The organism is Halosubterraneus shenae (assembly GCF_050510935.1).
GTDB lineage: Archaea > Halobacteriota > Halobacteria > Halobacteriales > Haloferacaceae > JBDGPU01.
Genome location: NZ_JBNLVO010000007.1, coordinates 1 through 57,671 on the forward strand (window position 1 = coordinate 1; position 57,671 = coordinate 57,671).

The 57,671-nt window shown below is 59.0% G+C and carries 50 protein-coding genes, 2 pseudogenes and 1 riboswitch; of the genes and pseudogenes, 29 read left to right on the forward strand and 23 right to left on the reverse strand.

Going from position 1 to position 57,671, the window contains the following annotated elements; translation table 11 throughout:
* Nucleotides 1-90: 90 nt before the first annotated feature.
* Entirely contained in the window at nt 91-297 is a 207-nt protein-coding gene (locus tag ACQE3M_RS14280) for a heavy-metal-associated domain-containing protein (protein WP_430506201.1), read from the reverse strand.
* A gap of 130 nt (nt 298-427) precedes the next feature.
* Here ACQE3M_RS14280 and ACQE3M_RS14285 point away from each other — a divergent pair, with 130 nt between their 5' ends.
* A complete protein-coding gene (locus tag ACQE3M_RS14285) occupies nt 428-643 on the forward strand; it encodes a DUF8129 domain-containing protein (RefSeq protein WP_430506202.1) in 216 nt (71 codons plus the stop codon).
* A gap of 191 nt (nt 644-834) precedes the next feature.
* Nucleotides 835-2,052: a homing endonuclease associated repeat-containing protein gene (locus tag ACQE3M_RS14290; RefSeq protein WP_430506203.1), complete on the forward strand. Its 1,218-nt coding sequence runs from the start codon at nt 835-837 to the stop codon at nt 2,050-2,052.
* Nucleotides 2,053-2,189: 137 nt separating this feature from the next.
* Here ACQE3M_RS14290 and crcB read toward each other — a convergent pair whose 3' ends face one another.
* Both crcB and ACQE3M_RS14300 read right to left on the reverse strand, forming a co-directional pair.
* Nucleotides 2,190-2,531, reverse strand: coding sequence for a fluoride efflux transporter CrcB (crcB, locus tag ACQE3M_RS14295; RefSeq protein ID WP_430506204.1), 342 nt, complete (start codon nt 2,529-2,531; stop codon nt 2,190-2,192).
* Nucleotides 2,531-2,944, reverse strand: coding sequence for a fluoride efflux transporter FluC (locus tag ACQE3M_RS14300; RefSeq protein ID WP_430506205.1), 414 nt, complete (start codon nt 2,942-2,944; stop codon nt 2,531-2,533). The genes crcB and ACQE3M_RS14300 overlap by 1 nt, the downstream gene beginning before the upstream one ends.
* Nucleotides 2,945-2,952: 8 nt before the next feature.
* Nucleotides 2,953-3,017, reverse strand: a riboswitch (Fluoride riboswitch).
* Between the two features lie 183 nt (nt 3,018-3,200).
* Here ACQE3M_RS14300 and ACQE3M_RS14305 point away from each other — a divergent pair.
* The 3 genes and pseudogenes from ACQE3M_RS14305 to ACQE3M_RS14315 form a co-directional block, all read left to right on the forward strand.
* A complete protein-coding gene (locus tag ACQE3M_RS14305; RefSeq protein WP_430506206.1) occupies nt 3,201-3,548 on the forward strand; it encodes a DUF8013 domain-containing protein in 348 nt (115 codons plus the stop codon).
* 87 nt (nt 3,549-3,635) lie between these two features.
* Nucleotides 3,636-4,574: an ArdC-like ssDNA-binding domain-containing protein gene (locus tag ACQE3M_RS14310; protein WP_430506207.1), complete on the forward strand. Its 939-nt coding sequence runs from the start codon at nt 3,636-3,638 to the stop codon at nt 4,572-4,574.
* 308 nt (nt 4,575-4,882) lie between these two features.
* Nucleotides 4,883-5,026: pseudogene (locus ACQE3M_RS14315) on the forward strand (hypothetical protein); the annotation flags it as partial.
* A gap of 1,032 nt (nt 5,027-6,058) precedes the next feature.
* Here ACQE3M_RS14315 and ACQE3M_RS14320 read toward each other — a convergent pair.
* The gene (locus ACQE3M_RS14320) at nt 6,059-6,571 is read right to left on the reverse strand and encodes a hypothetical protein (RefSeq protein WP_430506321.1); all 513 of its coding nucleotides are present in this window, start codon (nt 6,569-6,571) and stop codon (nt 6,059-6,061) included.
* Between ACQE3M_RS14320 and ACQE3M_RS14325 the strand changes: the two genes are divergently transcribed.
* On the forward strand, nt 6,552-9,710 hold the full coding sequence (locus tag ACQE3M_RS14325) for a hypothetical protein (RefSeq protein ID WP_430506322.1): 3,159 nt from the start codon (nt 6,552-6,554) through the stop codon (nt 9,708-9,710). The genes ACQE3M_RS14320 and ACQE3M_RS14325 overlap by 20 nt on opposite strands.
* A 262-nt stretch (nt 9,711-9,972) precedes the next feature.
* Here the strand turns inward: ACQE3M_RS14325 and ACQE3M_RS14330 are convergent, their stop codons facing one another.
* Nucleotides 9,973-10,887, reverse strand: coding sequence for a helix-turn-helix transcriptional regulator (locus ACQE3M_RS14330; RefSeq protein WP_430506208.1), 915 nt, complete (start codon nt 10,885-10,887; stop codon nt 9,973-9,975).
* 59 nt (nt 10,888-10,946) lie between these two features.
* Between ACQE3M_RS14330 and ACQE3M_RS14335 the strand changes: the two genes are divergently transcribed.
* From ACQE3M_RS14335 to ACQE3M_RS14360, 6 genes are all read left to right on the forward strand, one after another.
* Nucleotides 10,947-11,270, forward strand: a complete 324-nt coding sequence (locus ACQE3M_RS14335) for a DUF6788 family protein (RefSeq protein ID WP_430506209.1) — start codon at nt 10,947-10,949, stop codon at nt 11,268-11,270.
* A gap of 630 nt (nt 11,271-11,900) precedes the next feature.
* A complete protein-coding gene (gene orc4 / locus ACQE3M_RS14340; protein ID WP_430506210.1) occupies nt 11,901-13,133 on the forward strand; it encodes a DNA replication protein Orc4 in 1,233 nt (410 codons plus the stop codon).
* 414 nt (nt 13,134-13,547) lie between these two features.
* Nucleotides 13,548-14,771 carry a mandelate racemase/muconate lactonizing enzyme family protein gene (locus ACQE3M_RS14345; RefSeq protein WP_430506211.1) on the forward strand — a complete coding sequence of 408 codons (1,224 nt, stop codon included), beginning with the start codon at nt 13,548-13,550 and terminating at the stop codon, nt 14,769-14,771.
* A 139-nt stretch (nt 14,772-14,910) separates the two neighbouring features.
* Nucleotides 14,911-17,202 (forward strand): phospholipase D-like domain-containing protein, encoded by a 2,292-nt coding sequence (locus ACQE3M_RS14350; protein ID WP_430506212.1) that lies wholly within the window; start codon nt 14,911-14,913, stop codon nt 17,200-17,202.
* A 223-nt stretch (nt 17,203-17,425) separates the two neighbouring features.
* A complete protein-coding gene (locus tag ACQE3M_RS14355) occupies nt 17,426-18,979 on the forward strand; it encodes a hypothetical protein (RefSeq protein ID WP_430506213.1) in 1,554 nt (517 codons plus the stop codon).
* Between the two features lie 28 nt (nt 18,980-19,007).
* Nucleotides 19,008-19,808, forward strand: a complete 801-nt coding sequence (locus ACQE3M_RS14360) for a hypothetical protein (RefSeq protein WP_430506214.1) — start codon at nt 19,008-19,010, stop codon at nt 19,806-19,808.
* Nucleotides 19,809-20,108: 300 nt separating this feature from the next.
* Here the strand turns inward: ACQE3M_RS14360 and ACQE3M_RS14365 are convergent, their stop codons facing one another.
* Nucleotides 20,109-20,360 carry a hypothetical protein gene (locus tag ACQE3M_RS14365; RefSeq protein WP_430506215.1) on the reverse strand — a complete coding sequence of 84 codons (252 nt, stop codon included), beginning with the start codon at nt 20,358-20,360 and terminating at the stop codon, nt 20,109-20,111.
* Nucleotides 20,361-20,693: 333 nt separating this feature from the next.
* Nucleotides 20,694-21,356, reverse strand: a complete 663-nt coding sequence (locus ACQE3M_RS14370) for a hypothetical protein (protein ID WP_430506216.1) — start codon at nt 21,354-21,356, stop codon at nt 20,694-20,696.
* Between the two features lie 145 nt (nt 21,357-21,501).
* On the opposite strand from ACQE3M_RS14370, the gene ACQE3M_RS14375 reads away from it, so the two are divergent.
* Nucleotides 21,502-22,188 (forward strand): hypothetical protein, encoded by a 687-nt coding sequence (locus ACQE3M_RS14375; protein ID WP_430506217.1) that lies wholly within the window; start codon nt 21,502-21,504, stop codon nt 22,186-22,188.
* A 113-nt stretch (nt 22,189-22,301) separates the two neighbouring features.
* Here ACQE3M_RS14375 and ACQE3M_RS14380 read toward each other — a convergent pair whose 3' ends face one another.
* On the reverse strand, nt 22,302-23,093 hold the full coding sequence (locus tag ACQE3M_RS14380; protein ID WP_430506218.1) for a hypothetical protein: 792 nt from the start codon (nt 23,091-23,093) through the stop codon (nt 22,302-22,304).
* 655 nt (nt 23,094-23,748) lie between these two features.
* Here ACQE3M_RS14380 and ACQE3M_RS14385 point away from each other — a divergent pair.
* Nucleotides 23,749-24,114 (forward strand): hypothetical protein, encoded by a 366-nt coding sequence (locus tag ACQE3M_RS14385; RefSeq protein WP_430506219.1) that lies wholly within the window; start codon nt 23,749-23,751, stop codon nt 24,112-24,114.
* Nucleotides 24,111-24,683: a hypothetical protein gene (locus ACQE3M_RS14390; protein WP_430506220.1), complete on the forward strand. Its 573-nt coding sequence runs from the start codon at nt 24,111-24,113 to the stop codon at nt 24,681-24,683. The genes ACQE3M_RS14385 and ACQE3M_RS14390 overlap by 4 nt, the downstream gene beginning before the upstream one ends.
* Before the next feature lie 184 nt (nt 24,684-24,867).
* Here ACQE3M_RS14390 and ACQE3M_RS14395 read toward each other — a convergent pair whose 3' ends face one another.
* Both ACQE3M_RS14395 and ACQE3M_RS14400 read right to left on the reverse strand, forming a co-directional pair.
* Entirely contained in the window at nt 24,868-24,999 is a 132-nt protein-coding gene (locus ACQE3M_RS14395; RefSeq protein WP_430506221.1) for a hypothetical protein, read from the reverse strand.
* Nucleotides 25,000-25,264: 265 nt separating this feature from the next.
* Nucleotides 25,265-26,989 (reverse strand): DUF2254 family protein, encoded by a 1,725-nt coding sequence (locus ACQE3M_RS14400; RefSeq protein WP_430506222.1) that lies wholly within the window; start codon nt 26,987-26,989, stop codon nt 25,265-25,267.
* Between the two features lie 178 nt (nt 26,990-27,167).
* Here ACQE3M_RS14400 and ACQE3M_RS14405 point away from each other — a divergent pair, with 178 nt between their 5' ends.
* From ACQE3M_RS14405 to ACQE3M_RS14425, 5 genes are all read left to right on the forward strand, one after another.
* Nucleotides 27,168-27,671 carry a hypothetical protein gene (locus ACQE3M_RS14405; RefSeq protein WP_430506223.1) on the forward strand — a complete coding sequence of 168 codons (504 nt, stop codon included), beginning with the start codon at nt 27,168-27,170 and terminating at the stop codon, nt 27,669-27,671.
* Between the two features lie 77 nt (nt 27,672-27,748).
* On the forward strand, nt 27,749-28,834 hold the full coding sequence (locus ACQE3M_RS14410; RefSeq protein WP_430506224.1) for a metallophosphoesterase family protein: 1,086 nt from the start codon (nt 27,749-27,751) through the stop codon (nt 28,832-28,834).
* Entirely contained in the window at nt 28,831-31,137 is a 2,307-nt protein-coding gene (locus ACQE3M_RS14415) for an ATP-binding protein (RefSeq protein ID WP_430506225.1), read from the forward strand. The genes ACQE3M_RS14410 and ACQE3M_RS14415 overlap by 4 nt, the downstream gene beginning before the upstream one ends.
* A 176-nt stretch (nt 31,138-31,313) precedes the next feature.
* On the forward strand, nt 31,314-32,402 hold the full coding sequence (locus ACQE3M_RS14420; protein ID WP_430506226.1) for a hypothetical protein: 1,089 nt from the start codon (nt 31,314-31,316) through the stop codon (nt 32,400-32,402).
* A 524-nt stretch (nt 32,403-32,926) separates the two neighbouring features.
* Nucleotides 32,927-33,091 carry an ATP-binding protein gene (locus ACQE3M_RS14425; RefSeq protein ID WP_430506227.1) on the forward strand — a complete coding sequence of 55 codons (165 nt, stop codon included), beginning with the start codon at nt 32,927-32,929 and terminating at the stop codon, nt 33,089-33,091.
* A 47-nt stretch (nt 33,092-33,138) separates the two neighbouring features.
* Here ACQE3M_RS14425 and tnpA read toward each other — a convergent pair.
* Nucleotides 33,139-33,536, reverse strand: a pseudogene (tnpA, locus tag ACQE3M_RS14430) (IS200/IS605 family transposase).
* 95 nt (nt 33,537-33,631) lie between these two features.
* On the opposite strand from tnpA, the gene ACQE3M_RS14435 reads away from it, so the two are divergent.
* The 3 genes from ACQE3M_RS14435 to ACQE3M_RS14445 are packed head-to-tail and all read left to right on the forward strand — an operon-like array spanning nt 33,632 to nt 36,322.
* Nucleotides 33,632-33,775: a hypothetical protein gene (locus ACQE3M_RS14435; RefSeq protein WP_430506228.1), complete on the forward strand. Its 144-nt coding sequence runs from the start codon at nt 33,632-33,634 to the stop codon at nt 33,773-33,775.
* The gene (locus tag ACQE3M_RS14440; protein WP_430506229.1) at nt 33,772-35,049 is read left to right on the forward strand and encodes an RNA-guided endonuclease InsQ/TnpB family protein; all 1,278 of its coding nucleotides are present in this window, start codon (nt 33,772-33,774) and stop codon (nt 35,047-35,049) included. Before ACQE3M_RS14435 ends, ACQE3M_RS14440 begins: the two co-directional genes overlap by 4 nt.
* Entirely contained in the window at nt 35,024-36,322 is a 1,299-nt protein-coding gene (locus ACQE3M_RS14445; RefSeq protein ID WP_430506230.1) for an ATP-binding protein, read from the forward strand. The genes ACQE3M_RS14440 and ACQE3M_RS14445 overlap by 26 nt, the downstream gene beginning before the upstream one ends.
* Before the next feature lie 146 nt (nt 36,323-36,468).
* Here the strand turns inward: ACQE3M_RS14445 and ACQE3M_RS14450 are convergent, their stop codons facing one another.
* The 3 genes from ACQE3M_RS14450 to ACQE3M_RS14460 all read right to left on the reverse strand — a co-directional run bounded on the left by ACQE3M_RS14450 (nt 36,469) and on the right by ACQE3M_RS14460 (nt 38,472).
* Nucleotides 36,469-36,903, reverse strand: coding sequence for a DUF7970 domain-containing protein (locus tag ACQE3M_RS14450; RefSeq protein ID WP_430506231.1), 435 nt, complete (start codon nt 36,901-36,903; stop codon nt 36,469-36,471).
* Nucleotides 36,900-37,775, reverse strand: a complete 876-nt coding sequence (locus ACQE3M_RS14455; RefSeq protein ID WP_430506232.1) for a ParA family protein — start codon at nt 37,773-37,775, stop codon at nt 36,900-36,902. Before ACQE3M_RS14455 ends, ACQE3M_RS14450 begins: the two co-directional genes overlap by 4 nt.
* A 253-nt stretch (nt 37,776-38,028) precedes the next feature.
* A complete protein-coding gene (locus ACQE3M_RS14460; protein WP_430506233.1) occupies nt 38,029-38,472 on the reverse strand; it encodes a TRAM domain-containing protein in 444 nt (147 codons plus the stop codon).
* Between the two features lie 267 nt (nt 38,473-38,739).
* Here ACQE3M_RS14460 and ACQE3M_RS14465 point away from each other — a divergent pair, with 267 nt between their 5' ends.
* From ACQE3M_RS14465 to ACQE3M_RS14480, 4 genes are all read left to right on the forward strand, one after another.
* Nucleotides 38,740-39,111 (forward strand): MarR family transcriptional regulator, encoded by a 372-nt coding sequence (locus ACQE3M_RS14465; protein WP_430506234.1) that lies wholly within the window; start codon nt 38,740-38,742, stop codon nt 39,109-39,111.
* Nucleotides 39,108-39,464 carry a type II toxin-antitoxin system PemK/MazF family toxin gene (locus ACQE3M_RS14470; RefSeq protein WP_430506235.1) on the forward strand — a complete coding sequence of 119 codons (357 nt, stop codon included), beginning with the start codon at nt 39,108-39,110 and terminating at the stop codon, nt 39,462-39,464. Before ACQE3M_RS14465 ends, ACQE3M_RS14470 begins: the two co-directional genes overlap by 4 nt.
* 339 nt (nt 39,465-39,803) lie before the next feature.
* A complete protein-coding gene (locus ACQE3M_RS14475; protein WP_430506236.1) occupies nt 39,804-41,030 on the forward strand; it encodes a tyrosine-type recombinase/integrase in 1,227 nt (408 codons plus the stop codon).
* A gap of 121 nt (nt 41,031-41,151) precedes the next feature.
* Nucleotides 41,152-41,976, forward strand: a complete 825-nt coding sequence (locus ACQE3M_RS14480; RefSeq protein ID WP_430506317.1) for an SDR family oxidoreductase — start codon at nt 41,152-41,154, stop codon at nt 41,974-41,976.
* A gap of 12 nt (nt 41,977-41,988) precedes the next feature.
* On the opposite strand, the gene uxaC is transcribed toward ACQE3M_RS14480, so the two are convergent.
* Both uxaC and xacF read right to left on the reverse strand, forming a co-directional pair.
* Nucleotides 41,989-43,353 (reverse strand): glucuronate isomerase, encoded by a 1,365-nt coding sequence (gene uxaC, locus ACQE3M_RS14485; protein WP_430506237.1) that lies wholly within the window; start codon nt 43,351-43,353, stop codon nt 41,989-41,991.
* Nucleotides 43,354-43,822: 469 nt separating this feature from the next.
* Nucleotides 43,823-45,271, reverse strand: a complete 1,449-nt coding sequence (gene xacF / locus ACQE3M_RS14490) for a 2,5-dioxovalerate dehydrogenase (protein ID WP_430506238.1) — start codon at nt 45,269-45,271, stop codon at nt 43,823-43,825.
* Nucleotides 45,272-45,522: 251 nt separating this feature from the next.
* Between xacF and ACQE3M_RS14495 the strand changes: the two genes are divergently transcribed.
* Nucleotides 45,523-46,482 carry a mannonate dehydratase gene (locus tag ACQE3M_RS14495; protein WP_430506239.1) on the forward strand — a complete coding sequence of 320 codons (960 nt, stop codon included), beginning with the start codon at nt 45,523-45,525 and terminating at the stop codon, nt 46,480-46,482.
* Between the two features lie 133 nt (nt 46,483-46,615).
* Here the strand turns inward: ACQE3M_RS14495 and ACQE3M_RS14500 are convergent, their stop codons facing one another.
* The 3 genes from ACQE3M_RS14500 to ACQE3M_RS14510 form a co-directional block, all read right to left on the reverse strand.
* A complete protein-coding gene (locus ACQE3M_RS14500; protein WP_430506240.1) occupies nt 46,616-47,149 on the reverse strand; it encodes a TrmB family transcriptional regulator in 534 nt (177 codons plus the stop codon).
* 1,066 nt (nt 47,150-48,215) lie between these two features.
* Complete coding sequence (locus ACQE3M_RS14505) at nt 48,216-48,728, reverse strand: universal stress protein (protein WP_430506241.1); 513 nt, start codon at nt 48,726-48,728, stop codon at nt 48,216-48,218.
* Between the two features lie 335 nt (nt 48,729-49,063).
* Entirely contained in the window at nt 49,064-50,299 is a 1,236-nt protein-coding gene (locus tag ACQE3M_RS14510) for an MFS transporter (RefSeq protein WP_430506242.1), read from the reverse strand.
* 313 nt (nt 50,300-50,612) lie between these two features.
* On the opposite strand from ACQE3M_RS14510, the gene ACQE3M_RS14515 reads away from it, so the two are divergent.
* A complete protein-coding gene (locus ACQE3M_RS14515) occupies nt 50,613-52,370 on the forward strand; it encodes a glycoside hydrolase family 2 protein (RefSeq protein ID WP_430506243.1) in 1,758 nt (585 codons plus the stop codon).
* 305 nt (nt 52,371-52,675) lie between these two features.
* Here ACQE3M_RS14515 and ACQE3M_RS14520 read toward each other — a convergent pair whose 3' ends face one another.
* The 4 genes from ACQE3M_RS14520 to ACQE3M_RS14535 are packed head-to-tail and all read right to left on the reverse strand — an operon-like array spanning nt 52,676 to nt 57,133.
* A complete protein-coding gene (locus tag ACQE3M_RS14520; protein ID WP_430506244.1) occupies nt 52,676-53,863 on the reverse strand; it encodes an ABC transporter ATP-binding protein in 1,188 nt (395 codons plus the stop codon).
* Between the two features lie 37 nt (nt 53,864-53,900).
* The gene (locus ACQE3M_RS14525; protein WP_430506245.1) at nt 53,901-54,824 is read right to left on the reverse strand and encodes a carbohydrate ABC transporter permease; all 924 of its coding nucleotides are present in this window, start codon (nt 54,822-54,824) and stop codon (nt 53,901-53,903) included.
* Nucleotide 54,825: 1 nt separating this feature from the next.
* On the reverse strand, nt 54,826-55,815 hold the full coding sequence (locus ACQE3M_RS14530; protein WP_430506246.1) for a carbohydrate ABC transporter permease: 990 nt from the start codon (nt 55,813-55,815) through the stop codon (nt 54,826-54,828).
* Nucleotides 55,805-57,133 (reverse strand): extracellular solute-binding protein, encoded by a 1,329-nt coding sequence (locus ACQE3M_RS14535; RefSeq protein WP_430506247.1) that lies wholly within the window; start codon nt 57,131-57,133, stop codon nt 55,805-55,807. The genes ACQE3M_RS14530 and ACQE3M_RS14535 overlap by 11 nt, the downstream gene beginning before the upstream one ends.
* Between the last annotated feature and the right edge of the window lie 538 nt (nt 57,134-57,671).

The window sequence follows — 57,671 nt, forward strand, 5'->3', positions numbered from 1 at the left end:
TCAACTCCTCTCCGGCGAGGGTGTCAACACCGAGTTCGCCCTCGACGACCGCACCGACGGCGAGCGTGGAGACGGCCAATTGACAGCCGATTAAGCCACTACGTCGTAGCCAGCTTGTTCGATTGCCGCGTTCACGTCGTCGTCTGAGACTCCATCCTCGAGGACCACGGTGACCGTGTCAGCTTCGTAGTCGGCCTCGATCCGATTCACACCATCGAGGTTTCGCAGGGCGGTCTCCACGTTCTGTTCGCACCCGTTGCAGGACATCCCGGTGACTGAGATCGTCTTTCGCTCCATACGGGCCTGTAAACACTCGCGGGGAATGACCATTACGGTAACCGTTGTACCGGTATTATCTCTATTAGAGATGGGATTATCGTCCGGAGAGTTGTTTGTGTCGGCCCCAAAGGGGTGGAGGCTCTTTGAGATGGGAACCACTGACGACGAAGAGAGCGACGAATTCCCCCCAGAGAAGCGTCTGGAAGCACCGAACACGCGCCTGATCAAGGCAGGAATCGCGACGATTCCCGATATGGAAACCTTGCAAGAGTGTGTAGCCTACGAGAACGCCCACCAGAATCGAACGCAAATTCTGCGCCGGCTCAAGTGGAAGGCTGAAGAGCTGCGTGAGAACGAAGAGTAGGCTCTATTCTTAACCAACACACTCCGCGTGGGTTTCCTTATTGTTGGTTAACTGCCTGAGTCTCGGTTTTTCGGGCCCCGGAATGGGTGCGGGGCAGCCAGCATCGATAGGATGACGAATCGCAGACCCCAGAACGGACATTCAAATACTGAACCGGGACCAAACTGAGTGACTCAATCCTCTCAGAAATCATGGGCAAGAAACTGTACTCAGACGATGAACTCCTCAATCGGCTCCAGAAGTTCGCTGAGGAACTCGGTCGTCCTCCGTCGCAGAGTGAGATGGACGATTCAGGACCCCATGCTTCGAAGACGTACGGAGACCGATTCGGGTCGTGGAATAACGCACTCGAGGCTGCCGGACTTCAAACAGGAACGAACGACCCAAACGGACGACCACGGACCCCCGAAGAGGATCTTCTCGCAGATCTCAAATCGGTTGCTGACATTGTAGGGGGAACTCCGTCAGAGCGAGAATACAGTAATCACGGAAAGTATTCGGTGAAGACATACTGTAAGCGATTTGGAGGGTGGAATTCAACACTACAGGCGGCCGGTTTTGAACCGAACGTCGAAATGAACCTCTCCGAGGAGGCACTCATTTCTGCCTTACAGGGGTTCGCTAAGAAACTGGGTCGACCGCCCACGGCAGATGAGATGGACCGGAGTGGCCCCTACACCTCGGATTCGTACAAGCGAGCGTTTGGAACCTGGAATCGTGCTCTTCGACAGGCTGGGTTGGAAGTCCACTCCGTGTGGAATGTGAGCGAAGAGGATCTGATATCCGAACTCAACAGGCTCGCCGAAGAGCTAGACCATGTCCCTCGGAAGGATGAGATGCGGAACCAAGGGAAATGGAGTGCAGCAGTCTATCAAGAACAATTCGGTTCGTGGAATGAAGCTCTCCGAGCTGCCGGCTTCGAGCCTAATGAGCGGTGGCGAATCCCACGGGAGGAGTTATTAACCGAATTGCGGGCTGTTACGGATGAGCTGGGCCACCCACCGACAACGACGGAAATGAACGAACACGGGGAGTTCTCCATCGTTCCGTATCAGCGTGAGTTCGGAACGTGGCGAACAGCCCTTCAAGCGGCCGACCCGGACTATCTAGAAAGCTACCGTCAGTCTGATACTGAGACAGTTCCGTTTGGCTCGAACTGGCCACAGATTCGTGAGGAGATCATCACCCGTGACAACGAGTCCTGTCTGCGCTGCGGTATGGGCCGCGAAGCTCACCGCGAGAGGTTCGGACGTGATCTTCCGGTTCACCACCGGATTCCTCGACGCCGGTTCTACAACGATCCAGACCAGTCGGTCGACGATGCAGATATGCCGAGTAACCTGCTTACTCTCTGTATCCCGTGCCATCGTCGCCTCGAGCGGTTGCCAGTCCAACCAGTGGTTGACTAACAAGCGAAGTTCTATGCTCAGTTCGAATCAAATCGCTGGCGAGCAGAGCGTCTACCTCCCGCCGACGTGACGTAGATGGAGTTCTATTCTCTTCCCGATCTTCCCGAACCGACTGGTGAGCGGGGGTTTCTCAGTACTTAGGATATGAGAAGCCACGCAGCTCCGAATGCAAGCAGAGAGACGGTCAGATTGCCGAGCGCATTCAAGAATGCAGCTCTCTGTTCGCCCTGCTCCCAGAGGCTAACGGTCTGAAAGCTAAACGACGAAAATGTCGTGAACGCCCCGCAGAATCCAACACTCACCAAGAGAAGGATGTCGGAATCACTCACCCCGAAAATGACTGACCCGAGCATGAAGCTCCCGAGCGCGTTTACCACGAGAGTGGCCCACGGGAACGACGAATTGTCGATCAGCTGCCCGACCAGATAACGCAGGACTGCACCGACTGCCCCACCAATACTGATGAGGAGAATCTCCATTAGTCATCACCCGGCGTTGGAGGCTGAATTGCAGTAGTAGACGTCGTGGCCACGATTTTTCGACTGGCGAATACTCCACCAAATCCGGACGCGTAACTGGCAATAATATAGGGGGCTGCAAGTTCCGGTGTGGTCAACGCAATGTCGGCCACGAACGTGCTGTAGGTGGTAAACGAGGCAAAGAAGCCCGTTCCGAAGACATAACGCAACCGTTTCGTGAGGAACTCATCTGCTCGAGCATCAAAGAGGAGTACCCCGAGTCCGAAGCTCCCGATGGTGTTGACGAGAAGAGTGACCAGGAGTGCGTCACCCGCTGCTGCCCCGACAGCGTACCGAAGATTCGCACCGACAATTCCACCAAGTGCAATCAGTACGATCGCTTCCCCGTGCCGAATGAGTTGTCTCCGTAGCATCTGACGAACCGGAAATAGGAGTCATCAGCCGTATCGGCGGTTGGGGAAGGCGGACTCCATCGCCCGTGTTTCACTTCTGTCTCCGGAGAACGGACAAATAAACGCACCGTCTCCAGAATGTTGAATGACCGCTGAGAACTGGGTGTCGGCGTAAATCACCGTTGGGAGTGGCCAATAGAGGGCGTCTGATTCGACTGTTTTTCGTGCCCCCCGAGAGGGCGAGGGCTCCTTCGAAAGCTCTCAGAGGTGACTTCCAGTGAGTCAACAACAGAGTCCCGACAACGTCTCGATCGACGAGATCCCGGTCGATATCGACAACACGCAATCAGCGGAGGTCGATTCCGCCGACGTGCCCGACGAAATCGAATCCATCACCCGTGGCCTCGCCGGTGAGCAGCCGCCGACGAATCCGCTGGTCGTGTTGAAAGCGGCCCGGTGGTGGTATATTCACGGCAAGGGCTGCACAGATCCCGCCTTCCAATGGGCCATCGAGTGGGCACGTCACCTTGCGACCGACACCCCCAGTGACGTCGAGCGGTTCGACGAGTTCCTCGAGTACCTCGTCTCGGTTGGCTTTGCGAACGAACGCCACGAGCTCCGCTGACCGACAGAGCGGTTTTTTGAACGCCCCTGAGGGGTGCGGCGCGGTCTGAGCAGACGCAGTTGCCGTGAACTTGATTCGGTGAACACAATGGCTACGACCAGTGATTCGTCGGTCTCCTTCGACCAGACCGACACGCGATCCGACGAGATGAACAGTACGATCGAACAGTGGATCGACGACCTCGTCGCCGGCGTCGACGACGCGCAGGCCAGCGCGGAGTTCCAGGAGTGGCTTGACGTCCAGAGTCGATTCCACGACTACTCCTACCGGAACACGCTCCTCATCAAGCGGCAGTGTCCCGAGGCAACCCGCGTGGCTGGCTACCGGACGTGGCAGGAGGAGTTCGACCGTCACGTCAAGGAGGGTGAGTCGGCCATCTGGATCTGGGCGCCAATCATCGCGAAACAGTGCCCGGAGTGCGAGAACTCGCCGAGCTACCACGAGGACAGCGATTGTGAGTACGACGAGACGCCGCCCGAAGAGTGGTCCGAAGGGCTGGTCGGGTTCAAGCCCGCGCCGGTGTTCGACGTCTCCCAGACCGAGGGCGAACCGCTTCCCGACCTGGACACGGAAGCGACTGGGGAGGCCGGCGATCTCGTCGAACAGTTGACTGGCGCCGCTGACGACCTCGGCGTGACGGTGCGGATCGTTCCAGCCGAGGAGTGGGCCCACGGCGAGGCGAAGGGCATCTGCGAACAGCTGAGTCTCGTCGACGTTCAGCCGCTCGTCGAGGTGCGTGATCGGGAGAACGAGGCCGACCTTGCGCGGACGCTGATTCACGAGTACGCACACGCCCTGCTCCACTTCGATGTCGACGACGACACCGAGCGGGCGAAACGCGAAGTCGAGGCCGAAGCCGTCGCGTACGTCGTCGGGCGCTACTGCGGGCTCGACACGAGCGGCTCGGCATTCTACCTCGCTGCGTGGGAGTCGGACGATCCCGAGGTCGTGCGCGAGCGGCTCGGACGGATCAGTCGGACGGCAGAAGAACTCATCGACGTTCTCGAAGAGCCGCCTGCTTGCTAATAGGTTAACCAACAGATTGTCAGGATACCCTCTTTTGTTGGTTAATTTTTTGCGCCCGTTGAGGGTGGCGCCTGAGCGCGATGTCGTAGCCGTGCCGTGGTAGTCAGACCATATTTACGTCCGGGAAGATACGTCAGGCCATGAACGACGACGTCCCGGAGTCGATAGCCGACATCCAGTCGCTTCACGTCGGGACCTACGAGAGCAATCCGGACCGCATTGAGTCCGACGCCGGGACCGAGCGGCAGGACCGCGCGGACTACGAGGGGCGGTTCATTTTCGAACTCCTGCAGAACGCCGTCGACGAGATGGACGAGACGGCGACGCCGGCGGTCAAGATCCGCCTCACCGACGACCGGCTGCTGGTCGCCAACAACGGCGCTCCGTTCTCGATGGGGGACCTCTACGCGCTGACGCTGACGACTCGGACGACGAAAGCCGGAGACACTACGATCGGCCACAAGGGCCGGGGGTTCACCTCCGTGCTGGGTGTCACCGACAACCCTCGTGTCTTCTCGGAGTCGGTACAGGCTCAGTTCCACCGGGGGCATTCCGCCGAAACCCTGACCCAGAATCAGGAGATCGCCGACGCGTTCGACGGGGAGGTCGAAGCAGATCAGGTTCCGCTGCTCTCGCTCCCCCACCCGGCGGAGCCGCCCGCAGACGTCCAGTCACTCCTCGAAGAGGGATTCACGACCGTGTTCGAACTCCCGCTCCGAGACTCGGCACAGTACCACGGCGCCATCCAGCGGAAGCTTCAGTCACTGGGCGCCAACACGGTCGCACTCCTGCCGGAGCTGGCACGTATCGACATCGAGTGTCCGACCTGGGAGCGGAGCTGGCGCCTCTCTCGACAGGAGTTTCGAGATGCGGAGAGCGCGACGCTCATCGAGGTGGAACGGGAGACTGTCGACGGTGTGTCGACGTCGGCGACGACCGACTGGTACTGTCTCTTCGAGCGCACGGAGATCGACAGCGACCGCGTCGCCGAGCGAGCGGATCTCACCGACCCGGAGATCGACGCGATGGGGCAGTTACGCGTCGGCGTGGCGTTTCGCGCGACGCCCGCGACCGATGCGCCGGCGGCCGAGATGAGCGACTGGGCGCTCGATCCCGTCTACGGGGAGTCTCGGGACCGCCCGCCAATGGTCCACGTCTTTCTCCCCACGAAAGAGCGTAGTCCGATCCCGGCGCTGGTCACAGGGACGTTCCAGTCGGACACGTCACGGCGGAACCTGACGCTCGATCACGACGGTGAACGCGGCTACGAAGGGCAGTTCAACAGCTACCTCTTCGAGGAGGTCGGGACGGTATTCGCCCAGCGAGTACTGCCGTTCGTCAGTGCGTCGGCGACCACGCCCGCGGCGTTCGTCGACGCGCTCGACCCCTCACTCGGTCAACGGCGGGAGTGGTCGTTCACGCCCGGCGACGTCGACCACTGCCTCTTCGAGCAGGTGAACGCCGCCGTCAGCCCGGTCCCGTTCCTACCGAGCGCGTTCGGCGACGATAGCGTGAGTATCGACGCCGTCCGTCTCCCGCCGACGGCGACCGAGCTCCCGACGCTGGGCGAGCAGTTCGTCCAGCTCCTCCAGACTGGAGCCACCATCCCGCAGGCGCTGGAGGGGCTCCCCGAGGCGACACTGCTGGCTCACCGGAAGACACGGGCGCTCGAAGCGTACGGCGCGAGCCGACTCGACACCGCGTCGGTCCCCGAACTTCTCGCGGACGCGTCCGTCAACCCCACACTCCGGCTGACAAGCGAGGAGGAGTGGGAGATTTCGGTGCCCGAGGACGCCGAGCCGTGTCGGCTCCTGATAGACCCCGTGCTCGAGTATCTGGTCGCCGTGCGGAAACCGCTCGAGAGCGACGACGACCGCGCCGCGTTCGACGACGCTTGCCGTCGAGTACCATTGTTGCCGACAGCCGTCGAGTGGGACGACGAAACGGCACAGGCGATTCGGCGCGCCAACCGTGTTCATGCCGCCCGAGAACGACATCGCGGGCGGTGCACTCCCGGATATCCAGTTTCTTGCAAGCGAACTCTACCACGGCAGCGACCCGAACCGGGCCAAGCCGCTCAGGGAGGCGGCGCTCCCGGCGGAGTTCGGGTCGGACCTCCGGACCGTCTGGAACGTCAAGGAGTACCAGTTCACCCAGGTGTTCGACGCAGCCATCAGCCCCCAGCTACCCGGGCCGAACTCCCCCGAAGCGGACCCATCGACGCTCCACCAGCTGGAGACCCTCGGAACGATCCGTCGGATGGCGGCGGTCCAGTCGCCCGAGAACGACCGGTCGCCCGACGCCCCGCTGCTCTATCAGTCCTCGCGGAAGCCGTTCTCCGCGCTCGCCAGCCTCCCGGTCCCGACGGTCGGCCCGGACGACTCCGTCGAGTGGCAGCCCGCCCACCGAGTCTACTTCAGTTCGGCGTGGCAGACCGCGCTCGGCCGGCCGGAGGACGCACACGTCGAGGAGCTGCTCCGGGCGGTCGGCGACGTAACCGACTCAGACCGGTTCGAACCACGCTTCCTCGCGCCGCCCGAGTGGTTCGGGCTCGACCCGGCCGAGAGCGAACCTCCCGACCAGGAGCATCTCGCCTGGGCAGCGTTCCTGCAGTGGCTCGGTGTCGCCGAACACGTCCGGCCGCTCCCGATGTTCGCTCCGGACGCCGGGACCCGACACCGCTACCGCAAGACACAGGGGCTCAGCCGCCCGCCACGGTCGACGATCAGCTCGCACTCGGCGCTCGAAACCGAGTCACAGCCGGTCGACCACCGCTACCGCGGGTTGACCGAGTCCGAGTGGACAGCCTACCGCGAACAGCTCGCGTCCCAGGTCGACCCGGAGATCCCCGACAGTAGCCAACAGTATCTCTCCCAGGTCAACGCATTAGAGTACGCCGACGAGCTGACGAGAGCGGCGCGCGAGGAGTCGGCAGTCGGCGTTCGGCTCCTGCGCCATCTGGTGTGCTGGTGGGACAGCGGGCTCTCGGCCCACCGCCACGCCGAGGTGGCGGCGTTCACCAACAAACAGTGGCGTGGAAGCAACCTCAGCTACTTCTTCACCACGGACGAGCGCGATCGCCTGGGACAGAACCTCTGGGTCTGGCAGCTCAGGCAGGCAGCGTGGGTCCCGACGACGTTCGGTGCAGTCCGGCCGCCCGACGCCTGGCGGCTCCCCGACGCCGACGAGGAGCGGTTCAGCCTCGACGTCTCGGGGGAACGCCCGTTGCTCCCGTTCGTCACGGCGGGGTTCCCGGCCAGGGAGACGGACGAACCCGAGGCAGTCTCGACGCTCGCCGAGACGCTGGGAATCGGCCGGCGCCTCGATCAGGAGTCGTTCTCACCACGGGATGCCTACCACGCTGTCAACCGTATCGGGGAGCTACTCGAGAGCTCCGAAGACCCCGCCCAGTTCGCCAGCGCCGTCGAACTGCTGTACACGCGCATCGCGGAACTGCTTCCCGGGCTGGAACAGGGTGAGCCGCTCCCGGCGGAGTGGCGCCCAGACGACACCGGGCTCGGGGACGTCGACCTGCTCTGCCGGGTCGGCCAAGGGTACGAGCTCGTCCCCGCGAGCGAGGCGTACTACGTCCGGTCCCGCAGCAGCCGTGACCGGTACGCGAACCTCGGTGTCCCCATTCTGGCGCTGTTCAAGCCGGAGGCGGCGAGCTTCGGCAGCTACTGTGGGGCAAGTGACCTGCGAACGGCCGTCCGAAGGGAGCCGGCGTACGAGGACTGTCCACCGCTCCCCCTCTCGATGGGTGACGCCGACGTCGATCAGATGTGGCTCGAGACGTTGCTCGCTGCGCTCCTGCTCCGGCTCCGGACGAACCGGCAGTCGGCGTTCCTGGTCGACCAAGACCGCAGCGCCACCCGGACGTTCTACGAGCAGCTGACTTTCGTCGAGAACCTCGACCTCCGGATCTCGCTGGCCGACGGGAGCTGGGACGAGAACCGGCCGCCGGAGCCACAGGCGTACCACCTCGAGCGGGATGGAGACCGCATCGTCCGAGTACTGGTCGACCGAACGCTGGACCGCGGGGCGCTCGTCGACGCTCTGACTGGTGCGTACACGGAACGGCTCGACGTTCCCCAGTACTACGAGGCAGTGAACACGCTCGTCGACCACGCACTAGGTGAGCCAGAGCCCGGGACGACGCTCGAAAATCGCTTGCGGACCGTGGGGAGCGACGTTCCCTCCGGACAGGTCGAAGCGACCCGGAAAGAGCTATTTGCCGAAGAACGGGACGAGCCAGATATGGAAGAGGAGGAGCCGGAGCCTGTCGCCCCCGAACCGTACATGGCCGACGACACCGAGGAGGACGACCGGTCGGAACACGAACCAGCGGAGCGGACCGTGAGCACGGAAACCAGCGGCACCGCCCACTCCGCGCAGGTGCCGCCTATCGATTCGGTGACGAGCATCGGTGACCGACGGATAGCGGAGTCGTTGCTTGAAGCCGCTCCCGCGAGCCGTTCGTCCAGCGACTCCACAGGGGGACAGGCACAGACGAACGGGGGAGGTGGTGGCGGGGGGGACGGCCACGGGACGTCTCAGGAGTACCGGACCGAGATCGATGCGTTCGGGATGGAACTAACAATGAAGGCCGAACGAGAGCGGCTCCGTGAGGCGGGCGAAGCCACTCCCGACGAGCAGGTGTTCGACGTTCACACGCCCGAGATCTACGATCAGATGCGGGAGGAAAACCCGTCGCTCGACGATGCCATCGAACGGTTCGGGGACGAACGAGGACTTTCCGGTGCGGAGAACCCATTAAACAGAGGATTCCCCGGATTCGACGTCCTCACGCTCCGCACGGACGCCGACGGACGAGCGATCGTTGACCGGTGTATCGAGCTCAAGACGTCTGGCGTGAATACACGCAAACCCTCCCTCTCGTGGAACGAGTGGAAAGCCGCCGGGGGTCCACTAAGTGAGTTCTACTACCTCTACGTCGCCCGGAACATCAGGACCGGCAACAGCGGCGACGCGGAGCTCCTCGAGATCCCTCGCCCCTTCGAACGGCTCCGGAACCGGACCAAGGAGAAGCGAGAGCGGAACGTCCAGGTCGACCTGCGGAGCTTCGACTTCGACGCGGACCCGATCATCCGGCAGCCCATCGAGTGGGAAGAGTGAGCGGCGACCCATAGCGCTCAACGACAGCCCTGCCGGGAGCGAAGATGTACCACCCCGCCACGCCAACCCACTGATATCCCAGTCCCCGATCGGATCAGCCTCTATCCGATAAAAAGAGCTCGACAGCGTCGACAGAGATAACCATGCAAGTTCTACGGCCTCACCGAGGAGGGTCGAGCCTTCCTTGACGATTACAACCCCTTGCAACCGAGCAGATGCTACGGCGGATCTACGAAACAATAGGTTCCTTATCAACGCTCGATTATCGTTCGATTTCATAGTCAGCCGCCAGCTCCTGGAACTCGTCCCACTCCAGGAGCCGGTCGTCGTCGACCTCGCCGTGGGTCTCGAGGTAGCGGAGCAAGGCGTCGATTTCGGCTTCGAGGTCATACTTCGCCGCCTGATCTCGGAGGTCCCCCTCGTCGACGTCGACGTGGCTGAGCAGGAGGAGACGGTACGAGCGGTGGCAGCTGCCGTCGTCGATCAGCAGCGTGTGACAGCAGAGCTCCGCCGGCGAGACTGCGTCGAGGTCCTCGGAGTAGACGTAGCTGCGATGGTCGGTGAGCAGGAACTGGAGGTCGAAGGCTGCGAACCGAGCGAGGCCGGTTTCGTGGAACGCCGCCGCGTCGATCTCCGTCTCAGCCTGGGCGAGGAATTCGTCGTAGTCCTCCCAGAGAATCGTGCCCTTCGGGGCGACGGCTTCGAGGCGCTGGCGATGTAGATGATGTGCGAGTTCACGGGCGAACTCGTGGAGGCGGTCGAAGTCGGCATTGAACTCGTAGTGGCCGTCGACGGTCCCGACGGTACCGACGAGCCCGCGGTCGCGTAACCGTTTGAGGACCCGGCTGACCGTGTTGCGGTAGTTGTCGCGCCGTTTGGCGAACTCGGAGACGGTTCGCGGCTGGTCGAGGTAGTACAGCACCTCGAGTGCCTTGCCGGTCAGCAGTTCAGGGAAGTCGACGTGGGAGCGCTGGCGGACGAGGTCCCGATAGAGTTCGACGGCGCGAGCATCCGACGGGACGACCCGTTTTCGGCGGCCGTCGCGTTCCCTGTAGACGAGTCCCTTTTCGACGAGGTCGCCGACGGCACGAGAGAGGTAGCTCTCGCTGTGGCCGAGCTTCGTCGCGAGCTCGGAGATCGTGTCGCCGCGGTCGACTATGGCGAGAACCGTCTCCATCGTCTTAACCAACAAAACTATGGATCAGCGGGTCGTGTTGGTTAACACGTGAGTTGCCGATGTCCTATGAACCCCCAACCCCACCGAGGAACCTCCCAACGGAGATCGTCAACACGCTCAACGAGTCGAGCCTAGAGCAGCTTCGAGACGTTGCGATATACGCTGAAGCGCTCGCCGAGCACAAGGAACGAGAGGCCCGTCTCGAGGAGTCGGCAAAACAAGAAGAGGTCGAAGAACGGCCAGACGATCTACCGGATGACGTCCCGGCCAAAGCAACGATCACGATTAAGCAGATCAACGATAATCGCTACTACTACTGGCAGTGGCGGGAGGGCGACTCAGTGAAGTCCAAATATAAAGGGCCGGTCAACCCGGACGAGTAAAACTCGGTGAGGGAGGACACCCACCCCACGTTTCCGTCGTAACTGAATGTGGGTGGAGGGGGTGACGCTGATTTCGAAGGGACCACACCCCCCGGGTTTCCGTCGTTTCTCCACGACGGCGTAGGGAGAGACTACGATAGTGTTATGCAGCCACTAATTATGTTGAGCTAGAACCAACTTAGAGATGAACTAACTTCTGGAACACATAGATTAAAGTGGTATAGCTGAGAAACGTTCATTAAGTCTACTTCGACCAAAGAGGGGACGAAGTACTTCGCCCCCTCAGATGAAACAATCCTTTCCAGCTGCTTCGGTAGACGGCCAGCTTTGGACGGCTAGGCTGCTCTCGTTTCTGGTAACTCCTCGTGGACGTCTTCTTCGAGTCCCCACCCCACCTGTTCAGTAATTACGACGGAAACGTGGGGTGTGTGGGTTCGGGATTCGACATCGAGGCGACGCTTCCGTCTACGGATTTCCTATCTCACGTCGGAAACGCGGCTATATTGTCAGGAATCCAATTCCACCGAATTACGGCATATTCATGCTGATATCGAACGAGGAACGTCGGAAACGTGGGGTGGCTGTCTCCACTAGATTTATAGTGCCCCGGTCCACACCGTGTGATATTCAATGACGCCCGATTCATCACCCAGCTCTGTCGAGGATCCGCTATTTGAATCCGGGCATCGGATCTTTGCCAACAAGGATCTCCTAAAAATCGGCCACGTTCCAGAAGCTGAACGGATCGTCGGTCGCGACGAGGAAATCTCGAAACTCGCGAAACGCCTCAATGGCGCTGTCCACGGATACTCCCCGGAAAACGTGATGATCTACGGGAAAACGGGGACCGGTAAATCCCTCGTCTCAAAACACGTCTGCCAACGAGCGCAAAATGCCGCGCAGGATGGCGTCGAGATCGGCGCAGCGTATATCGACTGTGCGGAAGACAATACCGAGACACAGGCCGTCTCCTCCCTGGCGGCGAAATTGAACGATGAATCCGTGACCGGCATAACCGTGCCCCACACAGGTCTCAGCACGTCGAAATACTACAAACTCCTCTGGAAGACGCTTGATGCACAGTTCGACTCCGTGATCATCATTCTGGACGAGATCGATCTGATGAACGACGACAGCGTGTTGATGAAGCTCTCGCGGGCTGAGGAGGCGGGGAAGATCGACTGTAGCGTCGGGGTCATCGCGATCAGCAACAAGATCCAGTACGTCGACAGCGTGAACGAGCGCGTGAAAAGCAGCTTCCAGCACAAGGAGCTGTTCTTCAAACCGTACGATGCGAACCAGCTTCGGGAGATCATGTTCAACCGCGAGGACGCCTTCCGTGACGGCGTCCTATCCGACGACGTGATCCCGCTTTCGGCGGCCTTCGCCGCCCAGGAACACGGCGACGCTCGGAAGGCGATCGACATCCTACGCCATGCTGGAGAAGTTGCCTACGAAACCGGTGCAGAGCAAGTGACGGAAGAACACGTCCGCCAGGCCCAGCAACACGCCGAAAAGGACCGCTTCAGAGAACTCGTAAACGGGGCACCCACGCAGGCAAAAGCGGCATTGCTGGCGCTAACAGAACTTAGCGTTAACTCCGAGGACGACGCGTTCCTCACGAGCCGGGTGTACGACCAGTACGAACAGATCTGTAACCACCTCGATATGGACATCCTCTCCGTTCGCCGGTTCCGCGACATCCTGAAAGAGCAAGCGTTCCTCGGAGTCCTCGAGATCGAGAAGATCAACAAGGGGAGTGCAGGCGGGATACACCTTCAGAACCGCCTCATTGAAGATCCCCAGGTCGTTCGCGAGACTATCCTCGAGGACAGCCTGATGCAAGACTGGATACAAGAATGAGAGCTACCGTTTCATCAGTCGCACCGAACGACGGAAATACGGGGTGGGCGTAGGGAAACGACGGAAACGCGGGGGGTCCAACAATACGACGGAAACGTGGGGTCTGAGGACTCGACGGAGACGTCGGAAACGTGGGGTGGTGAATCACTCAGATCCGACAGGTCGGTGTCTGGCCAGAACGAATACGGACGTACATTCTTGTGGCGCAGACTGCAGTAGCACCGACGACGGGGAAAACCGGTACGTGTGTGGCTGGCCAACACTTTAGCAAGCGTTGGCCGGCTGACCCGCTTCCCGGTGTTCCCACAACTATTTACTCAACAGTCTAGAGGCCAGTAGTATGTACGGGCACCAGTGCTGCACTCGCACAACTTGTTACGACAGTCACCGCCGCAACACGCGTGAGTGACAGCCATGAGAGACTACGCAAACTACGCGACGGACCGACCCGAGTCGCACGACGTTGCGATCGCGAAGATCGAGTCCGCTGTCGTCGACGGAAACTTCGAATGGAATCTGGTGAAGGTTCACACCGACGCTGGAGTGACCGGGGTTGGCGAAGCGTATCGCGGCGGTGGGGTTCCGGATCTAATAGAGTATACCAACCGGTTTTTGGTCGGGGAGAACCCCCTGGACGTCGAGCGCCTCTTCCGATATATCGTCCAGGAGATGTCCGGGCACGGTGGGACGACCGGAAAGGTTGTCACCGCCGCGTCCGGCATCGAGATCGCGCTGTGGGACGCCGCCGGAAAGATCCTCGACCTCCCTGTCTACCAGCTGCTCGGGTCGAAGTACCGGGACCGGGTACGGATCTACTGCGACTGTCACGCGGGCGAGGCGTACGCCGTTGACGAGGGAGGATTCACCGAGTATGCCGACGCGGACGCATATACGCCCGAGGCCTATGCTGCCGAGGCTGAGCGGGTCGTCGACATGGGGTTCGACGCGATCAAGTTTGATCTCGATATGGAGATGGACAACGACCCAGACCCGCACAACGGCCGGCTGTCGAATTCAGCTATCCGCCACAAAGTGGCTGTCGTCGAGGCCGTGCGTGACGCGATCGGCTACGACGTCGACCTCGCGTTCGACTGCCACTGGGATTATACGGTCGAGAGCGCCAAGCGTCTCGCCAGAAAGCTCGAGCCGTACGACCTGATGTGGCTCGAGGATCCCGTCCCGCCGGAAGAGACGGAAGCCCAGAAGCAAGTCGCCCAGGCGACGAGCACGCCAACGGCGACCGGCGAAAACCGGTTCCGGGTGCACGAACTCACGGAGCTGCTCGACGAGTATGCAGTCGACATCGCCACCCCGGACCCAACGACGCTCGGTGGGCTCGCGGAGTCGAAGCGGGTCGCCGATCGTGCCGAGGAGCGGTACATTCCGTTCTCCCCGCACAACGTCTGTAGCCCGGTCGGGACGATGGCATGCGTCCATCTCTGCGCGGCGATCCCGAACGCGGACGTTCTGGAGTATCACGCACTCGAGGTCGACTGGTGGGAGGATCTGCTTTCGAGGGAGGAGCCGATCATCCAGGACGGATACATCGACGTGCCGACCGCGTCCGGACTGGGTATTGAGCTCGACGATGCTGTCGTAGCCGAACATCTCCTCGAGGGAACCTCCGGGTTCAATTGAGCAAAAATAGGGGCTTCCCTCGCGGGGAGATATATAAACCCTCGCGTAGATGACTCGATCGGTCTTCCGGGAGTCAATGAGTGAATACTACTACCGCTCCGTGGGATGAATTTATTCATCGCAAACCGGTGTGCTACATATGGACGAACTCACGGCGAACATCTCATTCGACAGGTTCGCCGACATGCCCGAGTTCTACGGTTCAGGTGCAGCCGGGTATCGCTTGGCGATGGTAAAGGACCGGGACGACTTTCTCGACCTCTTCGAAGGCGCCCGCCACGTAGACGCGGTAACTTACGCTGAAACACCCGACCTGATGGTGCAAATGCTGACCGAGTACGATATCGGTTCACTCGACGTCTTGATCGGGAATGCCGAGGACTACGCCAATCAAGTAAACGAAGTATCGACTGCTAAATCGCTGGTGGAGCTCCGTCAGGCCGAACGGCTCACGATTCGACTGAAGAACCAGAAAACCGTTCACTCGAAGATCTACCGAATCGTCATGCCGGATGACACTGTGAAACTCGTGCAGGGTTCCGCGAACCTGTCTCGGAACTCGTGGGAGTATCACACAAACCAGATCTCCGTGATCACGACTAACGTCGGCACGGAACTGGACGAGGAATTTGAGAAGTTCATCGACCAATACCGGAACGGGTACAGCGACCAGACACTACTAGAAGGTCTTGTTGAAGCGCTCGAAGAAGCCGATTCATTGGAAGAGGAGGAGAACCGCATCGAGTACTGGGTCGGGTCCGGCGACCTCGACGTGAGCGATACCGCCGCGTTGAACCAAGATGCCGTCGAGGACCTGAAAGACGTTGCCGACCAGGTCACAGCTGTCGTTGATGATCCTGAAGACGCTGATGAGACGGTCGCGTTCGTGGAAGAGCCCGAGAATGCCGAGCGGGAGGTCATCGAACCAGATGTCGAGGCTACGGCTGACGAGGGCGATCCCGACACAACTGCAGGCGCCCCGGACGACGGTGAGGAACCTCCGGACGTCGGACTTGTTGAATCCGACCACGAGACAGGTCTCACGGAAACCTTAGACCGCCCACGTGTGCGAGCGCCTGATGAAAAAATCCGCATGGGGACGAGCAAGGTGGACAAGGATACGGCCGACGAGTTCGGGACGAGTCTCCGTGACCGTGGCGCGACTGTCGAGGATCACAGCATAACCGCCCCCCTGAGCGCGTACAATAAGCAGGTCAAGGAATCAACGGCCATCCCGACAATGTCCGTTCTACCCGAGGCCGAGCAGGTAGTGATCGGGGAAGAAGACGAGATGATCCTCGTCGCCACCGACGAGCCAACGCCTGCAGTGCTCGATCACTGTCTGGAAACCATTGAAGACTACATCGAGACGGTCAGGAACCACGGCCACACGCAGTCCGAAACCGCAGTGATGGCGCAGATGTATGAAGCCTTTCTCTACGGGTTCTGGGCCCCGTTCGCCAATCAGTATGCCGAGGCGATGTCGTCCCCGTCACGGACGCTCGACAACGTCCTCCAGCACCTCTACATCGAAGGAAAAAGCGACGCCGGGAAAGACAAGCTCACCGAGTACATCCTTCGCCTCGTCTCCGACAACACCGTTATCTCGGGTGTGGATGCGGACGACGTTGGTGTCAAGGAAGTACGTGGCGTCCGCGAGTGGGACACCAGCTTCCCGTACGCCATCATCGACGCCGAAAAGGAGAAAATCCAGAGATGGAGTCCGATCCGGAATTACTGGGGTGACTGGACGCCCACGAGCGTCGACCAGCCGTGCCTGATCTTCACGACGAACGATGCGCTCCCGAAATCGGAGTTCCGCAACCGGATGAAGATCCTGAGCATGGACGTGTCCTTCCCCTCCAACCCGGAGGATCCGGGCTTTCGCGAAGCTCAAGAAGACCTGTCAGCCGTGTTGGAGCGGCAGAACCCGATCTTCAGCTACGTGGCTCGACGAATGCTCACCGAGCAACCATGGACCGACGGGAACGGCACCATCGAAGACGTTCGCCGTATCCTCCGTGAATTCTACGCGGAAGCCGGGCGAGAACAACCCGAGTACTTCCCGGCTGACGAACCAGCCGAAAAGACCTACGACACAGGACGCCTCAAATGGCAGCGTGACATTCAGGGCGGTCGCATCACGTTCGAATCCGAACCGAACGCGATCACTGCCGATTTCGATCGGGATGACTACGAAGTATACGATTACGAAAAACGCCTCCCGAAACGGTTTATGTCGGAAAAGTCCTCTAACAGCGTCTACATTGGCGCCCCAGAAGAATTCGCCGAGTGGATCGGCTATTCGGTCGATGAACTGCTCAGTGATGGGTCTGAAACCGGTATGAGCTCCGGCCAGTCAACGGGAGCGCAAGACCCCGCGAGCGGTGACGACTCCGGCGGATTCCTTTCTCGTCTGTTCGGCGATTAGTCATCACAGCAACCGACATTACACTCAGATAGGGATTCTATATTGCACCCTGTAACTTATCGTTGTGACCTAAGTGTGTGCCTGACCCCAAGTGGGCGACTGCCGACAACTGACGTCCGCCCGGACATCAACTAATAGGAGGGGCCAGTCAGGCCATGTTGTCGAGAGAATCGGTCTGAATGAGTGGTGAACTAAGTGAAGTGGTTAATTGTTACCGAACAGAATGGCACCAGTGTGGTTCTCCGATGTACGTCCGCTAATCAAGAACGGTGTCGAGAAAGTTATCGAACAACATCAAAATGTGGATATCGATCCCCCGATACAGACATTTCATCAACTGAGTTCTGGTGGCTTTATTGACAACACCGAAGAGTTCTCTGTACCCACCCCTGGTGATCTCTTCGACGACAACGATCTCTTCGACAACCTGTATGAGGGTGAATTTAAGGAGGCGGCCCAGCGAATCTACGCCCAGCTTCCAGAGCCGCCGGACGATGATGAGTACTCCAAAACTGGACGCATCGAATCCATCGAGCGTGCCCTGTTCAAGTTCGTTGGCGTGGTTCTGAATTACGCCGGTGAGATGAAGTTCAACGAAGATGCCTTCGCCGCCGCCTTCGACGAACAATTCGAGCCCCGTTTCACTGATCGGGAATACTCTCGGTTTCTGCTCTGTTTGAAAAACACCACCATCGAGCCCGACATCACGATCGATCTCGACACAAGTATCCAGGGCAGCCCCGACTATCTCGGTCCATACGGGATTGACACGCTCCGGATCCGTCCACTCGATCGCTTGGAGGAAGTCGGAATCGCGACCCACGAGGCACCACGTACTGGAGTTATCGAGCCGATCGATACGCTCGATGCAGACCGTCCAAATGCAGCCCTCGAAATCGTCCTCCATCGTCGACGCCCCTATCGAGAAATCGCCCGTGATATCGACGATATCGAGATCAGTCCTTGGGAACGCGCAGATTTCGATGTTACACCGGTTGACGTCTATCCGTGGAAGCAGCTGACCGATGTTATTGATTTCATATCGACGAGCGTTCGTCGGTGTCTCCGGCTCCTGTGCCCATTGGGAACCGTCGGCTTTGAGAAGGGCTATCATGTGGTGCCTGGCTGGGAATCGTACCGGGGGATTGCGACACCGGTTACCTTCGAACTCGAATTCGAGTGCCCGAGTTCGACGACGGGAACACACATTACCGAAGATCGTGCCATAGAGATTCCCCGTTTTTGGAGTACCCACAGACGCCAGTTAGTGCCCGATCACTCCAAGTTCCAGAATCCACTAACCCGATTCGAGCGGATGTTCAGTCGGGAGTCTCTTGAGGACCAATTAGTCGACTGTGTTGTCGGCTGTGAAACGACTGTGCTGAAAGGCGGCTCTCCAGGAGGGAACAGATATCGACTCGGTGTTCGAACGGCAGTTCTTCTAGGTGAGCAGAATACTCAGAATTGGTCATCAGAACGAATAGCGAAGTTCTTCAAAACACTGTATGAGTATCGTAACAAGGTCGTGCACGACGACACATCACTGCCGGACGAACCAACCGGAGGTGATTTGATTTCAGTAGGCGGTAAGGAATTCGTCGCCAGCTCGTTCCTCATACGCGCTCGCGAACTCTATGCTGACCTGATCATGGAGTATCTTGATCTAGTTGCGTCTGAGCATGGATCTATACAAGATATCAACAAGTCTGTGGATTCAGGTGTGCTAAAACAGAGCGGAGAGATTCGTCAAGAACTTTTCCAAAGTGATCAGAACTAATTTTAATCAAGAATTTGTTCTGAATCGTATGCCAGACACGCCGACAGAGAACACTCTCACCGTCAATGCCACTCATCATATGCTTACGGATCTCGAGGACGAGTTCACCGGACCTGCAGCTCTCTCCCCAAATCGCCGAATGGAGAACATCTTGGGGTACGACACAACTCTCCCGCTGCTCAAATCCGTTGTCTTTCAATACAAACGCCCGTATACCGTCGAATCAGATTCAGATCGGCGATTCTCAGTGAATCGTGACCAATGGCGGACGCTTACCTCTCTGTACGAGTACAACCAGGCCTTTTTCGTGTTGCCTGAAGTCGTCGACGCACCAGACTTGGAGCATACCCTTTCTCGCTCGGTCTTCATCGATGTGTTCGGTATTCGGAGAAACACGTCACTGGTGTACGTCCCAGAGAATGCGTGTTCTGCAGGACGGCCTACCGGCATCAGAGCTAAAATCAACAATGGTGGGCGGTACAGCGTCCCCGATGCGTTGGTGTATGACTGGGAAACGCTCAAAGAATCAGTCAACGCCTGCGAGTACGGTCTGCGCTTCACATCTCAAGGAGAACAGACCGACGCATACAGCACGTTCAAGCAGCGAGTGAACCGGCTAGTGGACGGGGATATTGACTGGGTTTCGGATCGGGTTACAACCGTTGTTGAGCGACAACACACTGGCGAGGTTCGAATTCCAACCGAGCAACCCGATATCAATCAGGAGTCGCTCAATAGCTATCTTTACAGGCTCGACGAGGAGGGGACCGACCTTTCGACACACGGAATCGGACATTCACGACACACTATGCTAGAACGGTCAGAATGACCTCGGTTAGGTCGAATGTCTAGCCTTTCCCCTCCAGTGATTCCGTAGCTTTCGCTGAACATACTGAAGGGTCTTCCCAAAGGATCTTGATGCGAAATTTCAGAACACCCGGTAAGGGAATTCCTGCAGTATGAGCTTCTCTTCTCCGGTCTTCGGAGCTTTATGAGGATCTTTATTCTCCGTCGTTTCCGGAGCCTACAGTAACTTAGTACCACTTTAGAAATCCCGAAACACCGATTCACTAGTCGGAGATGTTCGACTGGAGAGGGTTGTTATTGTCGGCCGTCGACTCTATGATGTTCATGAGGTCCGTCGACGTACGTAATCAGTGAACGACGAGATCAGATTATCTACGGCGAGGTTGAGGAGACGGTTGACGAGCAAATCGAGCGTCTCGTCGACCATATAGTGGCCCACATGGCCGATCGGATTGCACCGATGGATGATGGACAGTCTGGGTGCCGGGTGGTTTTCGCGGATGTCGCCGGTCGAACGATCCGATCGATCCTGGCTGAAGAATTCGAAATCCCGACGAAAGATGTCGAATCCCATCTCCGTGCAGGGGATCGACTGGCCAAACTGAACCAGGCTGTTGACACGATTGAGGAGAGTGAAAATATCAACAAGGGCGATGACAATGGACGAGTCATCTTCCGAAGTCCTGTCTACCGCTATCGACTCTCCGAATTTGGAGTGTCTTTAGCTGAGGGCGGTCTGAGTGTGGAAGGATAGCTCCCTTCATTGGATGTCGGAAATAGTACATCTATTCCTTTAGACTACTTGTGATAGTGCGGTTTAACTGATTAGCCATTTGTTTCGCTTGTAGATTGACCCAGAACTGATGGTTATATCTCATTCGACCAATTCCAGAACCCAGATAGTACTCTAACCCTTCCAAGAAACTGATAGGGGGATCCGGTCCTTGATTGCACCCCCAATTTTTGATTTTGCAGTTTGAATCTGGTCGTCAACACCATGGGCGGCTAAGAACGCTCCGGCTTTTGCGGCCACACCGATCAAGATGCCGATCACGATGAAGAACAGACCTGCCAGAGTTACGAGTGCCCCTAATGTGGCGGCATCTCTGCCAATACCCCCAACGACGGGTATATTTGCATCTTGGAGAGCGAACACGATGAACCCGACAAAGGTAGGCGGGAAGGCAATCGTCACCACTGTATTAGCCCGCTCTGTCCACGACTCCCAGTAATCTGGAATATTGAATTCTGGGTGATCTTCGATCTTCTGCGGTGGGATTTCTTCAGGCTCGATTTGTGCCCAATTGATAGCTGAGACGTCAACTTCGCCTTCTACTTCCTCGTCATCTGGAACCCACCAGATCTTCCCTCGACCAACCTTGAGTGAATTCACACGGTGGTCAATCTTGTCCAACCGGCGCTTGATAGTCTGCTGCTGAATGTTGATTCCATCCACCTCCTTGATCAATCGGGTTGGTGCAACGGGTAGTCCACGCTTTTCACACACCTGCCTCACCGCCTCTACGAGCTCATCGTCGGAAACTGCTTGAGCTGGCGGTTTGTCGACCATTTCCCTGATTATACTCAACCGTGGGATATTATCTTTGTGTGTGAATTGGCACTTCCTCTTCTATACTCAACTGTATGCAAATCTTACTTATCAATAAAATAATCTATATTATCCACCCTCTCTTAAGAAGAAGTGGCGTGATAGCATGAAATCAGGTGCCATCAATTTGGTAGTCGAGGGAAGTCAAATCGACACCGAACTGTTCCCGCTTGAGCGACAGCAGAATGGCGAAACGCTCCGCTCGGCTTTGCGCGTGCGTGGAGGTCAAGAGACATTTAGCGGGCTGACCGTTCGCCAGGGACGCACGATGAGAGAGGATCTGGCGGAAATCAAAACCCGCCACATTAACGCTGATGGCGAACTCGAGATCGGCCGTGAGGTAACTGAGAAGCAAGTTGATGACACCGAGTTCTTCGAAGTCAATTCCGAATTCGTCATTACTGAGACCACTCGAGACGATGCCGCTCGCGAACTCTTGAGTTACGCGATGGATGGTTCAGTTCAACAGGCTCTCATCGACGTCGTCGAATTTGCCAAAGCGAATCCTTCCGCAGAGATGAATATGGCGGGTACTGACCAGGGGTCGAATGTTGATCATATCACTGCTGTCGGAGACATTCGGCATGCAACTGATCTTCCGGACGACGTTCGGGACCATCCGAACATACTCTTAGGATTTGAAGGTCTGGAGTGGGAGCAACGTGAACTACGGGGATTCATTACCAAGAGTGGGTATCTCGCCATTTACGAGCCTTCTGAGATGAATGTCGAAGAGTACTCTCGGTTTGTGCGGAAGGCAGTCCTGCCGTTCGCGACCCCTGATGCGTCGTAGTAACAGACGTACGCAGCTTATTTTCCTCGTCTCCACATTCAGACCTTCTCACAGGAGAGATTTTTATTTGCTTCCGAGTGTTGTCCAAAGGTCTCTACGACTCTGGTCCTCAATTACCCCGGTAATGATTCATTCTCCTTACGTGCCTTTGCTGTCGTGGTCAGTACCCACTTGTTAGCAGCGTTGCGCCAGCCCATCGGCTCGTACGCACGTCCGCGGATCACTTCGTCGCTCTCGATAACTGCTGTGACCACGTCGTCGAATCGGACGATCCGCTCGATGTGATCCGTGGGGTTCGTGAGCGCGTCCTCAACCGGCACCTCGACGTCTAATTCAGCTGTGGCGACTGCACGAAGCGTTGTCGGCACATCGTCGAAGTCTTCTTCGTCGTCAGTCTCCGTCTCATCGGTCTCGTCCGGATCGGCGTCTTCGGGTTCTCCGCCGTCAGCGACCGACTGAGTCTCGTCGTCGCCGGCGCCTTCGGACTCCACCGCTTGACTTTCTTGCTCGTGCAGGTCCTCGAGGAACCGCGAGATCTCTTCTTCGAGGAGTGGCAGCATTTCTCTGTTGTTTGGGTCGAAGAACGCCCGTTCAGTCCGCTCATGTAGGATGAACTGGCCGCCCCCTTGTGACACTTCGTCAACGACGTTGATGCCTTCGAGATGGTCGAGGAGTGTGTCTACACCGTATTCGAGCCGCTCGCCGAGGTTCTCTTTGATATCGTTCGTGGGGACCATGCGGTCGTTGGTCTCGAAATACTCGTTCGCGTAGAGCCAATTCGTGAGCTCGACCATGCTGTCGCAACTGTCGAGATGGTCCTTCTTGTCGCGGATATACTGTTCGAGTCGGTCAGTGTCGTCGGAATCGCTGGTACTCATTGTGTAGTGTGGTTGGTTCTCGATCACTACGGGTGGTAGTTCCTCGGCGTGAGTCCGGGTACTGTTCGAGAAGTCGGCGTCCACGGCGCTGTGAGCGGGATCTCACCAGGCAACGTCGCATTCCCAATGGCCTACTCTAATGGAGGTTCCGTCTGAACTTAATGGTTTTCCACCTTATTCCCCGTATTATCATTGTCTTATACACAAGAAGCATATCCAGAAAACCCGAAATTAGTTCGAATAAGTTATCTTCTCCCGAGATTTCCAGTTATAGATCTCTCAGAAGCGAACGTTTTGTATCAAGATATTGTAACCGTCACTCTCGCATAATCAATCCACTCCGTTCCTCATCAGCTTTCCTAGCTCCGATTTATCCCCTGATCTCGGCGATACCATGCGAATAAGGCGCTAAACACGGATTTCATAATCTGACTTCTCTCCGCTAGTAGCCGGAGCTATCCCGATTATCCATCGGATTCTCGTTGAGGAGTATCCGTTTCGAACTGCGACGGCAGACCTCGATGTCGACAACATCGACGGTGTTCAAATCGGGACAACGGCTGCCCAGGCCCTTGAAGAGCTGAACGCGCACCAGGACGACTCCTGATTTCACCTCTCGATGTGCAAGCTGTGTGCAGACGCCGAAACGGTTATCACTCTATGTGCAAGATATGCACATGAGATGAGTTCGAGTGACGAGCCGCGACGCGTTCACTTCCAGTCCCCGGAGTATCTCGTCGACCGGCTTGACGCGATTGCCGACCTCTTCGATACGGATCGGACAGACCTGCTTGTCGAGGCCGTCCGTAAATATATCGAGGAGACCGCCGACAGCGAGACGTTCCAGGAGCTGGTCGCGACGAAGTACTACGACGATCAGCTTGAGTTCGGGACCGTCAAGCAGCTGGTCGGCGCCGAAACTGCTCAGCGGCTGCGGCTGCTCAAGGCGGACCTCGAAGACGAGCCCCTCGATCTCGCGGCTCCTGAAGACGTCGACATCTATGGAGAGGACGCGGTAACAGTCGACACTACTGCCGACGAGCGATGAGTGAGCGGCGACCGCGGACGATCGTCGCTGACACGAGCGCACTGGTCAGTCTGGCCGTACCGCGGGCCGACGACATGTACGATACTGCCACCGAGCCCGACCCGCTCCAGTATCTGCTCACCTCTTGTGACGTGTTCGTGCCTCCGGAGGTCGTCACTGAACTCCAGGATCTCACCCAGTATCAGGATATCCACGGTGCCGCGGCGACGAACGTGCTCGCAGCGCGTGACTTCTACACCGTCGAGGATCCCTACGAGCGTACCGAAACCCCGGACTCGCGGCCGGCGTTCGGCCTCGACGACGGCGAAACTGACGGGATCGTTCTTGCGAACGCACGTGCCGTCGACGTCTTTCTCACCGACGAGTTCGGCGGGACGAATTTTCCGCTCATCCACGCGGTGCTACAGGGACCGCGGATCGCACCGACACCGCGACTCATCAGTGAGTACGCCCGGAACGGCCATCTGACCGACGAAGCGGCGCGGACGCTTCTTTCCGTGATTAGTCCGCATCGAAGCTGGGATACCAGTCCGTACGTTGCCCAAGTCCGAGACCGACTCGAGGAGTAGTCCAACCAAATTTCATACGGCAAATGTAGAATATGGACTGTTCATTTGTGCTGTATCAGAACCTATAGTAATTCCTATAGCAAGTGTTCGACCTTTACTTGACTTTCTACGGCGTATTCTGTATTTTGCCTAATACACTTCCTCAAGCACATCAGCACCACTCATCGTCTCACGGGTTTTGACTTCAATCCGATCTCCTTGCTAGTTTAGTTAGTTCTTGTTTCTCCTTGTCGAAGATTTCAGCATCTGGGAGATGGCAGATGAATTCCTTTTCAGGACCCGGCTTGACTTCTGAGAGGTAGATCGTCCCTTGCATGTCTTCTGGGCGTTCAATAACTATCAGGAGTGTCGTTTATTCGCTTTCTGTTGCGCTTCCTGCCGTTCGATTTACGCTAATTCATAGCTGGCTGACGAGATTCGATCGTGTGCTAAATCTGCGAGGCGATACCGAGACGGAGCATTCATGAAAACTAAGATAGCGATGATTTCGCCGTGTCGCCCCTGGTGCCGGTTGTAGTCAGGGTCCGTCTCATCAGGAATATCGATTCGCACACGGTCACCCTCCTCGAACTGGAGGTCGGTCATTCTCGCTCTCGGAGGTACTCCGTTCGTTCGTGGACGTCTTCCTCGAACTCAACGAGCCATTCCTCGAATGGTGTGTCTTTCTCTTCAGAGCTAAGGAGCCGTTCAATGAACCCTTCATCGGTATCCGCAGACATCGGGGTAACGGTTTGAACGGAGATATTATGTCCCTCTGGCCGTTCACCCGCCTTCAGGAGTTCAAATGCTCTATCGACGATGGCCGGATCGTAGTCCAGTCGAAGACGTCCAAGGTTGTTCGTCCACCTCCCTGGGTGACCATCCTCGAGCTGGTCAACCCGATAGGCAAGCTGAATTATTGATATACAGCATAGCGTTGCCAGATCGGCTATACCAGCATCAGCAGCACAGTCAGCAATCCCCCTCCAGCCCTCATCGATTGATCCCTCGACAAACGGGAATTCCTCCTCCGAGATTCGATACCGCAGAACGGTTTCTGTGAAGCTGGCATACTCCCGCCAGAAGTGTCGAAGGGACTTAGCTTCATCAGGGAGTGTCCACTTTCGGTCTTCAGTAGGAGAGATCCAATTGATGTCCTGGTCTTGTACAGCGAGGCCGTATCGGTCGACGAGAACATCGAATATCTTGACCACATCTCGGCTGTAGTAGTCCCCAACAAGATCGTGGGTCACATTCGAGTCCGGTCGACGTCGCAGGAGAAGCGTCAGCTGGTAATCCAACGGATGCAAGACCGCTCGAAATGTCGAGTAATCGGCGTCGCTTGCTGAGGCTTTCGTCAGTTCGAGCAGTGACTCTTTGACTGGGGTTCGAAGGCGATTCCCCTCCCACGTCAAGGGCGCCGCATCGAACGCGTCTCCGAGTCCCCCAGCAGCATCCTCGGCGACGTTATTAAAGCCGTGATCGACCCCGTCGAGAGCGACCGCTTCGACATCGTCGACTGCGTCAGAAACCAGGTCGTATTGTTCGTGGGTGTATGCCTGCTCCAAGATCGGCGGGACATACTCCGTGAGGACCTCAGTCGAAACAGCCGATGCGTATTGTGCGGCGTCTTCCTCGGAGTGTTCGCTTTCGAGGTGCTCGAACGTCCGGGTGAGAACCGTCCGAAGCCCGTCGATCCCCTGTTCTGCGGTTTGGTATTCGCCCAGCTCGATCGCCCGAGCAATCGTTCGGTACAGTGGACGAATCGGGTGGACCTCGATTTCGGTGAATTCCGTTGCGGTCGCTGGAAGGTATTCGACGGGTGCGAGTTCCCGTTCGACCAACACCGAGATGAGATTGTCGGGCGAGCTGCGCTGGATCATCAGCTGGATGAATTGGTAGAGCGCAAACGTGGAGACAGCAGCAAGCGAAAACGCGATTCCGACGACTCCGTTCAGTAGGCGGCTGTTCTGTATCGGGAGCAGATAGACGATCAGCAGGTTGAACGCAATGGCGCCAACGAAGAGCGCGAACGTCGTACGGAACAACGGCTCCTTGATGAACAGTGAGGTGAGGCGGGCCGAATATCGTGTCACAACGAGTTGTAGGGCGACGACAGTCACGGAGAATACGATTGCCAAGACGGAGGCTTCTGCCGTCGCTAGGGTCGTCAGTAGTGCCCTGATATTCTCCGTTTCAACAGCCGGGTTGAGCAGTGTAGTCAGCGTCGCGACCACCGCAACCGTAGCGAGCGTGAGGAGAGTGTATCGAACTATGAGTAGGTGAGTCCACTCCTGAAGTACCCCTCGCCAGTTGCGGGCATTCATAAACTCGTTCTTACCCTGGCCTGCTCACTGTCACTACATAATTCTGTCAATCTTAGCACGGTCTCCCTCTCTCAGCGAATTTGAAAGTCTCAGCGGGGGATGAAGACCTTGCGATACGCTGTTTTGATATCGATATGCTGGCGGTACGGTTTTATTGCAACGCTATCTGAAGGGACATATGCCGGTAGATACTGACTCTGAGGAATGGAAACACGCAGGCAGATATGATCCAATCACCGTCGAAATCAACTCACTTCTCTCAAACAACGAGGACCAAGCGTTCTCGATCAAGGAGATAGAGGAGCACCTCCTTGAGGATCATCAGCACCTATTTCCTAACCAGTTGGTAGGCGACGACGCTCTCGAAGGAGCAAAAGCAGCCCGACAATCGATTATCGCAAATATTCTTGAATATCGACATTGGCGCTCAGAGGTGGCTTTCCAGTACATTTCCGGAGATAGAGATTCAGACGCTGGACTCTACTTCTCCTGGGATGGTCCAGGGCTTGACCCCATTGCAGAACTTGATGAAGTGAGTGACCCAAATCCGGATTCACCATTTGGAACCCTCTCAAGTCGTTTTCGACAGATCGAGAGCGACCTCGACGAGGAAGTCTCTGAATTGGAAGAACGGCTTTCCCATTTGGAGTACCGGCTTCGTGAAGAACTCGACACCTACTGAGGCGGGACACAAGGAATCAGCTCACCCTAACGCCTTTAAGTCAGTCATGGAATTGAATGAGATGACAGGCTAATTAGATGGTACGAATCCTGCATACTGCGGATATTCACCTCACACCAGACGCTGATGAACGCCAGGCGGCATTAGAAACCGTCCTATCGCAGGCAGATGCCACCGATATCGACCTCGTAACGATCGGTGGCGATCTCTTCGATAGTGACGTCGCGGCAGAACAACTACGAGAATCCCTCCGGGAACTATTCTCCGATCGTTCGTATCCTATCCTGACGATTCCGGGCAATCACGACGCCGATGCGTTCCGGAGTAACCTCTTCTTTGGCGAATCTTTCACACCCGCAACCGAGACGCCGTTCAACCAGTTCGTCTTCCACGACACTCGAGTCACCGCGCTCCCGTATACACCGCAGGCGACCGATGAGCTTCTGGTTGGGTTACGTGATCGAGAACCGTTCGACGGGCCGGAAGCCCTTCTGTTACACTGTAGCCTGGAAGCACCAGTTCAGGGTGGCGTCGGAAACGAGGGCGAACAACGGTACTTTCCCATCACTAAAGAGGAACTTGCCGAATTGGATTTCGACTACTATCTCGCGGGGCACTACCACTCACAGCACCGAACTGAACTCTCGAATGGAGGGACGTTCGTCTATCCCGGCACTCCAGCGTCGGTAACACGGAAAGAGACAGGTCGACGGACGAGTGTCCTCATTGACACCGACGCAGCCCAGGACGTCCAGCTCCAGGCCCTCGACTCGTTCCACTATGATACGCTTGACCTCCGGGTTACTCCGGGAGATGAGGAGCGCGTCCTTGAAAATATCCGATCGCAAGTAGCCATCTGGGACGACCGGCACGTCGAACCAAAGATAAGCGTCGATGGATTCACCGAGATGAATGAAACGGCGTTTAGTGACGCTATCTCTGACGTGAGTGGCGATATCCCCGTCGAGAACAGCACCCGTACAGTCGAACATATCCTGTCACATACCCTGTTCGAGACGTTTCAACAGCGGCTCGAGGAGCGTCAGCAACTCCACGCTGTCGAGGAGCGCGACGACTACGATGTGGAAGGCTTCCAGGACGACGTCTGGGAAGAAATGCTCGCAATCTTCGCCGATCTAGCCGCGGAGGGGAAGCTCACATGAAGCTGACCGACATCCAAATCGACCGGTACGGACCGCTTCCCCGCTTCACACACGAATGTGGGGAGAATTTCCAAGTCTTCTATGGGCCGAATGAGTCCGGGAAAACACTACTATTAGAAGCCGTACTCAAATTACTCGAGCCGGATATTGAAAGCGCGATCCCGAACGTCTCTCGAGTTGACGAATCCCCGAGTGGCCATATTGTCGTCGAGTCCGGCGGCACCGAACAGAAACTCGGCGACGGATCGGTCCTCAGCGATCTGGTGGACCTCTCGCCCCAACACCTCCGAAACATCTTCGTCATCCGCGATAGTGACCTACAACTTCGCGATGAACACGAGTTCTACGATTCGGTCACCCAGCAGATCGGCGACCTCCACACGAACGAGATCGACGCGATCCAGTCTCGACTCGTTGAGCACGGACGACTGACCAGCGTTAACGGTCGGGGGTTATCGTCGGCCCGTAGCCGATCGAATGCAGCAGATGTTCGTGACCTGGCAGATGATCTCACCGGCGACATCCAGGCGTATATCGCTGACGCCGAAGCGAATGACGTCGCAGCGGCCGAGAGAGAGGTTGTCGCCGTCACAACTGAACTCCAACGGTGTGAAGATGAGCTTGAGACACAGGAGGCCGCCGAAACGTGGGCCACCCACGAGACGCTCACGGAACGGCTGGGCCCGTATAGGGACGCAATCGAGCAGCTCGACGACCAAGTGTCCAAATCGACCCTCAAAGAGTTAGAACAGCGTAACCGCGAGATCGCTGCGGCCGAAGACGAGATTGAGAGTCTCGAAAACAAACGGTCCTCGCTACGTGAGGAGCGGACACAGCTCAAGACCGAGATCGATTCCGTGGAAGCAGAGCTGGCACCGTTGGAGGCACGGGCCGACGATATTAATGAAGTTGAACAAGCGCTTGCATCATTCAGAGAGGCCCACGGTAAGGCCGTCGGGGCATCCCGAGGGATGCGCTTCGCGAAGTACACTGCACTCGTTGGGCTCGGACTGGGCGGGGTCGCAGCAATCGTCGGGAGCATGATTGCGGGCATTCTCCTTGCAGTAATCGGTGCCATCGCTGCGGGCTGGTATGGCTTACAACACCGCTCAGTAGCGGCCGCAGAACGAGAGCAGGAACAGGTTCTTCAGCAAGCGCGGGACGCAGGGCTCGATATCACTACGACCGAGGGAATCGGGCCGGCGATCAGAAGGTTTCGCGACGAGTTGGTCGGCCTGCAGGATCGCCGCGACGAACTCACACGACAAATCGAGGTCAAGGACGAACTCATCGAGGAGCGTAACGACGACCTCGAAACAGAGCGGGACGAGCGACGCTCGAACCAAGAGAAGAAACAAACGCTGCTTCAGAAGGTAGACGTGGCTGACATTGAGGAGTACCGCGAGCGTGTGACCGCACAGGAGACGCTCGAACGGAAGCGTGATCAAGCAGGACAGAGCCTCACGGACGCTCTCGGTACGCCGAACACGACGGCGCCAGATACAGAGGAGAAACTCGAGTACTGGGAATCAGAACTCGATGCGATGGTCGCGGACGTCGATGAGAGCGTGGACGCAGATGAGTACGACTCGGATCGACTAGCCACACTTCGCGAGCAACGGGAGGAGCTGAGCCAACGACGCGATGAGCTGAGAGAGCAGTTAGCGGCGCACGATCGACGACTGCGTGAGTTCGACGAGCGGATTCAGGCACTCTCTGCTGAGCCATTCCTTGATGCATCCGTAACGCTTCCGTCGCGCTCTATCGAAGGGCTCCAAGACGTCGTCCACGACTTGCACCGGTTGGTTGAGCAGATCGAGCGTGACGCAGATATTGCCCGGGAAGCGCTCGATATCTTTGATGGCATCGAGGCGGAAGAGGAACAGAAGATTACGGATCTCTTCGGAACGGAGAGTCGGGCTACAGAGGTGTTCCAGGCAATTACTGATGACCGATACACGGGTGTTACCTACGATCCTGACGAGAGGCTTCTGCAGGTCCACAGAAACGGACAGGAACTCCTCACACCCAAGCAACTCAGCCACGGGACGACCGAACAACTGTATTTCTCGGCTCGTGTTGCGCTCGCGGAACAGTTACTGAGCTCCGAACCTGGGTTCTTCCTTCTGGACGATGCCTTCCTCCCGGCAGACCGTACACGACTTCAGGAAGGATTCGAGGTTCTTCGAGAGCTCGCTGACGATGGATGGCAGATCCTCTATTTCACTGCCAAGGACGAGGTCGGAAACGATCTCGTCGAGACGCACGACCTGCATTGCCGGATTCTTGACCCGCTCAGCTGAAACGAGATAATGATGGTTCTCACGACTTCTGCAGGCCGAAACCATCCATATTGAACTCATCTAATTCCGGGATACAGTTGGGAGGCTTTGTTTGGTAAGACTGAATTACCGGTTCCCACCTGGCACACCCAAACTTATTGACAATCTTTATTCAACAACCCTCGGTGACTAGTCCCATGGGATTGTTTAGTCGCTTATTCGGAAGGAATGGGGACTCTAATCCGGAATCAAAGAATGATCCGGAACCGGATATCGTGATCGAGGACTCATTGGACAGCGAATTCATCCCTGGAAAATTCCGCGGCGAACGGGTCACCTTCTCATCGGTGTCATCGCCAAACGGCGGGTGGAGATGTTTATATGGACGTTCCGGAATAACTGGTGGTGCCCCTATCGTAGTGACGTCGGGGGATGGAGAGGTCCAACACGCATTCACTGTAACGCGTGCACAAGCTGTTGCCGTTGCCGATACCGGCCATGTTGCCGTCACCGATATCGGTGAACCCGATGATCAGGATCTCGGTGGGACGCTTGATGTGGTCGGCCCGGATGGGCAGCCAAATATTGAGTTCGAGTTTGATGCGAATATCTGGGAGTGTGCAATCACCGACAACGGCCAGTACGCCTCCACAGCAACCCACAACCCCGATCGCTCAGTGTACATCTTTGACGTCGAGTCAGGCGATCTCATCACCAAATTCGAGACGCCAGATCTTAACAGTCCTGCACAGGAGTTCGGAGAGATTGATGGCGAGATTGCTTTATACCTCATAGACGAGGACGAACCATACCGGGGTATCGATCTCGACGGTAATACCGTCTGGAAGAGTCAGTCCCTCAAGAAGCAGGATCGCATTAATGAACTTCTGGACAGCAGTGACGAGGCTGGTTTAGAGGAGGCTATTGAACTTCTTGAGGAGGCATACGAACTCGTCGACGACCAGAACAGAAAGAAATCGATTGCGAATAAACTAGCGGACGCCCACTGGGATCTATCGAAAGAGATCCGTAAAGAGGACGGTGACACCGATGCATGGTGGTCTCACCTAAACCAAGCGAAGCAGTACTACTACGAAATCGTATCCTGGCATGATGGCAGGAAAGGTGTCGCCAAGGTAGAACGAAAACAAGCGAAGTATCATTTAAAAAAGGACGACGAGGAGACAGCTCTCCAGTTGTTACAAAGTATATCTGCGCTCGAGGAGAAGTTCGACGTTCAGCTACTCACCGACGCTGACAAGGACAAGATCGAGAAGCTCTCCTAATGCGGCCCAATTAATTCTTCCAAGATTCACCGGCTCAGTAGGAGTACTTCCCATCTGAGGCCGAAAGGAAACAGTCTAAGTATAGACTATTTTGGTTGTGTTCAGATAACTTGGTTCCGTGCGAAGGCGAAAGCTGCAACTTGTTCGGGATCGACGGCGCCGTACTGCCAATAACTCTCGAGATTGAGTTAGATCACGGTTCCGTCGACAGCGACATCCGGGTTTACACCGTCAAGCGGTTGTAGCTCGGCTTTCTAAACCCAGTTGTGACCGGTGGGGCGGCAGCGTTCGACGCCCAACTCGTCTGGGATCGGGACGGTATCCGATAGTGAACGATTCACCAGATTGAGTGATTGCTTCGATGTCGTCTCTCCCACGACTGCTGGGACGGTCGGTGGGCTGTCTTCTGTACAATAGTACGTGACACGGCATATCCAGACTGCTCTGATTAAAAACTGCAAATATGATATTCCAGAATACAATTATTCAGAGTATTTTTATCTCTGGCGCTCACACCTCTCGCCATGGACGACTTCGTGAACCGGACGGACGAGCTCGACCGCCTCCACCGCCTCTTCGAGTCCGAGAGCGCGGAGCTCGGCGTCGTCTACGGACGGCGACGACTGGGGAAGACGAGACTCGTCAAGCAGGCGCTCGAGGACCGCGAGAACGCGGTCTTCTACAGATAGAACAAGGCGAGTGCCTCGGGGCTTGATCCCGAGGGTGAAGCCGACACTCAAACGTGTTCTGTACGTTCGATGTACCGTTCAATCGTCTCCGTTGAGACGGTTCCCGCAGTTCCGATGTAGTACGACCGCTCCCAGAACCCACCGCCCCACAGATACTCCTCCAAGAACGACTCGTGCTGTTCCCACATTTCCCGGGCTGTGATACTCTTAACCGTCCGAACAATCTCGCTCGGCGCGTGCTTCGGGTGAGCCGAGAGGAACAGACGCACGTGGTCTGGTGAGATGTGGAGCGACAGCATCTCGTAGCCGTACTTGTCGCACACGTCGCGGAACTCACTTCCAGCGAGTCTTCGATTGGTTCGAGTATCGCGTGGCGGTACTTCGGACACCACACGAAGTGGTAGTTGACGTTGAACACCGTGTGCTTCGACCGCTTCTCGCCCATACCTACCAATACAACAACCAATCAGAAGTATTCTTTGAAGTGCCTTACAGACTACTCCCAGTATACTTTTAAGCGTGGAAGAACAAGGGGTAGACGTGACGAAGCAACTCAAGGTATCCGACGCCGTGTACGACGACCTTGATGAACTCAAGGATGAGAAGGGGCACACGAGTTTCGACAGCGTACTCCGCACGCTCCTTCTTCACTACCATCACGTCCAACCCAACGACCAAGAGTGACAGACGCACAGGCTCTCGTCAAGACGCTGGACTTCCAACTCGACATCCAGAGTGACAACGAGAGCCTGCTGTACGACGCCACACTCGAAGCACGGTCGGCGTACAACGAAACCATCCGTCTCGCCAAAGAGGGTGTGGACTGGGACGCGATTCTCGACCACGTGGCCGACGATGCCAACCTCGTGAAAAACACGACACAGCGTGTCGTCGCCAAAGCATTCGGCGCGATGGAGAACTACTATGAGTACGACGACTTCGGCCAGCCCAGTCACACCAAGGACGGCGCGTACCCGCTCCGAGCGAACTACGAGGAGGGGTACAACCTGTCGCTCACCGACGACGGCGACGTAGCGTTCCGAATCAGCGCGAAGCCCTACAAGCACGTCAAAGGAATCCTCAACGGGAGTGACGCTCACCTCGATATTCTCAAGACCGCACTCGAAAGCGATGAGTGGAAGGTTGGGACGGCAGAAGCCCTGTTCCACAACGACACCCCCGAGTTACACGTCAACGTCACCAACACCGAACAGACCGTTCGAGACAAGCAGGACTCGCGGACGGTCGTCGGTGTGGACGTGAACGAGGACAACGTGGCTCTCACCGCGCTCTCCGAGGATGGCGTCGAGAATACATTGGTCATCGACTTCCCTGAAATCAAGTTCGAGCGCCACCGCTACTTCACGATACGAAAGCGGGTGCAGAACGCGGGGAAGTCGAGTGTGAACGATACGCTGGAAGGGCGTGAGGAACGGTTCGTCCGCGACAGACTCCACAAAGTGAGCCGTCACATTGTGGAGTGGAGCCGTCAGTTTGAGAAGCCGTGCATAGTCTTTGAAGACCTCAAAGAGATGCGCGACAGTATCGACTACGGCACGCGGATGAACCGACGCTTGCACCACCTGCCGTTCCGTGCCCTTCAGTTCTATACGTCGTACAAGGCGTCGTTCGAGGGGGTTCCGACTGGATGGATTGACCCGTACAAGACGAGCCAGCGGTGTCCGCTGTGCGGGCACGCCGAACGAGCGAACCGCAACAAGAAGCGGTTCAAGTGTCGGTCGTGCGGGCATCAAGACCACAGCGACCGTGGTGCAAGCGTGAATATCGCCGTGAAAGGCATCAAGAAGCATCAGGGTTGGAATGTGCCTGCTCTCAACAGCCTTCCCATTGTTCGGAAGGTGCGACGGCAGGCATCGGGGGCCGTGGACGCCCCGACCGTGACCCACGACGCCGTTCGAGGTTATCAGACCGATGGTATCGTGGGAGTGTCCGATTAAACCACGGGAAGCCTCGGGGCTTGACCCCGAGGCAGTTCACCAGGCGCGTCAGAAGACCCGGGAACTCCAGGTAGAGCAGTTCGTCGACGCGGCGACGGCGACGTTCCCTGGCATCGAGGATATCCGCCCCGACTGGGAGCGGCTGTTCCGGTACCTCGGCGAGCGGGACGCGATCGTCGTCCTCGACGAGTTTCCGTACCTGATCGAGCAGGACGAGAGCCTCCCCTCCGTGCTGCAGGCGCTGTTCGACCACGAGTTCGACGACGCGGCACCGACGTTCGTCCTCGTCGGCTCCTCGATCAGCATGATGGAGGAGGCGACGCTCCTCGGCGACAGTCCGCTATACGGGCGGACGTCGCTGACGCTCGACGTCCGGGAGCTGTCGTTCGACGCGGCCACGGCGTTCCTCCCGGACGACGCCACGGCGGACGACGCCGTGCGCGCCTGGAGCGTGTTCGGCGGCGTCCCGTACTACCTCGAGGAACTGGACGACGATCGATCGCTCGGTGAGAACGTCCAGCGGACGGTCCTCACGCGGCACGGCTCCCTGCACAACGAGCCGGAGTACGTCCTCCGGATGGAGCTCACTGAGCCAACCCGGTACTTCTCGATCCTCGAAGCGATCGCCGGTGGTGCGACTAGCCGCAACGAGATCGCCGGTGCAACCGGGATCGACTACAACCAGCTGTCGACGTATCTGGACCGGCTGTCCCGGCTGCGCCTCGTCGAGCGACACGTGCCGGTGACCGAGAAACCGGAACGGAGCAAGCGGAGCCAGTATCGCCTTCGCGACCCGCTGTTCCGGTTCTGGTTCCGGTTTCTCTACGGGAGCGCGGACAGGTACGACCAGTTCGGTGACGACGCGTACACACGGCTGGTCGAGCCGGAGATGGCCGACTTCGTCGCTCCAGCGTTCGAAGAACTGTGCGGTAACGCGCTGTGGACGCTGTACGACGAGACGCCACTCGTCGACGTTGGCCAGTGGTGGTATCAGGACCACGAGATCGACGTCGTCGGCCTCACTGACGGGGAGACGCTCGTCGTCGGCGAGTGCAAGTATCAGGAGGCTCCCCTCGATTACGGTGCGCTGGCGTCGCTGGAGTCCCACCTCGAGGAGCTTCGCTGGACGCCGCCGGGCGGCGGCGAACGGACGGTCGAGTACGCGCTGTTCTCCCGAAACGGGTTTACGGAGCCCGTTCGTGAAGCTGCGGCGGAGCGCGAGGATCTCCGTCTTTTCGGCATCGACGACGTCGTCGCCGCGCTCCGGGAGTAACGGGTTCGGCCGCAGCTGCCGGTCTTAGCCATCGGGCCGTGCGTGGACGCCTTCATCGTCCAGTAGCGGTGGCTCGGCATTTGCTCGTGGCGAAGTTATGATCGGCTTCAGGCGTGTCGAGTGCTGGGGGACCGGACGTGACACGCTTACTCGTCGAAGGTCATCCCGTATCCCCATTCCTCCAGGTTCGCTTCGACTTCGTCGAGATGTTCGAGCCCCGCTTTCACCACGGCCTCACGCAGGTCAGTCAACGAGACGTCGTCGTCGAACCGGTCCTCGAGCTCCCGTTGGGCGTCCCGTTCATCGCTTTTGGTGTCCTTCTGAAGGAACAGTGGCACGCGGTCACGCCCATCCTGGACGCCGTCGCGGCGGAATTTGTAGGGGATCTGTAGCGATTCCTGCTGATCGCTTTCCTGGCGCTCGTCGCTCCGGGTAGCTGTGGGTTCAGGTTCGGTCGTCGTTCGGGTGGCCGACTCGTCCACGGTCCCCTCGTCCACAGTCGGCTCGTCGACGGCCGGCTCCGGATCCGCGTCGTCTTCGGCGAACGGGTCCTCGCCGGCGCCCTCCTTCATCCCCGTCATACGGATAGCACCTCGTGGTCGAGGTCGCCGGGTTCAGGCGGATTCGGGGCCTCCAGCCCGACCTGTTCCTCCAGGTGACGCGCGATGCGGTCGAACTGCGCGAGCGTCTCGATCTCGTAGTCCCGCTGCCGGTCACGGTGGTCGCGGACGTACGCGTACGCGGAGCACTGCTCCATCCAGCACCCCTCCATCAGGGACGCTCGCTCGCCGATTACTTCCGGAATCGGGTAGTCGATCTCGTCGAGGATCGTCTGCTGGTCCCGCGTGTTCTTGAACCCCATCGGGACTGCGGCGAGCACGCCGACCTCGACGTCGAGTTGGTCCTCGAGACCAGCCACGAGCGACTCTAACCCCTGTACTGCAGCCCGGCCCTTGGCGCTGGGCTCGACAGGGATAACCAGTGATCGTGTCGCATGAATCGCGTTGTAGAGGTGTGGCCCCTCCGTTGCCGGCGGGTCACAGATGAGGACGTCATACTCGTCGGGCACGCCAGCATCCCGGAGGACACGCAACAACTGGGCGTGCATCCCGAACGCTTCGCCCATGGCTTCCGCCTGATCTTTCTCCCGCTGGAGGTACTCCGCGAGGTCTGAGAGCATATTGTGTTCCGGCACGATGTCCACTCCCTCGACCGTTCGAACGAGATCGTCGAAGTCCCCCTGCGGTCGGCGGATCATGTGACGGACGATATTGTCGACAGATTCGGTGCGGTCGGTGTCGACGCCGAATAAGCGAGAGAGATCGCCGTCCTGCGGATCGAGCGGGACGACGAGCGGTTTCAGTCCAGCACGAGCGTGAGCAACAGCTAAATTTGCAGCTGTGGTGGTTTTCCCAACCCCACCTGCCTCGCTGTACGTCGAGTACGCTAACATGTTCTCATCATGGATACAACTCATCTTGAAAGTTCGGTTCATCAATTCATTAATGAAGTGTATTGGAGTGAACCATGAACACAACTAATGAATATATGTAGTGAACACAATCCATGAACAACAGCAATGAACACAACTAATGAACACAGGCAATGAATGCGGTTAGCGAACACAATTCATGGATGTCTTAAATGGGTTGAAGCAATGGTTGCTGCCAGTGAATGCGCAGACGGCGGTGAGAAACGGCGGGCCGCTAACGGACTTCCGCTTTGCTGACCGGCTCGGCGAAGGCAACCGAGTCAGCGACGTTCGTGATTTCGACGTCGACTCGATCGCCGGGGCGCGTGTCTGGAACGATTACGATGAACCCACGTTCGACTTTCGCGATTCCGTCACCCTGATCGCCGAGCGTATCGATAGTCACGGACCTGACGTCGCCAACTTCGACTGGTGGGCCCTGTGACTCAATCCGTTGTTCATCAGTGGGCTCGGTCACCTGAGGAGTCGTCTCGGATCGATCCGATTTGGACTGCCGAGAGTCGCTCGCCGACTCCAGGAGAGCAACACGATAGCTGTTATCGTTGGCGAGTGAACTGTCCTCTACGAGCCCCTTCGGCAAGGTGAGTACATATTCATCTTCGCGTTCTTCAAGCGTCGTCTCGTAAAGCAAACGTAGCGAATCGGAGATCTCAGTCATTATTGGATGTTGATGGGCCCCCTTAAAGGGAATTGGGTTCACCAAGAAGTACGTTAGAACAGGTTGTACCGTAGTTTTCGTCGCACAGAGGAATGCTGGGGATGTGGCGGTAACGAGAGGTGTGATTGAAGCCTCTATGTTGGGACTAACCGTCTCAATGCATACGTTCTCGAACCGCTCGTGGCTGTGGTAAAATATCTCCTTCGAGGTTTTCGTAGCTTTCACTCCTAACACTCTTTACAGTGGATGACGTATTTCTGTTCAACGATGTCTATCGACCGAGATACCTTCGAGAAGACGAGCGAGGACGAACTCGAAGAACTCTCCGTCCCCGATCAAACCCTCGGCTTTCTCGCCGCCAACGAGGATCGAGCGTTCAAGGCGCGCGAAATAGCGTCCCAGATCGGCGTTGACGAAAGCGCGGTCAGTACGGCACTCTCACGGTTGAAGGACCGCGATCTCGTCGAGCACAAGGCAACGTACTGGGCGGTGACCGACGACACCGATCGCCTCGAAGGATATAGTGGCTACGAGCGAGCGACCGCGCTGTTCAACGAGCGATTCGGCGAGGAAGACAAGGAAGTATGGCGCGAGCACGCACCCGAGGAATCCCATCCGAGCGTCGAGGAAGAACAGTGACTGACGAGGAGACCCTGATCTTCGAGCGTGGCGACGTCGTCTACGGTGATGATCCGTACAAAGGTGAGGAAGACGCTCGGCCCTGGCTCATTCTCTCGAACCACGAAGGGCGTCCGTTCCACGGGGACCAGTATATCGCAGTGACGCTGACAACGAAATCCTGGATGGACGAACTAATCGAGATTCCGGAGGAGAGCTGGCGACGTGGTGGGACTCCGGATGAGAGCCGGATCGTTCCGTGGGGAGTCCAATCGATCGACCACGGGGATATCGACTTCTGGCAGGGCCGCCTCGACAGCGATCTCGTCGACGAGGCAGTTGCTTTCTCGTCGAAGAACTTCAGTAGCGGTTGACTCTGGTATTTTGTTCGATCCGCATTCAGGTAAAACACCCGCAGGTAGATATGCACATTTTCTATGAATGCTTCACGAACGTGGGCCAGATTCAGTATAGCGTCATACGATTTATAAATGCCTCATACGCAGCAAACCGGGAATAGAACGCTTGAAATAGTGGAATTTGGTCGAAGGCACTATCTCCACAGTTGGTCATGATTACCCCAATAATCACGAGCACATTGAAGTACCTCGACGCCCTCGGTGGAGCACGAATGCTGCAACACACTTTCGATGCCGCTTCCCCCGGGGGACTGGCGTTGAGACCCGGTTCGCGGGTTCGTGGAGGGATGGTCGATGTCTGACCGGGCACCCTCGACGTCGCTCGACGCGAGCTTCGAACGGTACCTTCAGGACAAGGGAAAAGGCCGCGGTGGCGACGGCGGCAACTACCGACGCAATGCAGCGCGCGAGCTCAAGCGGTTCGCGGCGTGGGCCGCAGGCGACCGCGGTGACGACTGGACGGGGATCGTCCCCGACGACGGTGACCGGGACCCGACCTTCGCGGATCTCGACGAACGCGTGTTCCGCGAGTACGCCCGCCATCTCGCCGGTGACCGAGAGCTCAAACAGAACACTGTACAAACCTATTACCGCTATATCTCTGCGTGGTGTGGGTGGTGCGTTAACGAAGGCTACCTCGAGGCACACTACGCACAGCGGGCGAGTGCGATGGCTCCACTCCCCGACGACGACGGCCGCAAGCCCGGCGATCAGCAGGCCTGGACGTCCGAACAGCGCCACGCTCTCACCCGTCACGTCGATGAGCGTGCACGTGACGTCATCGAGAGGTACACCACGCTTCCGGAGGAAACAGACCCTCTCGAGAGACAACAAGCACGCTACGAGGCGCTGCAGGCTGCCCGCGATCGGGCCCTCGTATTCGTACTCGCGTACACCGCTGTTCGCGTCGGGGAAGTCCTTCGAGATCCGAACGACCCGCGTCGGCGGGGTGTCCGGTGGGAAGAGATCTCGCTCGACGAGGGCAGTATGGACGTCTATCGAAAGAAACAGCAGTGGGACGCAGCGAGTCTCCCCGACCCGGTTATCGCGCCGCTTCGGAGTTATCGAAAACTAATGGACCCGCCGTCGGATCGATGGCCGGTGTTTCCGACGTTTGACCAGCCAACGCTGGCAACGATCCTGCAGGACGAGCTGGCTGACCGGGGAGAACACCCGGAGGCGATCGATGAGCGGCGCAGCGAGTATGCTCGCGACCTGCTGCTGGCGCTCGACGCGGACGTTCGGCCACCGTCGATCACGACGGACGGCGCACGGTCGATGCTTCAGCGCCTTTCGGAAGCTGCGCCGGTCGATATCCCCCATCCGAAACACGACTATCTCGCTCCTCATGGCGGCCGACGTGGGATGGGCGAGGTTCTCGTCCGGGCCTTCGGATACACTGTTGCGGCTCGGTACCTGGACAACTCCGAAGAAATGGTTCGCGAACGCTACTCTCACATCGAAGCCGGGGAGTTAGGCGACGTTGCGACCGAGGCTCTCGAGGAAATTGACAGTCTCTAGCTCGATAGAAACTTCTCCAGATGTGCGGCCCCTCGGTCCCTCACCGACGTCTCCCGGAGACAGGATCACCGACGAAAAGGTTCATACGACTGACCCGCGACGCCTTCAATACGACTCGATAATGACGATTCCGAACAACTTCGACGTTGACGACAAAGTTTGTGTCATCACTGGCGGGTCAGGTATCCTGGGCTCGGAGATGGCGAAGGCGATCGGTCGAAACGGCGGGAACGTCGTGATTCTCGCGCGCGGAGAGGAGGCACTGCAAGAAACCAGCGAGGAACTGACCAAACTGGACGTCGACCATCTCACGGTCTCCGCATCCGTCCTCGATAGAGCGGAACTCGAGGCCGCCGCGGAGATGGTTATCGAGGAGTACGGCCGGGTCGACGCCCTCATTAACGCCGCGGGCGGCAACAGTCCCGCCGCGACGACTGACGAGGACACGTCGTTCTTCGAGTTGCCCGCGGACGGCTTCGAGACTGTGATGGACGTGAACTTCCTCGGAACGGTCCTCGCATCGCAGGTGTTCGGCGAGTACATCGTCGACGAGGGCGAGGGCGTGATTCTCAACGTGTCCTCGATGAACGCGTTCACTCCCCTTACGAAGATCCCGGCATATTCGGGGGCGAAGGCCGCGGTATCGAACTTCACCGAGTGGCTCGCCGTCCACATGTCTCAGAACTATTCACCCGACATTCGGGTGAACGCTATCGCGCCGGGGTTCTTTCTCACGGAACAGAATCGGTATCTGTTGATCGATGAATCGACCGGCGAATACACCGACCGCGGACAGTCCATCATCGACAACACGCCCCAGGGCCGGTTCGGTGATCCCGAAGACCTCGCGACGACAGTCCTCTGGTTGTTATCGCCCGGCTCCGAGTTTGTTCACGGCGCCGTCATCCCGATCGACGGTGGGTTCTCCGCGTATAGCGGTGTGTGACGCGACGAACTGTTAGAAGTCCCAGAGGGTCGCTGGCCGGTCGTACGCGACCGTCTGCACCAGCTCGGTTGCGACGTCCTGTGGGATCTGTCCTTGCTCGACCATCCCCCCGACGGTGTCGGCAAGGGTCCGCCGGAACATCTCGAAGCGCGAATCGAACGACAGTAGCTTCCGGGAGTCGCTCACCATCCCAGCGTGGTTTGCGAGGAGATCGACGGTGGCAACGTACTCCAGCTGGTTGCTGATGCCGAGTGGGCTGTCGTTGAACCACCACGCTGCGCCGACGCTCACGTTCGGGAACGCCCGCGCGATCGACGAAATGGTCGGATAGTGTGTCGGATCCAGCGTGTACAGAACGACCTCGAGGTCGCTGTCGAATTCGTTGAGGAAGTACTCGAGGTTCTCCGTCAACTCGACGTTCTGTGTCGAGACGTCTCCGCCGGCGTCCGAACCCAGGTCATCGTACAGCGAGTCACGATAATCTCGAACGGAGCCGATGTGGAACTGTGTCACCCAGTCCGCTTCCCGGTTCATCTCCCCGATCTCCTCCAGGACGAACGCTTTGAAATCGGTCACGTCGGCGGCTGTCAGCTGCTCTCCAGCGTAGGCACGGTCGTAGATGGCTGCCGCCCGCTTCTCACTCACGGGCTTCGTGGTAACTGTCGGGAGTCCGTGGTCGCTCGCCCCACAGCCGTGGTCGTCGAAGTAGTCGTGGCTGACTTGCAGCGCCGTCAGAAAGCCTTCGAGATCGCCCGTCTCGGTGTTCGTTGCCGCCCCGAGGTTCCTGACGTAGTCGGTCCACTCGGCTTGCTCGATCTTGAGAGCAGTGTCGGGCCGCCACGTCGGTCGCACCGTGACGTCGTTCAGGTCGTCTTCCAGCTGCTGGTGGTACTGGAGGTCCGAGGTGGGGTCGTCAGTGCTCGAGATGACTGCCACGTTCATTTCTTCGAGCAACGTCTGCTGGCACATCTCCGGTGCCTCGAGCGCTGTTTTTGTCTCCGTCCATATTTCCTCCGCCGTCTCGGCGGAGATCGGTTTCTCGATCCCGAACCGGCGTTTCAGATCCAGATGGATCCACTCGTAGGTTGGATTGCCGGCGAATTCGGGAAACACGTTGGCGAGCGCTAGCCACTTCTCGTGGTTGGACGCCGAGCCAGTGATTTTCCGTTCGGGGACGCCGCGCTTTCGCATCAACTCCCAGACGTAGTGGTCTGTTGCACCTTCCACCTCCCAGATGTCGTTCCAGCCGTCGTTTTGGGCAACCGCTTCGACGTCGACGTGACTGTGTGGATCGAGAATTGGCAGATCACGGATCTCCTCGTACAGCTGCTTCGCTGACTCGGAGTTGAGGAGATACTCCTCATCGAGGAATCCCATGCTGTTGCGTCGGACGGAACTGGCATTAAAATATTCGGTCGGAACCGCCCCCACAGGGGTGACCATGGCCGGATTCCACGCAACGGCAGGAGGGTGGGATATCGCCGCACTGATGTCGTGCTTGCATCACACCCGTGCCCACGAAACACCAGGTCCGGACACGGTTCGGCGAAGGCGGCGTCATCGCCGTTTCACGCGGCGTCGGAGCCGACCGAATCATCCCGTCGCTCGCGCCGTTGACGCGGCCGGTGTCACGACGATCGAAATCACGGCCAGCGACCCGAACGTCGCGAACGCTGTTGAAGCGGCCCGGAGCTAACCCTCCGGGCTATCGGGGTTGCCTGGCGAGACTGGGATACGTCGCACGGTTCCACTCAGTCGAAGTCGCTCGGACGCTGTCGAACGACGGTGCTGCGGTCCTTCGCCGACGTCTCCTGTGGAGGACGGGACGGCGACCTCCAGGAACCGATCAGTAGCCGTCGTAGACGGTTTTTGAGATGGTGTAGAAATCCAGTCCGGCGTCGCCCTGTTCACGCCAGGTTTCTGAGGAGGATCGCTTGAACCCGCCAAACGGCGTGTGCAGTTCCAGGCCGGTGGTTTTCTCGTTGACCTTCACCACGCCGGCCTCGGATTCGTCGACGAACCGCTTTGCTTCCGTGTGGTCGTCCGTGACGACGCTCGCCGAGAGGCCGTATTCAACGTCGTTAGCCAGCTCCACGCCCGTCTCGAAGTCGCTGACCTCGATGACGGCGACGACCGGGCCGAAGACTTCCTCCTGGGCGATGCGCATGTCGTTGGCGACCTCCGTGAACACCGTCGGCTCCACGAAGTAGCCCTCCTCGACTGCCTCGCCGTCGGGCGTCCCACCGCCAGCGGCCAGCGTTGCCCCCTCCTCCTGGGCGACGTCGATGTACTCCAGGGTGGACTCCAGTTCGCTTTCGCTGACCTGCGGGCCCATCTCGCTGTCGCCACCGGGCCCGATGTCGACGGCCTCGGCCTGCGCAACGAGTTCGTCGACGAACTCGTCGTGGACGTCCTCGTGGACGATCGCCCGCGAACACGCGGTACACGACTGCCCGGTCGTCCCGAACCCACCGTTGGCGACGATCTCGGCCGCCTCCTGGGGGTCGGCCGACTGCCCGACCACCGTCGGATTCTTGCCCCCCATCTCCGTCTGGGCGCGCTTGCCGTTGTCGGTGGCCTGGTCGTACACCATCTCCCCGACCTGGGTACTCCCGGTGAACGAGACCGCGTCGACGTCCTCGTGTTCGACAAACGTGCTCGCCACTTCGCTGCCGGGGCCCGTGACGACGTTCAGGACGCCGTCGGGGAGCCCGGCTTCGTCCAGTGCGTCCGCCAGCGAGACGGCCGGCCCGGGGGCGACGCTCGCCGGATTCAGCACGACCGCATTGCCCGTCGCAAGTGCGGGTGCGAGTTTCCAGGCGGGAATGGCGATCGGGTAGTTCCACGGCGTGATGAGCGCGGCGACACCGACCGGTTCCTGGACTGTGTAGAGCGTTTTGTCGGCCCCGCTGGCGGCCTTCACGTTCCCGCCGAGATCGCGCGCTTTCTCCGCGAAGTAGTAGAAGATGTCAATGGCGCGCTGGACCTCGCCGGCGGCCTCCGGGCGAGCTTTCCCCTCCTCGGCGATGAGCTCGTCCGTGAGCTCTTCCTTTTTATCCTCCAGGATCCGACCCGCCTCCCGGAGGATTGCTCCCCGCTCCGGGCCGGGCGTCGACGCCCAATCGTCGGCCGCAGTGTTCGCTGCGGTGACCGCGGCTGTTGCATCCTCGCTGGTGGATTTCTGATAGCGCGCGACGACCTCGTCTGGATTCGCGGGATCGGTGACGTCGATCGCCTCTCCGCTCGACCCGGTGGTCCAGTCACCACCTACGTAGTTCTCAGTAACGCTTGGCATACGGGTACGGGTTCGACTTTCGGCCGTACTTTTCTTCGGGTGTCGGCAGGGTTGGACGGTACCGGGTCAGTTTTACCATGGTTACAGGGCACGTTTTGCACCCTTCCCCACGGCTGGGCCGATCCGTTTCGTCGCGACTACCGGGAGCTGGTCTGCGCTCAGACCCTCCTGTGGCCGTGGTCACGGCTGTGCTGAGTAGCTGTTCGGCGGTAACGCGAATCTTTATGTAGGCGACTCGGCCAGTGGCTCGTATGGTGCAACCAGCGCTGGTGCTCCCACCAGAGCCGGACGAGCGGTGGGAGCTCGCAACTCAGATGGGCGTCACGGACGCCGTCATTCATCCGTTGGAGATCGGCGACGGGCAGACCGACTGGACCTACGACGAGTTACGTGGACTCCGGAACTGGCTGGAGAACGACGGGCTCGAGTTCTCGGTACTCGAGGGGAGCGTTCCGCTGACGGATCGTATCCGTCTCGGTCTCGAAGGTCGCGACGAGGACATCGACGAGTTCAAACGATTCCTCCGGAACTGCGGTGATCTCGGGATCTCGGTCGTCTGCTACGACTGGATGGCGGGCGTCCGCTGGGCACGCACGGCGGCGCACGTCGAATCCCGTGGCGGTTCCTACGTAACCGGCTACGACGACGCGAAGATGCAGGGTGGCCCGCCGGTCCCGGCCGCCGAGACGAGTCGCGAGGAGATCTTCGACGCGCTTGCATACTTCCTGGAGGAAGTCGTGCCGGTTGCCGAACGCGCCGGCGTTCGGCTGGCACTTCATCCGGACGATCCGCCACGCGAGGAAGTCCGTGGCGTTCCGCGTATCGCAAACAGCGTCGCCAACTACGAACGCATCATGGACGTGGTAGACAGCGAACACAACGGGATCACGTTCTGCCAGGGGAACTTCGCAGCGATGGGGGCGGACGTCCCCGCCGCGATTCATCGCTTCGGCGACCGCATCAACTTCGTCCACTTCCGGGACGTCGAGGGGGATGCCGATCGGTTCGTCGAAACCTGGCACGACGACGGCCCGACTGACATGCACGCGGCAATGGCTGCCTACGAGGAGGCTGTCGACGATGACGTTCCAATGCGCCCGGACCACGTTCCGACGATGGCCGGCGAGGACAACTCCAACCCTGGCTATCACACGAACGGCCGTCTCTTCGCGATCGGCTACATGCGGGGGCTCATGGACTCGCTGGACTGAGTCGTTTGACTGCTGGCCGCGGGACGACATTTTGCCTGCTTCTGCCCTGTGGTGGCGTTAGTCAGGTAAGTTCGCGCGGGGGAGTACCAGCCGACGGAATCCGGATCGGAGACGACAGTGCTGTACCCTCACGTCAGTGGTTGGGCTCTTCGACGGGCGCACGCATGTCGTCGATCCGGAGGATCAGCACGTTGGCCGTTTCTTCCTTGCCGTCGACGGTTGCCTCGACGAGCAGCTTCGAGAGGGGCGTCGGCCCGACGGTCACCGAGTCGCCCTCGTGGAAGTCACGGACGGAGCCCTGGACGTGGATCTCTGCCCGGCAGAGTTCGGGGTGGTGCACGCTGGAGAGGTCGATGCCCTCGATGTTGACGGACTCGACCTTCTCGCCGTTGTGGCGAAGATCGACCTCGGCGGGCTCCTCCATACGCTGGATGTCGAGCGTCTCGTAGGCGTTCGCCGTCGGTTTGTACCCACCTTTCGGGCCCGGGACGCCCTCGACGAGCTGGAGCGCTTTCAGGCTCTGCATCTGGTTCCGGATCGTGCCCGGGGTGCGGCCGACTGTATTAGCGATCGCCTCGCCTTTTACGGCATCTTCCTGCTCAGAATACATGTTTGTCAGCGCCGAGAGAATCGTTTCTTGGCTAGCGGTGAGCTCGATCGTCGACATGTATTGGAGTTCTCCCGGAATGCGCTTAAAGGCGGTGAAAGTGTCTGAGACCGCCCTTTTGCCGGCCAGACCTCCGATCGGAATGCGATACCAGCCGGAGTTGGACCGCGATTTTCTCGAGAGTGGGACGTGTGGGTTTCCAATAATTCGTGAGCCGGGACGGGAAACTCGGACCACCGCTGGCGATTCGAGACTGTGCTCCGCCGAGTCCATATTTTGTGCACCAGAACGCCAGCGCAATTTCGCACCAGTTCTACCCGGTTGAGATTGCTGGGATTGGTCGTGTCCTACCCCCGAGGTTGGTAGTCCGTTCGCCACCGGCGTGTCTGAGTTGGCCTTAACAGGCGACTGAAGAACTAAGGCGCCTCTTTCGATAGATAAGAACAGTCGTCAGATACGACGGAAATCCGGGGTTGCGACGGCGATTAGATCGTGAGATAGTGTATTCTGGAGGCTGGTGCCGAATGGGGGTTTTGGGCGCCATCACGCCCGCAAAGAAATTACAGTTATATGCTTGTAATTCCTACCGTCGATGCTGAGGCTCCGATAGTATATATCGGCCGAAGATCCGAGTTACTTAGTTGGTAATGGGGTATCTGGGCTCCAATGCACGGTATTCGATGGTGCCGAACCGGATCTGCTAGTTTAGCCCTGATACTGTTCTTCCGACCAGGCTATTCGAGACTGTACGGGCTGGTCACCACCCAACTGGCCGAATTCGGTATCCTGATCCCACATAGGGCGCGATTCACGAGAAAAGAACAAAAGTCGACGGCTCTCGTCCCATCGTCACGGTGCCATGGTATCCACGGACCGTGATGGAGCTTCCTGCGGCGGTCCATGAGGGATCGACGGAGGTGCGTGCCCGTTTCGAAAATATCGACGTGTCCTTGAGTGATACCTCCGCCTCGGCCCGTCTCGCCGTTCGAGGTACGGTGCCACGCAAGTGTCCGGTTCGCCCAGCCGAAGTGGTCGTGTCGAATTCTCCGCGTCTCGCGGGTAATAAAAGACGAACCGCTTCCTGCCGGTGGTTATTGTGGGCGAGTGGGGGATCCGTCGGCGGTAGTTAGACGTTGTCCCGGATGAGTGTGACCGGACACGGCGCTTCCAACAGCAGTGTCTGTGCGACGCTGCCGAAGAGTATCTTGTCCGTCGGCGACCGATGCCGGCCACCGACGATGACCCGGTCGACGTTCAGCTCACCGGCCATCGAAACGAGCGCCTCGCCGGGCTCGCCGACTGCGCCGCGGATTTCGTAGCCGATCCCCGCCTCCTCGAGCCGGTCTGCGAGCGTCTGCACCGTTTCCTGGTTGGCGACGACGTCGTCGAGGTTCTCCTCCTCCAGCGAGTGCTGGTCGAGGAGCTCGTCGTATTCGGATTCGGAGAACGTCTGCGGAAAGTTGCTCCCGGGGGTCGCGAGCATCGACGAAGAGATCCACTCGTTCCGGTTGGGGATCACGTGGGCGATAGTCACCGTCGTCTCCGCGGATGAGGCGACGTCGACTACCGCCTCGATCAGTCGATCTATCCGCTCGTCGTCGTCACCACGAACTGGGAGTAGGATGCGCTCAAGCGTCACATCTTCCACTGTCGCGAGGAACGCCAAAAAGATTGATATCTCACGGAGCGCCCGCGTCAGCGACCGAACGTGACCACTGTCTCGGTGCGGGCGGACCGTTAGTGTTCGAACCGGGCCGATGGATCGGCCTCGCTCGGAGTGGACCGGGATCGGGAGCTGTCGCCTGGTCGTGGACACCGTCCTCGGCAGATAAACGCACCCGGAAGAGGATGACGGCCCCCCTCGTCCGACGTCGAGACACAGGCTGTTATCTCAGGCGACACACAGCGACCGTCGAAAAGGTATCGGACAGGTGCGTGGTTTGGGTACTCTCGATCCGAATTTCGGCTGTTCCGCTAGTCGCCTGCCACTGGGGCTTCTGCCCTCGGGGACCGCGACCGGTTGACGAGCCACAGGACGTAGAGAACTGCGGCGACAACGGCGAGGAACAACCCGGCGATCCGGAGCATCCCGACGCGACCGAACTGGTCGATGATGGGGTTGGGAACGAACGGGGAGAGGGCGAAGCCACCGTACATGAACATGGTGACACCACTGAGGGCGCGTCCACGGTATCGCTTGTCGACGACCGAGGCGACCCAGTCGTTTGCCGTCGGCAGGAACACCCCGAACCCGACTGCCGAGCCGAGGACGCCGAAGTACACCGGCCAGAAGGACTCGACTAACGTGATCACGATGAAGCCGGCCGCCGCTATGGAGAACGACAGCGCCATGATAGCGATGTGAGGAAGATACTGTTTGATGCGACCGTATAACGACGCCATGACGAACGCCACGGCGAAGACGCTGGAGAGCGTGAACCCGACCGTCGAGCCATCCACGCCGAGAACCCCGGTCAGGTAGAAGGGGACCTCAATCTGGATGAGGTTCGTCGTGAGCATCCCGATCAGGACGAGCAGGTAGATCGAGATCAGCAGCCAGGCGGGGTTCTCACGGACGATGTTGATCGCCGCCTCGATCCGCCCGACTTCGTCCTCGCTAGTCTGCTGACTGACCTCGGGTTCGGAGATGTAGCGGATGATGAGCGGGACGAAGAGGAGCGCGCCCGCGAAGACGAGGAAGATGTACCGCCATCCCAGCGTACTGGCGATGTAGCCGCCCAGCATGGCGGCGACGACGCCGCCGCCGGACGACGCTGCGCTGAAGTAGCCCATGATCGACTCGCGGCGCGACCCGGTGTAATAGTCCGCGATGAGCGTCGGCACCGTCACCATCAGCGAGCCGACGGCGATGCCGTCGAGAACGCGCGTCAGGAGGATCAGGTAGATGGAGTCGAGGAAGAACGCGACGCTCGTCCCGACCCCGTACGTGATGATGCCAAGGAGCAGGATGGGCTTCCTGGCGTATCGGTCGAGGAGATAGCCAGTGAGTGGCGCCACGACCAGCACGATCCACGCGGAAAGCGAGCTGACGAGTTGGGCAAGCGTCTCGGAGTTCGGCACGTGCGAGAACGTGTTCTGAATCGCGGGGATGGTGGGATTGATCAGCGCCCCGGAGAAGGCCGGGACCAACCCGATGAGGAGCAGGGTGACGACTCTACCGTACGAGATCGAACTGTTGTTCGTAGACATGTATTACGCCTCGGAGCCACGTGGCAGGTGGTTCGATAACCGTTCGTTTGGTAAACACTGACCTTCCATACGCTAACGCCGTAATCGCAGTCAATTAAAGATTGTGTATCAATGGTCCGGTCGGTAGACGGGCGCAGTCGAGGCTATACCCGGTACTCGTACTGCACCCCGCCACTCGTCATCGTGAGCGCCTTCCCCGCAACGCCTCTCGAGGCCCACCGTCCTGCGTCGACGTGAGCTGAGTTGCCACGCGGTGTGCACCCCTGTCTCATCCTCGTAACATTTAATAGACGAGTTGGAGAACAGGCTGTTGATGGAGTTATCAGCATATCCGCGAGAGACGACGTCTCTCGACGGAACTTGGCAGGCGATCCCCGACCAGTACGAGAACTTCGAGGGGTATTTCTCCGACTTCTTCGACGACGAGGAGGACAACCCCGCCGGGTTCGCGCCGGACCCGATCTACGAACCGTCAGCGTCCATCGAGAACGATCCGTGTGACTTCAACATCTACGATGGACTGTCCGTGGAGCTTCCGGCGAGCTGGGGGGAGCAGCTCCCCGAGTTCCGTCACTACGAAGGGTGGGTCTGGTACGCGAAAACTTTCGACTGGGCCGCCGAGCAGTCTGACGACCGAAGCTTCCTCCGATTTGGGGCGATCAACTACAAGGCGAAGGTCTGGCTGAACGGCGAACTCCTGGGAACGCACGAGGGCGGCTATACTCCGTTCAGCTTCGAGGTTACGGACGAGCTGCAGGATGGCGAGAACACCGTCGTCGTCCAGGCCGACAACAAGCGCTACGAGGACGGGATCCCGAACGAGGGGACTGACTGGTACAACTTTGGTGGGATCAATCGCAGCGTCGAACTGATCTCCGTCCCGGAGACGCACATACGGAACTTCAAAGTCGAGACGACGGTCGGTTCCGACGACGTCCAGGTTCGCGTCGCCGCGTGGCTTGCTGGCGACGGTGGGGCGGAGTCGGTTTCAGCGACTATTCCTGCCCTCGACGAGTCGGTCGAACTCACGGACGATGGGACGCAATACGCCGGGACGCTCACCATCGACCGGGACGCGGTCTCCCTCTGGAGCCCGTCCGATCCGCGGCTGTACACCGTCCGTCTGGAGACTGACGACGACGAACTCGAGGACCGCGTCGGCCTCCGCGAGGTTGAAGTTCGCGGCAGCGACGTTCTCGTGAACGGTGAATCGGTGTGGCTGCGTGGCATTTCGCTGCACGAGGAAGTCGCCGGAGAGGGGCGTGCCCTCGACAGCGAGGACGTCGCGACGCGCTTCGAGTGGCTCAACGAACTGGGCTGCAACTTCGCACGGCTCGCCCACTATCCGCACACCGAGCAAATGGCGCGCAAGGCGGACGAGGAGGGGGTTCTCCTCTGGGAGGAGGTCCCTGCCTACTGGGACATCGAGTTCGGCGACGAGGACGTCCAGGAGCTCTACCGGCAGCAACTCCGGGAGCTCGTCCAGCGCGACTGGAATCGGGCGTCCGTCGTGCTCTGGTCGATCGCCAACGAGACCGACCACACCGACGACACGCGAAACGAGGTGCTCCCGCGGATGGCCGACTACGTCCGCGACCTCGACGACACTCGGCTGGTGACCGCGGCCTGCTTCGTCGACGAAACTGACGACGGCCTCGTTCTCAAGGACCCGCTCGAGGACCACCTCGACGTGATCGGCATCAACGAGTACCACGGCTGGTACTACGGTGACGCTGACAACATGAAGGAGTTCCAGGAGGACCCGGACGGCACGCCGGTCGTCATCTCCGAGACGGGCGGTGGGGCGAAGTGGGGCCACCACGGCGACGAGGACGAACGCTGGACCGAGGAGTACCAGGCCGCCATTTATCGCGGCCAGATCAGCGCCATCGAGGAAAGTGAGCAGATTACCGGCATTGCGCCCTGGATTCTCTTCGACTTCCGCGCGCCGCTACGGCAGAACGAATATCAGCGCGGATTCAATCGCAAGGGGCTCCTCGACCCGTACGGGCGAAAGAAGCAGGCCTTCCGCGTCCTCCAGGACTTCTACCAGCGGAAACAGTCGGAATAACCGGCGCTGCGCTTCCGGGCGGTGACAGTGCGTCGACCGCGGTCGCCGACGCAGTTTTTGTGCTGACTTTCACGCGGTGCTCAGTCGTGAAGCCGGCGGGGTAACCGCATACTCACTCCGTGAAGGCTGGTGAAGCAGGCGCCGTCGCCAGCCCTGTCACGTCGCGACGGCCCGGTAGCGACACGCTGGTTCAGGCCCCGGACTCCGGCTCCTTTTGAATTCGAGCGGCAGGATGGTGACGGTTCGTCGAACGACCCTCGGCCGCGGGAACCGCCGGACGACGGCTCCCGGGCTATTCGGCGTAGTTAGGGCGTGCTTTCTCCCCGATCGCCGGGGGCCACCGCGGCATCGGTCTGTTCCGGCAGGCCGTGAACGAGCGCTTCGCCCGTGGAGGGGTCGAACAGGTGGATCTGCTCGCGGTCCAGCACGACGTCGACTGTCTGCCCCGGTTCGAGGTTCGCGTTCGGGTCCGTCGTCATGAGGAGCTGGCTCGTCTCACCGTTCGACGCCTCATCGCCACCCAGGACGTCCCTGTCCGTCCCGTGGAGGTAGACGACGAGCTCGTCCCCCATTGGCTGGACGACGTCAACTGTCAGTGTCGCGGGCGTCGTGCCGGCGTCCGCTGGCCGGTTCGCAGCGAGGTGGACGTCCTCGGGGCGAATGCCGAGGGTCAGTCTGGTCGGTAACTGGGTCGCGGAACCCTGCGAGACGTCGACGTGCAGGTCCAGTTCGGCAGCGTGGAACGTCCCCTCGTCGACCTCGCCGTCGACGAATCGCATGCTCGGCGAGCCGATGAAGCCGGCGACGAACCGGTTCGCGGGCTCGTTGTAACACTCGAGCGGCGGTGCAAACTGCTGGAGTTCGCCCTGGTTGATAATCGCGATGCGGTCGGACATCGTCATGGCTTCCGCCTGGTCGTGCGTGACGTAGACCGTCGTCACGTCGAGTGTTTGCTGGAGACGCTGGAGCTCCGTGCGCATGTGGACACGCAGTTTCGCGTCGAGGTTCGCCAGCGGTTCGTCCATCAGGAAGACCTCGGGATCCATCACGATTGCGCGCCCGATCGCGACGCGCTGGCGCTGCCCGCCGGAGAGTTCGTCGGGCATCCGGTCGAGCATTCCATCGATCTGGAGAATATCGGCTGCTTGCTGCAGTCGGTCCTCGATCTCCGCCTCCTCGTAGTGCTTGAGCCGGAGGCCGAAGGTCATGTTTTCGCGCACGGTCATATGCGGGAAGAGCGCGATGTTCTGGAACACCATGGCGATGTTCCGGTCCTTCGGCGGCGCGTCCGTGACGTCTTCCCCGGCGATCTCGATGCGCCCGTCGGTTGGCTTCGTCAACCCCGAGATCGTCTCGAGGGTCGTCGACTTCCCACAGCCCGACGGGCCGATGAGGGAGATGAACTCGCCTTCTTCGACGTCGAGGTTCATGTCGTCGACCGCGACGACGTCGCTGTACTGCTTCGTTACGTCGCTGAGTTTGAGATGGGTCATGGTTGTGATGTGTTCGGTGAATTGTCGTGTTTCGTGGCTATCCTTTGATGGAACCGGACGTGAGGCCGCTTACGATCTTACGCTGTGCGACCAGGACGAGCAGCGCGACCGGCAGGACGCCGATGAGGCTTGCCGCGGCCATCAGATCGTATCTGACCGAGACTTCAGTCTGATACCGCAGGAGCCCCCAGACGATTGGCGACCAGTTCTCCGGCGACCCGGTCGTCATCAGCTTTGAGAAGAAGAACTCGTTGTACGCCGTGATGAAGGTCAACACGCCGGCCGTCACGAGTCCGGGGGCGGACAGCGGTGCGATAACGCGGTAGAGGGCGCCGAGACGCGTCGAACCAGTGACCCGTGCGGCGTCCTCGAGTCCGTCCGGGATCTGCCCGAAGAAGGTAGTCAACAGGAGGATCGCGAACGGGAGCGAGAGGGCTGTTAGCGGCAGGCCGACGGCGGCCGGCGTGTTAAACAGGTTCGGACTGCTGACGCCGAGCACGGTCACGTTGCCGGTGAGCAGTTTGAACATCCCCACGATGAACGTCGCACCTGGGAAGTACGACACCGAGATGAGCAGGAGGAAGAGGGGGCGCTTCCCGCGGAACTCCATCCGACCGAACGTGTAGCCGGCGAGGCTCGCGAACACCAGCACGAACAGCGTCACCGCCGTGGCGATGATCAGGCTGTTCAGCATGTACTGGTGGAACGGGACGACCTGGAATGCCGTGACGAACGATGACGGAGCAAAGCCCACGGGCAACAGCGTCGCCTGCGTCGTGCTTCCGGGCTCCGAGAGCGCCAGGACGACGAGGTAGTAGAAGGGGAACAGCGCGACGAGCAGGATCAGCCCCGTGGTGAGATAGAACAGGTACTGGAACAGGGAGTCCGACGCGGCCAACCGCTCGCGGATCCCGAACACGTCGAAGCGGTCACTCCGTCGCTCGGTGGTGTCGGCTTCCATGTTAGATCCCCCCCGCGTTCGAACGGCTCAGGACGCCGAGGTAGACGAGCGACACGAGCCCGATCAGGATGGCGGTGATGAACGCCAGCGCCGACGCGGTGCCGTAGAGGCTTCCGTTGAACGTGCCCACGACCGCGCACGTGATCGACGGCATGACGCTACAGCTCGCTATCGAATCGATCTGCCCGTAGATGCGCATCGACCCGATCGACGTCAGGAGCATGGCGATCATCAGTACCGGGATCGCCTGCGGAAGCGTGACCAGCCGAAACTTCTGCCACCTGGAGGCGCCGGCGACGTCCGCGACGTCGTAGAGGTTCTCGTCGATGCCCTGCAGCCCCGCGAGAACGATCAGCGCGACGTATGCGGACCGCTTCCAGATCGAAGCGAGGGTGACTATAGCCATTGTCGAGAGGCTGTTGCTGAGTGGTCGTGACCCGACGATTCCGAACTGGTTGAGGAACTCCGTTCCGAGCCCACCGGGAATGAACAGCAGGTAGAAAATCATCCCCTGAATGACGATCGGGACGGCCCACGGGATCAGGACCGCGGTGCGAACGATGGATCGGCCGCGGAACGTCTTGTTCAACACCAGCGCCTGGACGAACCCGAACGCAGTTATCAGAACCACGCTCAGGGCCGTGTAAATGAGCGTCGTCGGAAGGACACTCCGGAAGGGGTTCTGCAGGTCGATGAACGGCCGAATCAGCGAGTAGTCGCGGGTGCCTGTGACGATCCCGACGTAATTGCCGAGCCCGACGAACTGCCCGTGAAACTGGCTAAAGCTGTCCGCAAAGAACGACGTCTTGAAGGTGTACAGGATCGGCCACAGCGCGAGTGCCGTGAACAACACGAGCGTCGGGCCGAGCACGAGGTACGCGAACTTCGTTTCCGAGAGGTTCTCAACCCAGTCGTTGACGGACGCTCCGCTCGATCGGAGTGCGCTTGGGAGTGTCGCATTTTGATTCGGATCGGCCTGGTTAGTTGCCATAGTTGTTCTCGATGTTCGCGAGTTGCTGCTTGGCATCCGACATCCCGGCCTCGGGGGATTTGCTCTGGGACACGACGTTGTGGACCTCCTGTGAGATGACTTTCGACTCCTGGAAGTAGATCGGCGTCACCGGGCGGGGGACGGCGTTGTCCGCCATCACCGAGAACGTATCCATGTACTGACCCAGGATCGGATGACTCTGGGTCGCCTCCGACGCCAACAGATCGGTCTTCGCAGGCATGTAGCCGGAGAGGTTGAACCAGCGTTCGAGGAAGTCGTCGGTCATCGTCGTCTGGATGACTTCGAGTGCCGCGTCGATCTTCGACGAGTTCGGATTGACCGAGAGGTTGTAGCCGGCGAGTGGCGACGACGTCCCGCCGATGCCCTCGTATTTGGACTCGCTTTCGGGAATCCCGTAGGGCTTCGGCATCATGCCGAGTTTCTCGTTCACCTGCTCCCCGAAGTTGCTGTCGCTAGCCCCAAGCAGGGCCATCGCGGGCATCCCGACCGTGTACCCGAACGCGTCCCCGTTGAGTATCGCGTCGAGGTCCTTCGTGTAGCGCCAGCCGAGGACGTCAGACGGCACGATCCCGCCAGCGAATCCGTCGTCGTCGAGCGCGTGGTCGTCCTCGTGGCCGTGGATGAACGTTCGGAGCATCCGGAGCGCCTGCTTGACCGGCTCCCCGTCGATCGTGATCGGCCGGTCGCCGATCGGTCCGAACAGGTTCTCGCGCCCGCCGAAGTACGCGCCACCCCACTGGGACATCATGGCGTTGAACGCGCAGCAAGTGATAGTCTGGGAGAGCTCGAAGGGCATCGTCAGCCCGTACTCGAGGCTCTGTTGTTGCTGCACGTCGGCGATGACCTGGGAGAACTCCTTCCACGGCTTCGGTTCGGTCCCCCAGTTGTTCGCGTCGGGCTCGTAGCCGGCTTTCCTCGCGAGGTCCTTCCGATACAGGAGGCCGCGCACGTCCATCATGAAGGGGACGCCGAAGATATTTCCGTCCTGCCCACGGCTCGAGTTGAGGCTCGCCTGGTTGTACTCCGACTCGAGCGTATTGAGTGCGTCTTCCGGCAGTTCCTCGCTGAGATTGAGGAGCTGGTTGCGGCGGATGAACGGGATCGACCACCCGACGTCCATGGTGAGGATGTCCGGCTCACTGCGGCCGGCGTTGAGCCACTGCCGATACTGGTCTTCCAGCGTGCCGGGTGACTTGGTACTGAGTTCGATGCTGATGTCTTTCGACAGGCCAGCCTCGTGGAGTGCCGCCTCGAAGTTGTTCACGGCCCGCTCCGGCGTCCGGCTGAGGAGGTTCATCTTGACCGTCGTCTCGCCGTCGCTCCCGCCCCCACCGCTCGACGCTCCGGTTTGGGCCCCTCCGGAGCCTGAGGAGGAGCATCCGGCGATCCCAGCCGTGATACCTGCTGCACCTGCTGCTTGGATAAACTTCCGTCTACCTACCCTGCTATTGCTTTGCATGGGTCGTTCTCTCAATCATGGTTAAAGTATTAGTATTTTTTGTTTGGTGTTGTCTATTACCAGTATTGAAGCAAGACCGATCCCGTCCGTCGCCAGTGGTGTTTTGCTCGTGCGAATCCAGTGTTTAAACACCCGAACTGGCTGAAGATGGCTTTCTCGCTGTTACGATCTGAGCTAATTATCCCTACACCACTCAATTGACTCGTGGTAATTGCCCACATACCCGACAGTCTGTTCGGCAGAAGTGAACAACACTGGCGATCCCGGAACTCGCCAACTATACTTACAGACATACGGCTGTAATATCTAGGTCTGGATCGATCAAACCTCGTCCAGATCGAGTCGGCGATATCGGATTGGCCAGCTGGATACGCGG

Excerpts from the sequence above, each read along its gene's own strand:
- ACQE3M_RS14360 (WP_430506214.1), top strand. The coding sequence starts at position 19,008 with ATGCCAGACACGCCGACAGAGAACACTCTCACCGTCAATGCCACTCAT.
- ACQE3M_RS14335 (WP_430506209.1), top strand. The coding sequence starts at position 10,947 with ATGTCCTATGAACCCCCAACCCCACCGAGGAACCTCCCAACGGAGATC.
- ACQE3M_RS14290 (WP_430506203.1), top strand. The coding sequence starts at position 835 with ATGGGCAAGAAACTGTACTCAGACGATGAACTCCTCAATCGGCTCCAG.
- ACQE3M_RS14455 (WP_430506232.1), bottom strand. The coding sequence starts at position 37,775 with ATGTTAGCGTACTCGACGTACAGCGAGGCAGGTGGGGTTGGGAAAACC.
- ACQE3M_RS14495 (WP_430506239.1), top strand. The coding sequence starts at position 45,523 with ATGGTGCAACCAGCGCTGGTGCTCCCACCAGAGCCGGACGAGCGGTGG.
- ACQE3M_RS14385 (WP_430506219.1), top strand. The coding sequence starts at position 23,749 with ATGAGTTCGAGTGACGAGCCGCGACGCGTTCACTTCCAGTCCCCGGAG.
- uxaC (WP_430506237.1), bottom strand. The coding sequence starts at position 43,353 with ATGGGATTCCTCGATGAGGAGTATCTCCTCAACTCCGAGTCAGCGAAG.
- ACQE3M_RS14445 (WP_430506230.1), top strand. The coding sequence starts at position 35,024 with ATGGTATCGTGGGAGTGTCCGATTAAACCACGGGAAGCCTCGGGGCTT.
- ACQE3M_RS14355 (WP_430506213.1), top strand. The coding sequence starts at position 17,426 with ATGGCACCAGTGTGGTTCTCCGATGTACGTCCGCTAATCAAGAACGGT.
- ACQE3M_RS14510 (WP_430506242.1), bottom strand. The coding sequence starts at position 50,299 with ATGTCTACGAACAACAGTTCGATCTCGTACGGTAGAGTCGTCACCCTG.
- ACQE3M_RS14365 (WP_430506215.1), bottom strand. The coding sequence starts at position 20,360 with ATGGGATTCGACATCTTTCGTCGGGATTTCGAATTCTTCAGCCAGGAT.
- ACQE3M_RS14500 (WP_430506240.1), bottom strand. The coding sequence starts at position 47,149 with ATGTCGACGATCGAGCTCACCGCTAGCCAAGAAACGATTCTCTCGGCG.
- ACQE3M_RS14520 (WP_430506244.1), bottom strand. The coding sequence starts at position 53,863 with ATGACCCATCTCAAACTCAGCGACGTAACGAAGCAGTACAGCGACGTC.
- ACQE3M_RS14420 (WP_430506226.1), top strand. The coding sequence starts at position 31,314 with ATGGGATTGTTTAGTCGCTTATTCGGAAGGAATGGGGACTCTAATCCG.
- ACQE3M_RS14480 (WP_430506317.1), top strand. The coding sequence starts at position 41,152 with ATGACGATTCCGAACAACTTCGACGTTGACGACAAAGTTTGTGTCATC.
- ACQE3M_RS14425 (WP_430506227.1), top strand. The coding sequence starts at position 32,927 with ATGGACGACTTCGTGAACCGGACGGACGAGCTCGACCGCCTCCACCGC.
- ACQE3M_RS14515 (WP_430506243.1), top strand. The coding sequence starts at position 50,613 with ATGGAGTTATCAGCATATCCGCGAGAGACGACGTCTCTCGACGGAACT.
- ACQE3M_RS14535 (WP_430506247.1), bottom strand. The coding sequence starts at position 57,133 with ATGAACCTCCTCAGCCGGACGCCGGAGCGGGCCGTGAACAACTTCGAG.
- ACQE3M_RS14320 (WP_430506321.1), bottom strand. The coding sequence starts at position 6,571 with ATGTCGTTCTCGGGCGGCATGAACACGGTTGGCGCGCCGAATCGCCTG.
- ACQE3M_RS14395 (WP_430506221.1), bottom strand. The coding sequence starts at position 24,999 with ATGCAAGGGACGATCTACCTCTCAGAAGTCAAGCCGGGTCCTGAAAAG.
- ACQE3M_RS14415 (WP_430506225.1), top strand. The coding sequence starts at position 28,831 with ATGAAGCTGACCGACATCCAAATCGACCGGTACGGACCGCTTCCCCGC.
- ACQE3M_RS14405 (WP_430506223.1), top strand. The coding sequence starts at position 27,168 with ATGCCGGTAGATACTGACTCTGAGGAATGGAAACACGCAGGCAGATAT.
- ACQE3M_RS14450 (WP_430506231.1), bottom strand. The coding sequence starts at position 36,903 with ATGACGGGGATGAAGGAGGGCGCCGGCGAGGACCCGTTCGCCGAAGAC.
- ACQE3M_RS14325 (WP_430506322.1), top strand. The coding sequence starts at position 6,552 with ATGCCGCCCGAGAACGACATCGCGGGCGGTGCACTCCCGGATATCCAG.
- ACQE3M_RS14390 (WP_430506220.1), top strand. The coding sequence starts at position 24,111 with ATGAGTGAGCGGCGACCGCGGACGATCGTCGCTGACACGAGCGCACTG.
- orc4 (WP_430506210.1), top strand. The coding sequence starts at position 11,901 with ATGACGCCCGATTCATCACCCAGCTCTGTCGAGGATCCGCTATTTGAA.
- ACQE3M_RS14400 (WP_430506222.1), bottom strand. The coding sequence starts at position 26,989 with ATGAATGCCCGCAACTGGCGAGGGGTACTTCAGGAGTGGACTCACCTA.
- ACQE3M_RS14475 (WP_430506236.1), top strand. The coding sequence starts at position 39,804 with ATGTCTGACCGGGCACCCTCGACGTCGCTCGACGCGAGCTTCGAACGG.
- ACQE3M_RS14345 (WP_430506211.1), top strand. The coding sequence starts at position 13,548 with ATGAGAGACTACGCAAACTACGCGACGGACCGACCCGAGTCGCACGAC.
- crcB (WP_430506204.1), bottom strand. The coding sequence starts at position 2,531 with ATGGAGATTCTCCTCATCAGTATTGGTGGGGCAGTCGGTGCAGTCCTG.
- xacF (WP_430506238.1), bottom strand. The coding sequence starts at position 45,271 with ATGCCAAGCGTTACTGAGAACTACGTAGGTGGTGACTGGACCACCGGG.
- ACQE3M_RS14330 (WP_430506208.1), bottom strand. The coding sequence starts at position 10,887 with ATGGAGACGGTTCTCGCCATAGTCGACCGCGGCGACACGATCTCCGAG.
- ACQE3M_RS14525 (WP_430506245.1), bottom strand. The coding sequence starts at position 54,824 with ATGGAAGCCGACACCACCGAGCGACGGAGTGACCGCTTCGACGTGTTC.
- ACQE3M_RS14280 (WP_430506201.1), bottom strand. The coding sequence starts at position 297 with ATGGAGCGAAAGACGATCTCAGTCACCGGGATGTCCTGCAACGGGTGC.
- ACQE3M_RS14410 (WP_430506224.1), top strand. The coding sequence starts at position 27,749 with ATGGTACGAATCCTGCATACTGCGGATATTCACCTCACACCAGACGCT.
- ACQE3M_RS14285 (WP_430506202.1), top strand. The coding sequence starts at position 428 with ATGGGAACCACTGACGACGAAGAGAGCGACGAATTCCCCCCAGAGAAG.
- ACQE3M_RS14460 (WP_430506233.1), bottom strand. The coding sequence starts at position 38,472 with ATGACTGAGATCTCCGATTCGCTACGTTTGCTTTACGAGACGACGCTT.
- ACQE3M_RS14370 (WP_430506216.1), bottom strand. The coding sequence starts at position 21,356 with ATGGTCGACAAACCGCCAGCTCAAGCAGTTTCCGACGATGAGCTCGTA.
- ACQE3M_RS14310 (WP_430506207.1), top strand. The coding sequence starts at position 3,636 with ATGGCTACGACCAGTGATTCGTCGGTCTCCTTCGACCAGACCGACACG.
- ACQE3M_RS14375 (WP_430506217.1), top strand. The coding sequence starts at position 21,502 with ATGAAATCAGGTGCCATCAATTTGGTAGTCGAGGGAAGTCAAATCGAC.
- ACQE3M_RS14465 (WP_430506234.1), top strand. The coding sequence starts at position 38,740 with ATGTCTATCGACCGAGATACCTTCGAGAAGACGAGCGAGGACGAACTC.
- ACQE3M_RS14530 (WP_430506246.1), bottom strand. The coding sequence starts at position 55,815 with ATGGCAACTAACCAGGCCGATCCGAATCAAAATGCGACACTCCCAAGC.
- ACQE3M_RS14300 (WP_430506205.1), bottom strand. The coding sequence starts at position 2,944 with ATGCTACGGAGACAACTCATTCGGCACGGGGAAGCGATCGTACTGATT.
- ACQE3M_RS14350 (WP_430506212.1), top strand. The coding sequence starts at position 14,911 with ATGGACGAACTCACGGCGAACATCTCATTCGACAGGTTCGCCGACATG.